Here is a 57,671-nt window from a genome sequence, read left to right on the forward strand (position 1 = left end):
AAGAGGCTCTCCATGTGGTCGTCGGTGATCATCTGCCCCAGGTCGATCGACACGAACTGCGCGACGACGCGGTAGAGGAGTCGGGCCTGGTGTAGGCGGGTGACGGTCCGCTCGAACTCGAAGCCGTCCAGTAGTTCCCTGACGTTCCGGGAGTACCCGTCGACATGGGCCAGGAGCAACCGGTCGGCGTTCTCCGGATCGCTGAGCACGCTCTCCATGGAGAACCGGCTGGAGTTGTAGAAGGGCCAACCCGAGGCGGCCGTCAGGCGCTGCTCACGCTCCTGCTCGCCGTCGGTGCGCTCGGCCTCATCGAGCACCGCCTGCCGGCTCGGGGCCAGCAGGCAGTCCAGCCGACGCAGCACCGTGAACGGCAGGATCACCCGCCCGTACTCGGAAGACTTGAAGTCGCCGCGCAGCAGATCGGCCACCGACCAGACGAGCTTGGACAGATGCCCGGTGCCGTCACTCATGCTGTCCTCCGCAGGCCGGTGCCCTCCATGGGATTGATCATCCCATGGCGGTGGCCGGGTCGGCCCACGAACGACGACGCCGAGGACGAGCAGGAGGGCGAACACGCCGACCATCCCGTACTGGACGAAGCTGCCGAGGATCGTGCCGACATCGGGTCCGCCGCTCGCCTCTTCGGCTGCAGCCAGGAGCGCGATCAGGTCAGGGATCTAGGGGAGCTCCTTGCGTGGGTGTGCGCAGGAAGATCCGGCGTGGGTCTGGGCATGCAAAAGGCCCCGGCCTGGGGACCGGGGCTTCGGGGGAGAAGACCAATCCAGATCGGCAGTTTCGGTGCCCAGGAACTGCTCAATCTTCATGCGGAAGGTCTTCTCTGAGGGCACTGCACCATCGAAAAACGTTGAGACCTGGAACGCGGCCAGATCATCAGCATGCTTGACGTCGACCCCAGAGGCTTCAAGCTCATCCCGAGTGGCCAGCTTCAATTAGCACATGGGGCAACGCAGGGCAATGACCGTGAAGTGGGGGGTCTCCTCCGTGCCCTGGTTCACTGAGAGAACGTGGGCTGCGCTCCTACAAGCTGGACACGGCTCGCGGATCGCGATCTCAACGCCGTTCTCCGCGTAGCGCACCCCGAAGCCGCCCAGCTCCAACTGCTCGACTGCAAGACGGTCCTGAAGATGTTCAGGAAGGTCCGAGAACCGATCGTCATACCGGTGTTTCGCCTGCCTGATTCTGACCTGCACGTTCCGATAGATCTCGCCGCGCTTGTTGTCCACGGCCATGCGGGCAGCGGTCGTCCACCGGCCCCAGAAGGCGTCCAGCGGGCCTCCGAGGTCCCCGAGCAGCGTTTCGACGGTCTTGGCGAGGATCGGCAGGAAGTCCTTGGCGTCCTCTTCGCTCCCCGTGTGGGCAACGCCATTCCGCACATCGATCAGCATGTCCAGCTCCTTGTCCAGAGCCAGGACCTCCAGCGTTCGTAGACGAGATATCGCCTCTGACGCCCCAATCGTGCGGACTTTCTTCGCCTTTCGGTGACCGCCCATGTAGAACAGCATGTCCACGCTGGCGTTGCCTCTGATCTCCACGAGGTAGACCGGATTCTTCGAAACCAAGACGGCCTTGGCGAGGCGCTCCACGGCCACACCGGCGTGCAGCGCGAACTCGTTGTACTCCTCGCGCCCGTGGTCCTCCATGGCTCGGTGCGCGGCCTTCTTGGCACCCTCGCAGAAGCTCTCGAACGAGAGCGAATCGTCCATGAAGGGACGGTATCCGCCCCTGTAGTACAGGGCGATGGAATTTAAGAAGACGCGGCCCCGACTCTGGGAGCCGGGGCCTTCGACGTGACGATCAGCCTGTCCTGGTCTTGCCGATCACGAGGCGTGCCTGTTCCTCCGGGGTGAGGGTGGGACCGTGGGATACGGACACCGTGGTGGTCAGTCCGGGGGTGTTGACCTTCCGCAGGGCGGCCATCTCGTCCGGACAGTGCACCTCGAAGTTGCACAGGTAACAGCCGAAACCGTTCGCGGTGAACGTCGTCTCCGTGGTCGTATGGCCAATCGGCTCGAAGGTGAGGAGGCCCTGACCGCCACAGGCCGGGCAGTTGCCGCCCGAGGTCTTCAGGACGAGCAGGTCTCCGTCCCTGACCTCCATCGGCTTGGCGAACCACTCCTCCTTGCGGGGCTGGGGTGTCTTGAGAGCGCCTTCCTTTACCTCCGCCGGGAGACCCACGAACCGGTTCTGGAACGCCTGCCGGGCCTGGACCATCCGGAGCTGAACCTCGCGGAAGACCTGGTCCTCCTGCGCGTTCACAGCGTTCTTGACCGGGTCCGTCCACCGTTCCCAGAACTCGACCAGCGGCTTGCTGAGCTCGTCAAGCAGCGTCTCGATCGTCCGGGCGAGTGGAGTGATCATCCCCTTGGCCAGGGTGCTGTCCGATGCAGCATGGGCTGCGCCGTTGCGTATCTCGATCAGCAAGTCGAGATCGGTATCGGCCTTGAGCACACCGATCTTTCGGAGTCGCCTGATGGCCTCCGTGGCCCCGACAGTGCGGACTTTCTCCTCGTCCAACTGAACATGTCCGCCGAGATGCATGACCATGTCCGTACTGTTATTACGGATCTCCGCGACGTAGACCGGATTCTTCGCGGCGAGGGCCGCCTTGGCGAGCTTCTCGACCGCGACACCGGCGTGTAGCGCGAACTCGTCGCACTCCTGGCGGCCATGGTCGTCCATGGCCTTGTGGGCGGCCTTCTTGGCGCCCTGGTAAAAGCTCTCAGACGAGAGCGAATCGTCCATGTCGGGACGGTAGCGGCACCTGTGCCACACCCGCGACGGGTTACGTGCTGTTTATCTAAGCTGACGGCTGCCCCACCTGAATCGGCAGAGTGGGCGGGCAGGCGATGGCCGCCATTTGGGCTGCTGGCAGCGACTTCAGCGGTGGCCACGTCAGCGTGGCGCCGACAGGCCACAGCGGATGGAACATGGGATGAGGGTCGAAGGGCGCGAGAACCTGATCGTCACTGAGGGACCCGGCCCGGACCAGCTGAATCAACAACCAGCCGATCCTCAGTGTCGAGATATACGTCGGGTTCGCGGTAGGGTCTGGCCCGCTGTACTGAGGGCAAACGAATTCCACCATGGCTGAACCCTCGTCGTTCTCCCAGGGCTCCATGGCACCGATTCTGGTGATCATGAAGCGACTAGGCTCACGATCGTGATAGAAGGCGGCACAGTCCTTCAGCGGCAGCATCTCCAACCTGGGATGCTTGTTCTGGCCTGAGAACATGAACATGGTCTTTAGGGACCAAGAGGCCAGCGCCCTCTGGTCCTCTGGGGTCAGCGTGACCGCTCGTCCGTTGATCAAGTCGGGCAGGAACGGACGCACCTCGTTTTCGAGTCTGTTCATCCATCCGTTGTTGCAGGATGCACAAACGATCTTGACTGTGGCGTCGAGAGCCGAGGCGACGTGTTGGACCCGGGTTGATTCTGTCTCTCTGATGTGGAGGGCCCGAGAGCCGCCGGGCGGCAACGCAGACTTGAGCCACCTGGGGAGTGTGTGCTCCTTCGTCAGCGGAGTGGCGCCACAGAAGACACAGGTACGAGCCATGCCGAGGACCGTACCGCCGCCTGTAGTACAGGGCGATGGATTTTAAAGACCCGGCCCCAGGGCGAACCACACCCAGGAAATCCCCAGGGTCGGGGGTGGGGGACAAACCTCGGGAGAGCTGGCCGGCTCGGTGGGCTCGGGCATGAGCTGGGCGTCTCCGTTGGCGTCACCACTGTCGTCGGTCGTTCCTCGGCAACCGTCGATCAGCCGACCGGACGTCAGCCGTCGTTCTCTCTCAGTGAAGCCGCTCCACCTGTCCAGACCTCATATCTGCAACGTGCTCCGCACCAGACATAAACGCCAGACCTGATGAAGCACTGCTCGCTGAATTCCGCCCGTTCCCTCTCGTCCGCCGCAGCTGGCGCGTTCGGGCGCGGGCGGCCTGTCCCGAAGCGCGAGTAGAAACTGTCTGGCGTGACGCTCGTTTGACGCTCCGAGTTCCCGTACGCGGGACAGCGGGCGGATAGGCTGCCCCTGACCTGGGCTTTTTCGTGACCCGTCCAGGTCGATCCCTTTCCGATGACGTCGCATGTTGAGTGCGTCGCGATTCTGGAGCCTGCTGCAAAGGGGCTCTGACCTTCAGTTTTCCCGGGGTTCTCAGGCATGGCGGGATGCGCTCGACATGTTTCCCACCGGGGGGCGGGTCGAGTTGACGGCTCGACCCTTTAGACGTCTGAGCTGCGAATTCATCAGGAAGACGCTTGCAGCGGCGATGCTCTCAGGAGCTTGTTCGGAGATTCTTGACGCTCGTACGACGCTCGAATCGGGAGTCTCAACCTCACGGACGTCTCCGGCTGGGTGCGCAGGACCACGTCGATGTACCGGTCATTGCCAAGCGCCTGTCGGCCTGGGTCCCCGTTCCCGACGTTCGACGACGTGAGGCCCGGGCGTGCGCCCGGGCCTCACGCATCCTGCTCAGGTCAGGCCGGAACCGGGCAGTAGGCGCAGACCAGGCCCCCTGCAGCGGCAACTCCACGATCTCCGGGTGCCCTGCGACTCGTGCAGCGATTCCCTGGTAGGTACAGGCGAAGCCGCGGGTGTTGGTGAGGTCGCCGACCGAATTGTAGACGAAGTCCTCGGCGATCTCCGCGTCGGCTCGGGGGCGTGCGTCCGGAGTCGTCGGGTCCGAGAGCGACGAGGGGCCTGGTGTCCGAGTAGTCGATCCTGACCACCGGGGCCGCGGCTGGCGTACGTCCGGGTGGTGGAGCCGCGGGGCGTCGTCACCCTGACCGGATTGCTGTCCGCGTCGTACGCGTAGGTCGTCGCCCGGCTTAGGGGGTCGGTGACCGACGTCAGGCGGTGCGCCGCGTCGTAACCGTACGTAGTGCAAGAGCTGTTGGCGTCGGTGCTTGACCAATCACGCTGTGCGCGTCTTCACAAGAACTGCTGCTCCACGAGATGCGTCTTGATCTACGGTTGTGCACCATCCGCGATAAGAACGGGGGAGGGGCCATGGAGCAGGCAAGGACAGCTCTTGCCGAGCGGATAGGCAAGCAGAGGGCGGGGGACGGCGACCCGCGGGCTCTGGTCGGTGAGATGCGCCGTTCCATCATCCTGGTGCCGGTGGTCGGCGGCGGACTGTGGTCGGCGTGGTCAGGTGGAGTGCGCTGGGTCTGCGGGTTCACCGACGAGGCGGCGCTCGCCCGGTTCGCCCTCAGCCACGCTTCCGGTGACCGGCCCATGGAGTACGCGGCGCTGCTGGGTGCCCGGATCGTGGACGAGGTGGTGCCGTCGCTGGACGGGCCCGCCGGGTTGGCCGTCGACATTGCGACCGAGGACGGGTCGATGTTCTTCCCGCCGGCTGCCGGGATCGTGCCGGACGCTGTCGCGTTGGACGTGGGCTCCGAAGGGAGCGGGCGATGAGCGCAGACGGTGGGGACCTCAGCTTCGGCAAGGCGTCCGTCGTTAAGTTCACGCAGGGCTTGGGCTCGACGATCGACCAGCTCGGTGAACTCGGTGGGTCGACCGGTTCGGTGATGGGCAAGGGCTTCTCGGAGCTGTCCATGACCGGGATGGAGGCCGGGCACCACGGCCTGTCCGTCGACTTCGAGGACTTCTGTGAACGCTGGGAGTGGGGTGTGCGAGCCCTGGTGGGCGACGCCAGTGCGATAGCCGACCGACTCGGACTTGCGGCGGGCACCCAGTGGGAGCACGACCAGTACATCGAGGGCACGTTCAAGGTCGGCGTGAACTCGGTGATGGGCGGGAGCCCGCACGCCACCGAGGAGGAGATCACCCAGCAGGGTTGGGGCGACGTGTTCACTCCGGATTACCTGGACCCGGACTGGAGCGCCGATTCGTTCGAGCAGGCCGGTCAGGAGATGGAGCAGACGTGGAAGGACACCGGCCGCACTGTCCTGACCGAGGGCCAGGGCGGCCAGCGGTCCGAGATGCTCAAGGACGAGCTCGGCCTTTCCGACGACCAGTGGAACCGGGCGCTGGACGACGCCTTTGGCCCGTCGCCGGAGGAACGCGCCCTGCGGGCGCAGCAGCAGACTGAGCCCGGGGGGAACTGACTGTGGGTATCGGCGACTTCGTCAGTGACATCACGCCCGACTCGGTCGAGAGCGTCGTCGAGAACGGCGTCGAGTGGGCCGGCAACCGTGTCGAGGACGCGGGGAACTGGACCGCCGACCGGCTGGATGACGCCGGCTGGGAGTCCGGTGCGGACTGGGTCCGCGAGCAGTCCCGCTCCGTCGCCAACCGGATGGGCGCCGAGGTCGACGAGATGGACCTCGGGCAGACCGAGGACAAGACCAAGCTGATCTACGGCAGCGCGGGCAAGCTCGACGCCACCGCCAGAAGACTCCGGTCCTTCCAGACGGCCTTCGATACCACCGGCGACGGCCTCAAGAGCCTCGACTCCTCCCAGCTCAAGGGCGAGGCGGCCGACGCACTGCGCACCGCGGTGAGCACCCAGCCGCCCAAGTGGTACGCCGCCGCCGATGCCAGCGAGAAGGCGGTCGGCGCACTGGAGGCGTTCGCCGACACCGTCACCTGGGCGCAGGGACAGGCGCAGACGGCGATCGATAAGTGGAAGGAGGGTGTCAAGGCGTCCGAGGAAGCCGCCGACGCCCACCGAGCGAAGGTCGACGATTACAACGCGGCCGTCGACCGCTACAACGCCCAGCCCGCCGACAAACGCAAGCCGTCCTCGCTCCCTCCCATGCCCGCGGCTACGTTCGAGGACCCCGGCAGGAAGCTGATGCAGGAGGCGCAGGACATCCTCGCCGAGGCCCGTAAGCAGCGGAACTCGGCGGCGGAGACCGCACGCACGGCGGTCCGCGCCGCCCGCGACATGGCCCCGGAGAAGCCGTCGTACGCCGAGCAGCTGGGCGACGGGCTCCAGGAGTTGCAGATCATGGGCGACCACGTCGGCGGCGGCATCATCAAGGGTACGGCAGGGATCCTCAACTTCATCCGGCAAGTCAATCCCCTTGACCCGTACAACATCACGCACCCGGCCGAGTACGCCACGTCCCTCAACAGCCTGGCCGCGGGGCTGGTGATCGCCGCCAACGACCCCGTCGGGACCGGCAAGCAGATGATCGGCGACTTCATGAAGGACCCGGCCGAGGGCTTCGGCCGGCTGATTCCCGACCTGGCGCTGACTGCCGCCACCGGTGGCGGCGGTGCCGCGGTGAAGGGCGTGCGCGTCATCAAGGACGCCGCCGACGCCGCGAGGCTCCGCAAGCTGGTCGACGACGTCCCTGACGGCACCCACAACACCCCGGACGGCGACCGCAACCCGGGCGGCGACCCGGTGGACCTCGCCACGGGCCGGATGTACCTGCCCCAGACCGACGTCGAACTCCCCGGCATCCTGCCGGTGGTCTTCACCCGCCGCACCGAGTCGGGTTGTGCGGTAGGCCGCTTCCTGGGGCCCGCATGGACGTCCACCGTCGACGAGCGTCTGCAGATCGACGCCATCGGCGTTGTCCACGTCACCGCCGAAGGACTTCTGGTCCCGTACCCGCACCCGGTCCCCGGCGCGCCTACCGCACCGGCGACCGGCCGTGCCCGCACGTCGCTGGCCCGTGATGTCGACGGCGACTACACGGTTACCGCCCCGGACAGCGGCCTGACGTTCCACTTCACCGCGCCGTCCGGCAGCGAACCGGGGGGCGACGGAACCGCCTGGCTGTCAGAAGTGACCGAACGAAACGGCCACACGATCCACATCGAGCGCGCTGAGGACGGTCTGCCGCTGGCCCTGGTTCACTCGGCGGGCCACCAGGTGAAGCTGTCGGCCACCGACGGCCTGGTCACCGCCCTGGCCCTTGCCGGTGCGGACGAAAGCGGCGCCGACCTGCCCTTGATGGCCTACGGCTACCAGGACGGCAATCTCACCGACGTCACCAAGCCGTCCGGCGCCACCACCACCTACGTCTACGACGACCGCCGGCGCGTCATCGCCTGGATCGACTCGAACAACAGCCGCTACGACTACGTCTACGACGACCGCGACCGTGTCGTGGCGGAGGGCGGCGAGGCCGGCCACGTCCAGATCAGCCTGGCCTACACCGACCCGGACCCCGAAACCGGTCACCACGCGACCACACTCACCACCGCCGACGGGCACACGACCCGCCACCTGTTCGGCCCCGGCTGCCGTCTCCTGGCCGTCACCGACCCGCTCGGCCACACCACCCAGTTCACCTACGACCCGCGCGGCAACACACGCACCCGCACCGACCCGCTGGGCCTGACCACCGCCTTCTCGTACGACGAGCACGACCGGCTGATCTCCGCCGTCCGCCCCGACGGAAGCGAACTACGCACCGTGCGCGGTCAATTCGGCCTGCCGACCGAGGTCTACGGTCCGGGTGGCGCCCGCACGGTCCACGCGTTCGACGAACACGGCAACCGCACGGCGGTCACCGACCCGGCCGGCGCCATCACCCGCTACACCTACGACAGCGGCGGGCGGCTCACCTCGGTCACCGACGCCCTCGGCGCCACGACACACGCGGTGTGCAACGCGGCGGGACTGCCCGTAGAGGTGACCGACCCGGCAGGGGCTGTCACCCGCACCCAGCGCGACGCCCTCGGCAGACCGGTCCGCGTCACCGACCCGGCCGGCGCCGTCACCTGCTTCGAGTGGGACGCGGACGGGCAGCTCGCCCGGCGTACCGGGCCCGACGGGGCCACGGAAACGTGGACGTACGACGGCGAGGGCAACCTCCTCACCCGCACCGACGCGTCCGGCGGCGTCTCCCGCTTCGAGTACACCCACTTCGACCTCCCGCTCGCCCGTATCCGCCCCGACGGCGCACGGTTCGAGTTCGAGCACGACGCCGAGCTGCGCCTCACCCGTGTCCACAACGCGCAAGGGCTGACCTGGACCTACGAGTACGACGCGGCCGGAAACGTCCTCTCCGAGACCGACTTCGACGCCCGCACACTCAGCTACGAGGTAGACGCGGCGGGTCGGCTCGCCGTCCGCACCGACGCGCTCGGCGGGACGATCGCGTTCGAGCGTGACCAGCTGGGCCAGGTGATCCGCAAGAGTGTCGACGGCCGCGTGACGACCTACGGCTACGACCGGGCCGGACGACTGCTGGAAGCGGTCGGGCCGGACGGCGAACTGCACTACCAGTACGACCGTCGCGGGCTCACCAAGACGGAACTCGTCGACGGCCGCCCCACCACGTACGCCTACGACCTCCTGGGCCGCCGTACCCGCCGCACCACACCCACCGGTCACGTCAGCACCTACACCTACGGTGCCGACGGAATGCCCCACCGCCTGACCAGCGGCGATCGGCGGATCGACTTCACGCACGACGCGGCCGGCCGGGAACTCGCCCGCGTCTTCAGCGATGCGGTCACCGTGACCTCTGCCTGGGACGCGGCCGGAAGGCTGGCCGAGCAGCAGGTCACCACGTCGGGGCGTACCGTCAACAGCCGCGCCTACTCCTACCGCGCCGACGGTCAGCTGACCTCCGTCGCTGACCGGCTGACGGGCACTCGCACCTTCGACCTTGACGGGGCGGGCCGCGTCACCGCCGTCCACGCCAAAGGCTGGACGGAGCGGTACGCCTACGACGACGCCGGCGACCAGACCTCGGCGTCCTGGCCGTCCGGCCACCCCGGCCATGAAGCCACCGGGCCACGCACCTACACCGGCACCACCGTCACCCGGGCAGGCGATGTCCGCTTCGAGCACGACGCCCTCGGCAGGGTCACCCTGCGCCAGAAGACCCGCCTCTCCCGCAAGCCCGACACCTGGCGCTACACCTGGGACACGGAGAACCGCCTCACCTCCGTGACCACCCCCGACGGGACCCGGTGGAGGTACCGCTACGACCCGCTTGGACGCCGCACCGCGAAGCAGCGAATGGCGGACGACGGCGAGAGCCTGGTCGAGGAAGTCCGGTTCACCTGGGACGGCCTGACCCTGTGCGAACAGACCAGTCACGGACCCGACCAGCTGAACACGGTCGCCCTCACCTGGGACCACCGCGGCCACACCCCCCTGGCCCAGACCGAGCGCCTCCTCACCGCCGACGACCGGCAGAACGAGATCGACCGCCGCTTCTTCGCCATCGCCACCGACCTCATCGGCACTCCCACCGAACTGATCGACCAATCCGGCGACATCGCCTGGCGCTCCCGAGCCACGTTGTGGGGCACCACGGCATGGGCCCGCGACGGCAGCACTTACACCCCTCTTCGCTTCCCGGGCCAGTACTACGACCCTGAGACCGGCCTCCACTACAACTACCTCCGGCACTACGACCCGGAGACCGGCCGCTACACCTCCCCCGACCCCCTCGGCCTCGCTCCCGCCCCGAACCCCGTCAGCTACGTGGACAACCCGAACACCGAGTCGGACCCGCTGGGGCTCATGCCCAAATACCCGAAGGAGGAGAAAGCACAGAGGCGGATCGACAAGATTCTGGACGGGATCGCAGAGAGGGCAGAGAACGGTGAGATCAACAAGCATCCCAAGTACCACGGGGACACCCGACATGCCTTCACCGACGAACGGGTCCTGGACATCCTGAAGAACCCCGATGCTGTGTACCACTCGTCGGGCACGGCAGGTAACTTCATCTTCCGGAAGGACAACGACATCGTCGTGGCCTACGGGCCCGGCTCCAAGCAGGGCCAGGCCATCACGGCGTACGGAGAGTCGGGTATCAAGGGTGACTCCGGCGCGCAGGCGCTCGGTGGCAAACCGACGGATCCCGGTAGGCCGGTTACCCATGAGGACATCGTGGAGGGCAGGATTCCGACCGATGGCGGCTACTTGGCCCCAGCACAGCAAATCAGATGAGGCAGGAATGGCCATGAAGCTGTCGTTTGACGGAGGCTGGTGTGCGACGGTGACGGACGATCCGCTGCATATCACCCCCCGCTTCACGGGCGACTCCCTGGACGTGGCTCAGTACGTGGGCGTGAAGGAGCGTGAGCGGTTTCTCTCGCACACCTTCGGTAGCCAGGACTGGCTGTGGGACGCCCCCGACGTCCTCCGGTTCGATCCGGACAGCCGGGAACTGGCCGGGACCGAATTCCGGATGCCGTACGTGTCCGCGAACGCCGAGACCGTGCCTCACGTTCCCGTCCTGCCCGAGGTTCGTCCGGGCGGGCTCCGTGCGGACGAGGTCCGGGACTTCCGCCACGAGATGTGTACAGTGCTGTGTCGGGCTCCCGGCGATGCCGTGCTGGCCTGCTTTCGTGACCTCGATGTCCTCGATAGACCCCTGGATGCCTGTGTCGGCATCGCACCCGACGTGGCGCTTCTCGTCCAGGACGGTACCGTCGTCGGCTGGAGCATCACCGACCCCGCGCGGTACCTCACCGCCGCGCACACCGCTCCCGACTCGGGCTCGCCTTCCGCGGCCACGCGTCGTCTGCTCACTGAATGCCTGGACCTGGTCACCTCGCCGTTGGTCGACGACGTGGTGGACGGTGAACCTGCCGCGCTGACCCGCCTCCGGGCCGCCGACGAGACCCTCCGAGCCCAGCACGAAGACCGGCACCGGGCTGACGCCTTGCTCGCCTTGATCGCCACTTACGTGGACGATTACGCAACGTGAAGGTGAACCGGTCGACGGTGGATGGTTCGTACGGTGACGAGCGATGAGACTCGTCCTCGACGGCGACTGGAGTGCGACGGTGACGGGCAATCCCCTGTGCATCTGTCCGCGCTTCGACTTCCGGGACCAGTGTGTGCGCGTCGCGGAGTACGCGGACGTGAAGGAATGGCAACAGTCCCTCGGGGACACCTTCGGCAGCCAGGAGTGGCTGTGGGACGACCCCGACGAGCTCCGGTTCGACCCGGACAGCCGGGAACTGGTCGGGGCCGGGTTCCGCCTGCCCCACGAGGCTGCCGACACTGAGGACTGTGCCCGACTTCCTGCCGTACCCGCCGTCCACCCGGGCGGACTTCGCGCCGAAGAGGTCCGGGACTTCCGCTTGGAGGTGACCACCGAGCTCTGCCGTGCCCCAGGGGATGCCGTACTGACCTGTCTGCATGACCTCGATGTCCTGGGCGAGCCGCTGGAGGCACGCGTCGGTATCGCCCCGGACGTGGCACTTCTCGTTCAGGACGGCGCCGTCGTCGGGTGGAGCCTGACCGACCCGGTCCGGTACGTGACCACCGGGTTCGCCGCCCCCGACCCGGCTCCTCCCGCCCCGTCGACCCGGGCCCTGTTCACCGCGTGCATGGACCTCGTCACCACGCCGTGGCTGGACGCGGTGCGGCGCCGTGATCCGGCAGCCCTGTCCGCCTTGCGGGAGCTTGACCGCAGGCTGCGTGACCAGCGTGAGGACCGGGACCGGGCCGACGCGCTCCTCGCTCTGATCGGCGAGCTGGTCGAGGAGTGCGGGAGCCGTTGACGGTCGGCCGCAGGCTTGCGAGGCGTTGTTCGAGCTTGCCGACGCCGTATTGCGTGCGGTTGACCTTGTCCGGTCGCTGGTGGACGAGCACCGCCGTGGACGGGGGCTCCAGGACACGCCGGCCGTGACGCTCATGTGACGCTCCGAGCCCTGAAAGCCCGCCTGTAGAGCCGGCAAAAACCTATCTGACCTGCAGTTTCTCTCGCATCGGCAATCGGTGACGTCTTTCCGATGACGCACCACGTGGAGTGCGTGGCCATCTTGGAGCCCATTGCGAAGGGTGCCTGACCTGCGGATTCGCGGCCCTGTGAGTTCGCTCGACCTGTTTCTCTCCATGGAACGGTTCGGGTGGACGAATCGACCACCCGAAACTGCCTGACCTGCGGTTTCGCTGCGAATACGACCACGTGGACGACGGTTTCAGGACCTTGGTCCAGCATTCCTGACGCTCGAATGACGCTTGCCCCGGAAGATCAGCCTGGTCGTACGGCTCTGGTCGCAGTGGCGAACATCGTGGCCGCACGGGATACCGGATGACACCGGTGATCCGGGTGGCAGCAGCAGGTTTTCCGTTCGAGCTCTCGGCTCGGGCCACCGGATGAGGACAGTCAGTACCTCAAGCCTCGGTAATGGAGTCAGAGCCTCCCGAAGCCCCCGCGCGGCATGAGGGACCTGGCGGCCGGTGGTGCGGAGCTTTCGGACAGCCCGCTCACGCAGCTCGTCGGAGTGCTGCGAGCGCGCCGTCCTGGGATCACCCTGTGCGCTGGGTCAAAGAATCAGACCCGTGGTCTGCGGCAAATGATTGCCGCAGGCCACGGGTCTGTCGCTTCACGACGTTTCGCGAGAGCTGTGTGACCGGTCAGGTCGGAAGAGGTCGAGCTCGGCAGACTCGACTGCACCCAGTAGGCGGCACTCCCTGGTCTCCCCGTCAACGCACACGTAGCCCGTACCGACAGCCATGTCCCGAGGGTCTCCGTCGCGGAGATAGGCAGCTGACTGGCAGTCGAAATAGAAGTTGGTTCCCACCTGAGCGCGTTCTCCTTCGACGAGCGCGAAGGTCATACCCTCGTGGCTGACTTGCTGGTCCAAAAAGTTCTGGGCTAGCACGGTAGCGACTTCGATGTCCAGCATCAGTCTGTCCTCAGAAGAGAGAAGTCTCGCCATGGCGAGAGATCGGCATGTCCCGACTGACCGTCCAGGAACCCGACCTCCCCCTTGACGTTTACCACGTTGAAGACATGCGCGCGTCCTGTGGAGTGCGTGACGCTTTTTGAGCCTCTCGAAAGGCCGCTGACCTGCGGGTTCAGAGGGTGTGCGCGGCGTGTGCCACGCCCGATCCGGGCGACGACACAATGCTGACAGGGCATCTTGACGCTCACCTGACGCTCCGTCTGGTGGGGTGTCAGGTGAAGTGTTGGGCTGTCAGCTGTCAGCTGTCAGGTGTCCAGGGAAACTGTCACAACTGCCGGGTGGGGCGGCTTGGCTCGCCGCCGATGTCGACAACCTGTCAGCGCCGACGGCCACGCGATACAGCGTTCCGGCGTCGTCTTCTCAGAGTCGACCGAGGATGCGCAACGTGCTCACTTCGGAGTTCTGTCTGCCCAGTCTCCACATGCCCTGCACCAGCCCGAACCGATCGCACCACACTCAAGCCTGTGGATCCGCGCTGAACTGAGCCAGAACAAGCAGCGGCCTCCGGGGCCGATCGGCCCCGGAGGCTCTGTTGCCAACGGCCTTGACGCTGGCGGCATACGTCGACCTGCGGCCGGGGATCCGAACCCCGCATTTCGTCCTTACGGAGCCAAAGGGGTATAGGACAAGGCGGTGTCCACGACCTCTTCTGCCGTCAAGCCGTCCGTAAAACCTTCGATGTCGGGATGATAGATGAGATTGAGTACGCGAGGATGAGGAACGCTGGCTTCGAGAAGCTCCACGAGCCTATCGACTTCCTCCTCCGTCCCGTGGTCCGCCATAATTTTGCGAACGAGTTCGACGAGCTGATCGCGGGTAAGGTCAGGCGCGCCCATCACACCTCACTGATGATAGTTGGGGTCCAGTACCTCGGCATGATACCGAGGCGTTACAACCACCAGGTTGTCCAGATCGTAGACGCCGCCGCCATGTTGAATCGGTTTTACGTGGTGGAGGACGTACTTGTTATTCTTTCCCACGGCTTGCTGGTTCGCCACAAATGGCGCCCTGCCGGCAGCCATACGTGTCCTGTTTGATTTGCTGAAGCCTGCTGCCAACCCTGAGTCACTGGAAACAGCTTTCCAGAATGCCTCGCGAAAATCCCCGAATGTTTTGAAGGATTTCCCCTGCAGCTGTCGGCCGATCTGTCCCGGGATTTTCCCGGTACTTCCATGGGCTCCCTTCAGCCAGCTACCAGATATATTGGACAGACGCCCGCCACCTGTTACAGCGCCCGGAGAGTTCCTTAGCTCTGTGGCCGTCCTGGCCCCCGTAATGGCGGGGCGACTACTCAGCCCTTCGGCGCCCAAGGCCGACGTCTCGGGCTCGACCGCTTGTCGCCTCCAGCCGCTGAGGCCGCCGACCCCGACGAGGGCCACTTGCTGGGTGAGTTCGTCGGCGGCTTCGGCGTAGAGGTCGGCGAGTGCGTCGCAGCCTTGCTGGCGGAGCATGTACTCGGCGCGGTAGAGGCGGTAGGCGGGGCGGACGGGGAGGTACTTGTCGAGGAAGGCGCCTGCGCCGCCGTTCTCGCCGGTGAAGGCGTCCTGCGCGTCACCGAGGAACACAAACGGTGATTTGACGACGTCGACGAAGGCGTCACCAAAAATGCCCAGCACGTCGCCGACGCCGTCGACGCTGTCGTTCGGGTCTTCGGGGGTCCGGCCGCTCGGGTCGGTCAGGAGGGTGGGCTGGTTGTCGGCGTAGGCGTACGGGGACACATGGGGGCTGGAGGTGCTGCGGGTTACCGGGTCGGTGCTGGTGAAGCGGCCGGTTGTGGGGTTGTACTGGCGGGCGTGGAGGTCGAGGTTGCCGGTGGTTGTTTCATAGCGGGCGCCGGTGTAGGAGGGAGGGCTCGCGGGGGCGCCTCCGGTGACGGTGCCCAGGACGCGGGTGCCGTAGGGGTCGTAGGCCCAGCGCTGGTGGAGGGTGCCGGTGCTGCTGGTGACGTCGAGCGGGGAGCCCTGGGTGTCGTGGTGGTAGTAGAACACCGCACCCGTGCCGGTTTTGGTGGCGGCGGGCTGACCGAGGGGGTCGTAGCGGTAGGACTGCTTGACGGCCCAGGCGCTGTCGTACTCGGTGGCGAGGATCGGCAGGGGCGCGTTGGGGTCCCACTGGGTGCGACTGGTGACCGCGCCGTCGTTGAGCGTGGCGACCTGGTTGCCGCTGGCGTCGTGGTCGTAGGTGTAGTTGGCGCCTGCGACGGTGGCGGCGGAGATCTGCCCGGCCAGGTCGTAGGTGAAGGTGTTGGCGCCGACCTTGGTCTGGTTGCCTTCCGCGTCGTATGCGTAGGCGGTGGTGGCGGCCCCGGTGGTGGTGGAGGTGAGCTGGTCGGCGTCGTCGTAGGCGTAGCTGGTGGACGTGGTGCCGAGGGTGGAGGTCAGGCGGTTGCCGACCTTGTCGTAGGTGTAGGACGTGGTGCGGGTCGCGGCGCAGCCGGTGATCCAGGGCTGGGGGTAGCAGCCGGAGGTGAGGCGGCCCGCGGTGTCGTAGGTCTGGTCGTAGCCACCGGTGCCGACTCCGGCCCGGGTGACGTCGACGCGGGTGGGCAGGCCGGCCGCCGAGAGGGTCAGTGCGGTCTTGGTGACTGTCGTGCCCGCCTTGGAGGAGGTGACGGCGGTGACGCGGCCCGCCCGGTCGTAGGTGCGCTCCTCGGTCTCCGTGTTGGGCAGCGCCGTCCTGGTGAGGTTGCCTGCCGCGTCGGAGGTGTAGGTGGTGGTGGTGCCGTCGGCCGTCATCGTGGCGGTGCGGCCGTCGTCGTCGTAGGTGTAGCCGATGGTGTTGCCGTCGGAGTACTTACGGGTGAGCATCTGCCCGACGGCGTCGTAGGTGTAGGCGAAGCCGCGGGTCTTGGTGAGGTCGCCGACCGCGTTGTAGACGAAGTCCTCGGAGATCTTCGCGTTGGCGCGGGCGGTCATCTGTCCGGCGTCGTCGTAGCCGAGGGTGACGTCCGGCGTGGCATCCGAGTAGTCGATCTTGGTGACCAGGCCGCGGACGTCGTACGTCCGGGTGGTGGTGCCGCGGGGCGTCGTCACCTTGACCGGATTGCTGTCCGGGTCGTACGCGTACGTGGTCGCCCGGTCCAGGGGGTCGGTGACCGACGTCAGGCGGTGCGCCGCGTCGTAACCGTAGGTGGTGACGTGGTTGTTGGCGTCGGTGCGAACGGTCATGTTGCCGACCGTGTCGTAGCCGTAGGTGGTGGCCGCGCCGCCGGGGGCTGTGACGGTGGTCAGCTGGTCGAGCTTGTTGTAGCTGTAGGTGGTGGCGCGCTGGTCGGCGTCCGTGCTCCGGGTGACTTTTCCGACGGCGTCGTACTCGGTTCTGGTCACGTTGCCGAGTGGGTCGGTGACGGCGGTCGGATTGCCCGACGGGTCGTAGTCGTAGGTGGTGGTGTACTGGGCAGGGGAGGCGCCGGTGACGTTGCCCCGCGGGTCGACGGCCGTGGCCTGGCGGCCGTCGTCGTCGTAGGTCCAGCTCTCCTTGTTGCCCAGGGGCGAGGTGCTGCTGAGCAGGTTCCCGTCGGCGTCGTAGGTGTAGGTGCTGGTCTTGCTCAGCTGGTTGGTGCTGCTGGTCAGCCGATTGTTCTTGTCGTAGACCGAAAGGGTCGTCTTGCCCGCGGCGTCGGTGACCTTGGTGACGTTGTCATTGGCGTCGTACGTGTAGCCGGTGGTGTGTCCGAGCTGGTCGGTGCTCACCAGCGGCCGGTTGATCGCGTCGTAGGTCGTGGTGGTGAACGCGCCGGTGGGACCGGTGACCTTGGTGCTGTTCCCCGCGGCGTCGTAGGCGTAGTCGGTGGTGTGGGCGGCCGGGTCGGCGCCGGCGACGTTGCCGCGCGGGGAGACGCTGGTGAGCAGGCGGCCAACCTTGTCGTAGGTGTAGGTGGTCTTGTTGCCGGCTGCGTCCGTCTCGGAGGCGAGGTGTCCGGCGGCGCTGTAGGTGCGGGTGACGAACTTGCCCGCCGGGTCTGTCGTTCGGGTCAGGTGCCCGGCATCGTCGTAGGCGAATGCCGTGGTGTCGCCCTCGGGGTTCTTCGCGGAGAGGAGCTGCTCCGCGCCGTTGTAGGTGTAGGTCGTGGTGCGGCCGAGCGGGTCGGTGGCCGAGCTGAGCAGTCCTCGCCCGTCGTAGGCGTACGTCGTCGTGTGGGAGGCGGGGTCGGCGCCGGTGGCGTTGCCACGGGGGTCCGTCTTGGTCAGGATCCGCCCGGCCGCGTCGTAGGTGAACGTCGCCTTCTCACCCAGGGGCGTGGTCACCGACGTCCGGTTCCCGGCCGTGTCGTAGCCGTAGGTGGTGACCTTGCCTCGTGGCGTCTTCACGGTCTGGATGGCGCCGAGCGTCGTGTACGTGTAGGCGGTGGTGCCGCCGAGCGGGTCGGTGGTGGTCGTCAGCTGGTTGGACGTGTTGTACGCGTACGTGGTCTTGTTGCCGCGGCCGTCGGTATGGCTGGTGATGTTGCCCGACGTGTCATACGTCCATATCTCCTTGTAGCCGAGCCCCGACGGTGAACTGCGCGTGAGCATCCGGCCGGCACCGTCATACGTCATCGACGTGGTGTTGCCGCGCTGGTCGGTGATGCTCACAGGCCGCAGATTGCGGTCGTAGTCGTAGGTGATGCTCTTGCCGTACGGGTCGATGGTCGACATGAGGACGTTGCCGGAGTACACGTCGGTCCACACGCCGCCGTCGGGCGCCGTGGTGTGCGACTCGCGACGGCCGTCCCAGGTGAAGGTGGTCGTCTTGGTGTTCTGGTCGGTCTGGGAAGTGATCCGGCCCGCGGTGTCGTAGGTGTTGCTGACCTTGCCGCCCGCGGGGTCGGTGTAGGACGACAGCCGCTTGTTCGCGTCATACGTGTAGGAAGAGGTCTTTCCGGCGGGGTCGGTCACCGAGGTCAGCAGACCACCGGTGTAGCCGTAGGACACCGATGTCGTGTCCGGCAGGGCCACCTTGGTCAGCAGCCCGTCGGCGCCGACCGTGAAGGTCGTCGTGCGTCCGGCGGCGTCCTTGACGGAGGCGAGCTTGCCGGACGCGTACGTCAGGTTCAGCCCCTTTCCTGCCTTGTCCACGACGGAAACGAGCTGGCCACCGCTGGTGAAGGTCCGCTTGGTGTGGTCGGGTGTGGTCAGGATGTAGTCACTGGTGCCTTTGACCAGCTTGGCTGCCGACCCGGCCGGGGCTTTGTACGTCCCGTCGCCGTTCTGCGTGAACACGAACGACGCCCCGTCGTCCGCCCGGTAGGTGACCTTTCCCGTCGCGACCGTGAGCTTCGAGTCGAACGGTGTCGCCCAGCCGCGGCCCAGCAGGCCCACTGCGGTCGAGTCGGAACGGTACGTGCGTTCCAGGGCTAGTGACACACCTGGGCCGACCAGGGAGGCGTCGGTGAGCTGCTCGAAGAACATGCCGGTCGCCGTGTTGACCGGGTCCGCACGGTGAGCCTGCGCATAGCAGGTGCAGATGCCCGCCTGGGCTCCGGGAATGTCAGGCGTGTAGAAGGCTTCGACCAGCGGCGAGGTGGTTCCGCCTGGACTCGAAGACCCGTCCGTGCCGGTGAGGAAGATCCAGGCGTAGTACTTCTTACCGTCCTCGAGATGCCCCCCGAGCGTGCTGCCGCTCCACCAGAAGCACTGGTCGGCGGGGTAGGCGTTGCCCGGCCACCATCCGTAGCACCAGGCACCGTTGTCGAGATAGCGGCCCGAAGGGTCACCGGTGGTGCGCTTGATCTCCTGCTGGTGGACGTAGTTCCCCGCCTCGTCGCGGACGTAGAGCCACATCCCGGACACCTGGGATGCCGCCGTGCCCGTCGGCAGCTGCAGTTGCCCGCCGATCGACAGCATCGCCGGGTAGGCGGTGGCGTACGCGCTGACCCAAGACGGATTGCCTGTTGCCTGCGCGCCGAAGGGCGATGCCAACTTGCCCGCGGCCGGGCCTCGGTCGGCTGGTTCGGTGGGACGGGGGTGCGGTGTGCCGGTCGGCTTTTCTGCGCTCGGGTCGATGTAGTTGTGCATGGGCGACAGCTCGCCCCGGTCCCGCTTCACCTGCTGGCGCCTCTCGGCCAGCGTCATGGCCTTGGGCGGCTCCGGGAGGTCCGCAGCGGTTCTCGGCGAGGCCGTCCGTATGGCAGCCGATGGGGGTATGGAGGTCTGTTGGCCTCCGGGGGAGGCCCAGGAGGGGATGACCCCTGCGACGGCCAGGAGAGCCAGAGCCAGAAGTGTTGTGAGGAGTCTTCGCGCTTGTGTGCGCACAGTGCATCACCCGTGAGTAAGTCGTGAACAGAGCCGGGGTGATGCTTGATCCAAAAGTGGATCGAACTAACGCACGGCGGCGGATGGGGCTGGATCCCGATGTGCCGCACCGAACGGCGCCCGGGGTGTCCCTGGTCACGGGGTCAAACAGCCGCCCCTTGATGGGTGATTGGCGTGAACACACCGTTCCGCCCCGGAGGTGGTAGTTGAACACCCGGAGAGCAGCCGGCCAAGCCTGGCTTTCTGTTCGGAGGCCGGCGTGGTTGTGGGGACTGGTGGGGGAGTGAAAGGTGCGCCTCGTTCGCGGACCTCACTTGCTGTCGACGAGCGGGAGTGGAGCTTCTGGTGGCGCTGTGGCTTCGCGGGCCATGATCGGCCGGGTGCTGGAAACTGTCGTTGGTGACGCCCTCGACCGGGCGGTCGGCTCTGCTTCTTGATTTAGTCGCGTCGGACGCACTTTCGAGTAGCGCACCGCAATTTGCAAAGAATGGGATCGGTAGAGAAATGGAACGAGCACCAGCAACGCAGCCTCTGCTGGATAAATATCCAGTGAGGCACCATCAACTCCTTCAGCAAGTAGCCATTCAATGCGTTGCACGAAACGTATTGGTATTCCCGGATCCTGCCATGGATCACCCTTGAGCGTCTGCTCCGCCTCGTCCCGTAGTTTTGCTAACGCCTGGACAATCAGAGCCACTTGGCGCTGGTAGGTGGTCACGTCCCTATCCGCCTGCACGTGCTCCCACACAGTCGACCCAGTGGCGGCCGCTACCCACGCGTCTTCAACCAGTGAGTCGCCCGATGTTTCCGCGACACCCTGCTGTAGATACAGCCGACCAATCGTTCCCGCCTGCACCACCGTCCCGGCCGTAGCCTCGCCGCTGACTGTGTTACGGACCTCACCATGCCGCAAGCCGCACGCCTGTCCCAGAGGAGCGTCGGCAGGGGAACCAACCGGCAACCCCTGCACTCCCGTTGTTGATCCGCCCAGCATGGCATCTGCTCCAGGTGATGACTCGCATCTTCCAAATACTCAGAAGATGCCAGCCATTATGTGACACCACTGAGGTGCAGCGGCGAACAACAGCGCACGACGGCGGACCATTGCAGCAGGTGAGAGGCATGCCAGGTCGGTCAAGCGCTCAGCCGAGTTACTTGTCGGGACGAAGCAATGAGCGTTTTCAGAGCGGCCACCGGTCGGGTGACGGCGGTGAGGCCGCAACGCACGCGGCACCCGTGCCGTTGAGGGAGATGTTCGAAGTCTCAACTCATCAGCGCAGGTGCCTCGTTGGTTGCCTATCCTGCCGCACTCGACTTGCCTCATGCGCTGGTCGAGTGGGTCACGATGCTCATCGTCACCCGCGAGGGTGAACGCCGCTGCAAGCTTCCGCCGCACAAGCGCGCGCTCATCGCTCTGGTGTACCTGCGTAAGCACGACACCCTGGCCCAAGTCGCGGCGGCCTTCGACATATCGGTCGGCACCGCGACACCCTGGCCCAAGTCGCGGCGGCCTTCGACATATCGGTCGGCACCGCCCACGCCTACACCACCGCGGTCATCGACCTCCTGGCCGACCGGTCACCGGGCCTGCTGAAGGTTCTGCGGGAGACCGACCCTGAGTACGTGCTGCTCGACGGGACGCTCGCCGAATGCGACCGGGTGGGCGACGGCCAGGCCGACTACTCGCACAAGCACCGCCGCCACGGCGTGAACGTGCAGGTCGTGACCGACCCAGCCGGCCAAGTCCTGTGGATCTCACCGGCTCTGCCCGGCCGGTGTCACGACCTGACCGCGGCCCGCAACCACCGGATCATCCGGATCTGCGAACGCCAGGGCGTCCCCATCCTGGCCGACCGCGCCTATACCGGCGCCGGGCCCTGGGTCACCACCGGCCGCAGACGCCCACCCGGCGGCCAGCTGACGCCGACAGAACGGACGGTCAACCGGGCACTGGCCACGTCCCGTGCTCCTGTCGAACGCGGTATGGCGCGACTCAAGTCCTGGCGAATCTTCCGTAGATCGCGATGCAGCCCGAACCGCATGGCGTCAATCGGCAAAGCCGTCCTCACCCTGGAGAGGCAATGCTGAAAACGCTCAATGATCACGGTTCATGGGTCGGGGGGATCTCACGGACGAGCAGTGGGCGACGCTGGAGCCGTTGTTGCCGAAGAGGGTGCAGGCAGGGCGGCCGCCTGCCTGGTCCCGGCGGCGACTGATCGACGGCATACGGTTCCGGGTCCGGACCGGTGTTCCGTGGCGGGACGTACCCGTTGGGTATGGGCCGTGGGGCCGGGTCTGCGACTTGTTCCGCCGGTGGCGGCGGGACGGCACAGGAGCAGGGCCGCGCAGGCACTGCTGCGCCGCCCTGCTCCGCTGAGGCGCGGGGCCGGTGCCCCTAGGCCCGGAACTTCCTGACCTCGGTTGCTGCAGGCGTCGTGGTGCTCGGACGCCGCGTACCCTGCACGGCTGTCGTGCGGCTTGGAGGAGCAGACGGTCAGATGCTCGTCCAGGCGTCGACGAAAGCCTGCCGCCCAGCCGGATCGTCCCATCTGAGGTCAGCATGCAGGACGCGCCAGGCGGTGAGCTCAAGATCTCGGAGCCACAATTCTCCGATGACCTGCGTCTTGAGGTCGGGAAGATGGTCGGACTCGACGAGGGCTTGACCGATCACCTCCCCGGCTGCGACGCGCTGGGGCGGGGTCATCTCATCGACAGCCGAGAGGATCTGTCGGGCCAGGGCGGATCCCTCTCCTGCCAGGGAACGCAGCACCAGAGCCTTGATGTTGACGGGTAGCAGGTACGCGGTGCCCGAGGACCTCCACAGGTCCGACCAGAAGCGTTCTCCTGCCTCGGTGGGGGCAGGTAGCGCGGCCAGCAGGCCGAGGAGACGGCCGGTGGCCGCATAGCCGTCGGAGTGGGCAGCCGCGACGACTGCGATGCCGGCGACTCCCTCCACACTGAGGTGGCCGGCTTCGAGATGCGGAGCCAGACCCAACTGGTGTTCCAATTGGTCTGCGAGTGTGCTCGATACATGGGGGCGGACCTCAGGAAGCATCGGCGATCCTTGCGCGTAGGCGAGCGGAGATGCCCGTTCGGGAGCCTTGATCGTTCCCATTACCAGCCGATGTACTCGGGTTTCGGCGGACTCTGTCGGCGGCAGGATCAACAGGAATCGACGCGGCGGCCGATCAGCCCATGTCGGCGGCGTGTGAACAGTTCTGGAGGCCGACCTCCCGGATTGCCGCCCGGGTGAGGTCTCCTCACACGACCGCATGATTACCAGAGTGTGACGCCCCGTAGGGAGGTAAGGAGGGAGGAGCGAGACATGGACGACAGCGGTCTTCAGCCGACCTGCGACAGAGGGGGCCCCGTGTTCGAGGCGCAAGACATCAGGGAATGGCGAGGCCACGACGTGGTTGACCGCGAGCGCCACAAGATCGGCGTCCTGGAGGCGGTCTACGTCGACACGGCCACAGACCAGCCCGCGTTCGCGACGGTTACGGTCGGCCTGCCGACCCGGCACCGGCTGGTGTTCGTCCCCCTGGGCGACGCGACGGTCGGTCCCGGCTATCTGAAGGTCGCCTACGACAAGAAGCAGGTCAAGGAAGCGCCCTCGATCGGCACGGACGGCGAACTGTTCGCGGAGGACGAGAAGACGGTCTTCGCGCACTACGAGCTCGCCTACCGAGCGGGCGCGGGAGGCGAACGCCGCCTCGCCCGTCGCTGAGGCCCCCGACCACGCACCCATGAGGTGACGCCAATGGCTCTCTTCCTCCTGCTGCTCGTTGTGACCGTCGTACTCGGCATCATCGGTGTGGCGAAGGGCCTGTTCTACCTGTTGATCATCGGCCTGGTAGTTCTGGTCGCCGACTTCATCCTCCTCGGCCTGCGCCTGGGCCGCCGCCGCAGGCACCTGCCCCGGTGACGCCGCCGCAGGCACCTGCCCCGGTGACGCGGTCACCCGGGGAAGCCCCCTGCGCCCCGGGAACCGGCCGCAGCGGGGTGTCGGACGTCGTCGAGTCAGCGCCCAGGAGCGGTCCGCCCCGTCCGCGACGGGGCGGAGGCGTCGGCGAGGTCAGCGCCGGTGTCCGCGTAGCGCCGGGAGTGGCCGACGCCGTGCCAGTCCAGGCACATGACGGTCGCGTCGTCCTGCAGGTGACCGCGGTTGGCGTCAACGACCATCGCGATGAGGGTACGGGCGGTCTCACGGGGATGCAGCGCGCGGGTGCGGACGATCAGGTCCGACAGATCGAGGCTGTTGGCGTTGCGCTCGAGCATGCCGTCGGTCAGCATCACCAGCCTGTCACCCGGCCGCAGGTCCAGCGACTGGACCCGGTAGCTGTGAGGGACGTCCAGGCCGAACGGCATATCGATCTGCGGAGTGATCTCCCGTACCACTCCGTCCCGCATCAGCAGCGGCCAGGGGTGCCCGGCGTTGATGAACTCGGTCTTGCCGTCGATCAGGCTGATACGCAGGAGCTGGCCGGTGACGTAGCCCCGTCGACCGTGCTCGCGCATGGCCTCATCGGCCTGACGGGCCTGTTCGGCGAGGTCGGCCCCAGCCCGCCGCGCCCGGCGCAGGGCTCCCACCAGGAGAGTGGCCAGTAGCGCGGCGCCGACGTCGTGGCCCATGGCATCTGTGACGGAGAGCTGGACCGCGTCCCGGTCGATCACGTAATCGAAGGTGTCACCCCCGACGTGGTCGGCCGGCTCGAGGGCCCCGGCCACCGCGAACTGCGCCGCCTCACAAGCCAGCGACGCCGGGAGCAACCGGTGCTGGATCTCCGCGGCCAGACTCAGCGGGATGGTGCGGCGGCCCCACTGGTACACGTCGGTGAAGGACCGGTTCGCGATCACGATGTACGCCAGGGCGTGTGCGGTCTCGCCGATCTCCCGCATCACCTCCGCGTCGGGCGCCGCGAACAGGAACAGTTCCAGGAGCCCGATGGCGTCCCCGCGGTTGGTCACCGGGGCGACGATCCGCACCAGCGAGCCGTCGAACCTCTCCTCCACGCCCGGCTGCTGGGTGCGGATCACGTCGTCGTAGAGGGTGCCGCGCAGCGTGATGCGACGGGCGGGCTCATTGGTCTCGACACTGCCGGCCGCCCCCAGCCGTACGACCGAGCCGCCGGTGAAGTCGGTGATCAGGAATGAGACCGACGCGGCCCCGAGGCGCTCCTTGAGCAGGCGTGCGACCACGTCGAGGGACTCCACGGGCGCCGCGGTCTCCGCCGCCATCAGTGTCTCCGCCAAGGTCAGCGCTCTGCCCAGGCCGCCCCCGTTCTCGGGAGTACGGGAGGGCTGGTCACGGTCCCCGTCAGGCCCGCATACGGTCACGGTGACTCCTCGCTGCTCGCGGCGTTCATGATGGGCGCTGGGCCGATGCCGGGCTTGATGCCGGGCAAAGTCAGAGCCCCTGAACGATATTCCTGTCGGCCGACGGACGAGAAGTGGGGTCCTACGGAGCCGGATCCGCAGAATGCGTATGACCTGAATTTCTCCCGGTTCTCAGTGGGAGGGGCATCTTTTCGATGACCACCTGCGGTTCTCTGTTTCAGGGGCGGTTCTCGTCCCCGTGTGCAGTGGGTCGAGCGGACGGATCGATCCTTGAGGGGTGCCTGACCTGAGACTTCATGGGGGAGGCACTTGCGTCGGCGACGCCCGTAGGGTCTCGTTCGAAGATTTTCGACGCGCTCGGATGACGCTCGCAGCCTTACAATTCCCGGCAAGGCCACCGGTAGCGGTCGGACGAAGGCCGAGGGGATCACCTCGCCACCGCTGAGGCAGCGCACCGGGTCGTCAGGGGTTTCCCATTGGACGCGCGAGGTGGCCTGGGTGCTGTTCCGAGGCGCACTCCGGCGAGTGCCACCTGCCGCTGCGATATCCCTGGTCCTGATTCCCCGCACGGGACCGGCACTGCTCAGGGCCGGTCGTTGCGGTGCCCGCGCCCGCGGCCCGAGCGGTCTTCGTCCGACGTGGGGGAGCCACCGGCCTCGCCGTTCTGCTCGTACTGCGTACGGTCCAAATCCCCGCGCCCGCGGTCGCCGCTGTCCGTCTCCCTGGCCGGGACCGGTCGGCCGCGCGGTGCCTGCTGCTGCCGTGCAAACCGTTGCGGTGTGCCGCCTCCCGGTGCGGTTTGTCGGGCCGAACCGGTGCCGGTGGCGGCGGGCCGCATGTCCTCGGCGCTGTTTCGGCCGGCCGCGTCCGCTGTGTCCCGGTCTCGGGCGGCCATGCCGTACGGACGGTCCGTCGCAGCGCCGTGGCGATCCCGGTCTTCGTCGTGCACCGCGTCCCGCTCCTGCTGTTGTTGCTCGTGGCGCGCCTTCCGCACGGCCCGGCGCTCGCGGCCACCCATGACGACCGACCCGATCAGCATGAGGAGACCGCCGAGCAGGGCGAGTCCCACCCCGCTGCCGAGCCCGTTGCTGTCTCCCGTGACCGTCAGGCCGCCCTCGGCCTGCCCCTGCCGGACCATCCAGAGGATGGCGAACCCGAGGGTGATGATTCCGGCGACGAGGACCAACAGTCGCGATCGAAACACCACCCCGAGGAGTGTGAGGACCGCACCGACGAGGAGGGGCAGGAACATGGACGCGAACAGTCCCGCGCCCGAGTCCGTCACGCCGGCTCCGGTGAACAGTTCCCAGACCCGGAAGTCGTGTCCGAGCCGGCCGTTGTACCAACTGCGGAATGGCGCCAAGAGGGCCGCGGCAGCGCCGACGACTGCCAAGATCATTCCAATGGTGTTGCGGATACCCCGTTCCATGCCGCGACCTCCCGGCAAATCGGATCGGTGCACGCAGGAGACCCACATGCCGTGTCTCTTCCCCTCAGCGACGCTACGCTCGTCCCGTACGCCACGCCACGCGGCGATGCCCGCAGGTCCGTGCAGACCATGGCGGCCTGATCGAACTGCCTACCCGTCGGCATCGGAAGAACTCGCGGTCCGCGTCCCCAGCCCCCAGACGTCCCGCTCCGGCGAGGTCCAGGCGCTCTGTTGACCGTGACGCTCATATGGCGCTCGGGTTCTGGAAGGGAACGCGTCGATGAGACCGAGGCTCGGTCGGCCGTCGTCGCCTCGGGGAAGATCATCGACTTGGCGAGGATCAGCCGCGTCCGTCGGGACGCTCCCGTTGGACGGGCCGATCCCGTCCGCCGCCCCGGGACGACCGGGGGTGAAGTCTGGGTTCCAGGGGTTGCGGGTGATGCCCCACATGCGGGAGTGCGTGTAGGTGCTGAGGGAGAACTCCGGGGTCGCCGTGCGGGCGTGGATGATGCCGCCCGCGCCGAGGACGCGGTCGATCACGGGGGCGTTCTCCGTGGCGATGCGGCCCTTGTGGGCGAGGGAACCTTCGGTCAGGGTGCGGCCCAGGATGGCGTGCTGCTCCTTGGCCGCGACCGGGACGCCGTCCAGCGGACGGGCGGCCAGGCCGTCCTTGCCGAGGTAGCGGGCCTCGGCGTGCCGGGCCTGTTCCAGGGCCTGGTCGAAGAGCCGCTCGGTGAGGCAAGGCGTTGATGCGCGGTTCGACCTTCTCCGCACGCTCGACGACGGCCCGCATGAGTTCGACGGGCGACAGCGCACGGCGGGCGAAGAGCTGGAGGGCATTGGTGGGGCTGAGGCGGACGAGGTCATCGCAGGCGGGGGTGCGGCTGGGCATGGGCGTGGCGTCCTTCCCGTGCGGAGGTGAGGCCGGCCGGTCGGTCGGCTGTCGTCCGGCGGTGGTGTCAGCCTCAGGGACCGGCCCCATCCGGCCTGCGGATTGCATGAATTCGCCAGGACCGGGGGTGGTGTGCCGGAAAGCGCAGCTGCGGGCTCGGGTAGGAGCGACTCGGTCGGGACCTTGAGGGAGGGGGCGGTTCGGACGGGGGTGGTTCAGGCGATCGGGTGCCACGGGTCGACCGGGACGCAGCCGGTGCTGCGGCCGTCGTCACCGAGCAGGCGGCCCATGCGCTTGATCCAGCGCAGGTTCACGGCCCGGTTGCGTACGCGCACGGAGGTGATCCGCGCGGCGGCCTGGACCTCGTAGCGACCGAGGTCGTCCAAGGCATGCAGCCACACCACGCTCAGCAGGTTCGCCTCGGCGGACACCGACGCCGCCATACGAGTGTTCCGCAGACGGCTCAATTCGTCGCCCGCCGCCATGAGCTGGGCGGGCGGCACGGACATCCACAGCGTCGCCGAGCTGCGCCAGCCCGCGTACAGGTGGGCGGCGTCGCAGCGCATTACCGCTCTGCCGCCTTGGAGCAGAGAGTGCAGCGACCGTCGCACCGTTGACTCCGGACGGCCCAGTTCGGTGGCGATCGAGGTGACGGAGCGGCGGCCGTCCTCGGCGAGGACGCGCAGCAGGATGCGGTCCTCGGGCGTGAGCGTGGCCGCGACGGCGGTGTGGGCGGCGCTGTCCTCGGTCTCGGCGAGGTCGCGCCTCTGGTCGCGGGAGAGGGAGTCCATGCGCCACTCGCTGCCGTCCCGGTGCACGTGCTGCACCAGGTGGGTGCGCGTGGCGGTCACCGCCTCGATACGGCCGAGGGACAGTACGTACCCACTCATCAACGACATGGACGCCGTGGCCACCGTCAGGAGTAGGTCGCAGGATCCCGCCACCAGTTCCACGCTCATCGCCTGCGGGTGCCGGGCGAGCTGGTCGGCCAGGGCTTCCCGGGCCTGCGGCACGCACGACACCTCGATCAGGGCGAGGGCGCCGTAGGTGACTTGGGAGGGAGACGCGTAGCAGGTGACCCATGCCTCACCGGAGTCCCGCAGCCGGGACCAGCGGCGGGAGAGCGTTGCCGCGTCCACGCCGAGCGGACGGGCCAGCTGCGCCCAGGGGGCGCGGGGCGCCATCTGCAGGGCGTTGACGAGGGCGAGATCGAGTTCGTCGAGTGTTCCCCGGGACGGGGTGGTGGCGGCCCTGAGGCCGATAGGCCCTGCGGATTCATGCATGCGATCACCTTTCCGATGCGGATTCTTGCAATTGCGGGGTCGGGAGGGAAGTGGCCTGTTCTGTATGCCGCAACAGACCGCAGCACTGCCCGCACTCCCCGGACCTCGGCCTGGTTCAGCCCAGGCCTCATCCAAGTCCCCGTCCCGTGCCAGTCCTTCGCCCCTCCCAGCCCTCGGCCCCTTCTCAGTTCTCAGTCCTGGAGAGTCCTCCATGCCCCGTTCGCGGTTCCTCTCCGGCGCCATCACGGTCGCCGCCACCTCCCTCCTGGCCTCCGCCTGCACCACCGGCCCGACCGGCGGTCCTTCATCGAGCGGCGACAAGGGCCGGGCCACCGTCAAGATCGGATTCACCTCCGACGTCACCTCGTTCGACCCGGCGAGGGGCGCGGGCTCGACGGACTACGCCCTCACGTCGTTGCTGTACCAGCCGCTGATCGGCCTGGACGACGGCGGTACGTTCGTCGCCGGTCTCGCCGACACCTGGACGTCCACGCCGACGAAGACCTCGCTGACTTTGAAGAAGGGCCTGACCTGCTCCGACGGGTCGACGCTCACCGCCTCGCAGGTCGTCGCCTCGCTGAAGCGCTACCGGGCGAACTCGGCCGGTGCCCTGCTCACCTTCGGCGCCGCGAACACGGGGGAGAAGACCACGATCACCGGCGACGACGCGGCCGGCACCGTCACCATCGCCACCACCACCCCGTGGGGCGAGGTCCTCGCCGGCCTGTCCGGCACCGCCGCCGGGATCGTCTGCAAGGCCGGCCTCGACGCGGGCGCCGCCGCGCTCGCCCAGGGCGCCGTCAAGGGCGCGGCCACCGGACCGTACGAAATGGTGACGGCACGGCGTGGCGCCTCGTACGAACTGCGGCTGCGCAAGGGATTCAAGGCGTATCCGCGGTTCGCCTCGATGCCCGCGGGGGACCCGGCCGACCGCCTGCGCGTCCAGATCTCGAAGAACGAGTCGACCCTCGCCAACCAGCTGCAGACCGGCGCCCTCGACCTGGTCCCCCTCACCGGCACGGACGCCACGCGGTTCACGGGCAACGACACGTTCACGGTCAGATCCGCGCCGTTCATCCGCAACTACATCGCCTTCAACCAGCGCCCCGGGCGCCCGGGCGCCGATCCGAAGGTCCGCAAGGCGATCGCGCAGGCGGTCAGCGTCAAGGCGTTCAACAACGTCTTCGGCGGCACCGGACAGCCCCTCACCTCGTACGTGGACGAGAAGGCGGCGTGCGTCTCCACCGACGGCTCCCTGCTGACCAGGACGGACACGGCTGCGGCGAAGCAGGTCCTGAAGGGCGTCGACATCAAGCTGGAGGGGTCCAACGCGGTCGCCGGCGGCGCAGGCAACTCCTATGTCGCCGAGGCCCTGCGCGCCGCCGGCTCCGAGGTGAAGCTCACCAACGCCGACAACGCCACCTGGGCCACCGACGTCACCGCCGACCAGGGCGACTGGGACGCCACAGTCTTCCCGCTGATCAGCGGCACCCTGGCGCGCGGTGGCAGCTACTTCCTGGGCCCCGAACCAGCCAAGGGCGGCCTCAACTACGGCGCGGTGAAGAACGCGGCCTACGCCGAGAACTATGTCGCCGCCACCTCCACCACGGACCGCAACGCCAAGTGCGCCGCCTGGCAGAAGGCCCAGGAGGCGCTGCTCAAGGCCAACGACGTGATCCCGCTGGCCACGGTCGACGTGCACTACGTCGCCCGCAAGGGCGTCTCCTTCGCCATGCCGGGCGGGTCCCTCTCCGTCTCCACGCTCAGGGTCACCGGCTGATGGCGGCGGCATCGGCCGTCGGGACGGCCGCGGGGGCCGGGCGCTCGGCGCGGCTCGGCCCCTGGGGCACCTTCCTCGTCCGGCGTCTCGTCGGGCTCACCGCCGTCGCGGTCACGCTCGTCGCCGGCACGTTCCTGATGGTGCAGCTCATCCCGGGCGACCCGGCGCGCGTGGTCGCCGGCGCCGAAGCGACCCCCGCCGACGTGGAGCTTGCCCGCCGCGACCTCGGCCTGGACCAGCCGCTGCTCGTACGGTTCGGCACGTACGCGAGCGGTCTGCTCCGCGGCGACATGGGCACCTCCTTCCAGACGCAGGAGCCCGTGGCCGAGATCATCGCCGGCCGCCTGCCGTTCACCGCCGAGATCGCGCTCCTCTCCGTCCTCGTGGTGCTGGCGCTCGCCGTGCCGATCGGACTGGCCGCCGCGGCACGTGGCAGCCGCCGCACCGACGCTTCGTTCACCTTCGTCACCGGGACGGTCGGCGCCACACCCGAGTACATCATCGGCACCCTCCTCGTCCTCGGTTTCGCCATCAAGCTGGGCTGGTTCCCGGCTGCGGGCGCCGAGACCCTCGTGTCGATGGTGCTCCCCATCGCCGCCCTGGTGCTGCCGGCCACCTGCGTCATGGCCCGCATCGTGCGCAGCGAGGCCACCCACGTCCTTGCCCAGGACTACATGCGGACCGCGCGGGGCCGCCGCCTGCCGCCCCTGCGCCTGTACGCCCGGCACGCCCTGCCCAACCTGCTGACCGCCACGCTCACCCTCGGCGGGCTGATCCTCGCCGGGCTGCTCGGCGGCACGGTCGTCGTCGAGTCCGTCTTCGCCTGGCCCGGCATCGGGCAACGCGTCGTGGAGGCGCTCCTCGTCCGCGACTACCCCCTCATACAGGGCTGCGTCCTGATCCTGGGGTTGCTCGCCGCCCTGCTCAATCTGCTTGTCGACATCGTCCTCGCGGTGCTCGACCCCCGCACCCTGGCTGGAAGGGGAGTCCGCTGATGCGCCGAATTCGGTGGAACGCGCCCCTGGTCGTGTCCCTCGCCGGCCTCGGGCTGATCGTCGTCCTCGGCGTCGTCGCGCCCCTTCTGCTGGAGGAGGAGGCGACCGCGCTGAGTGGTACCGCCCGCGCGCACGTGAGCGCCGGACACTGGCTCGGCACCGACGTGCTCGGCCGCGACGTACTGGCGCGGACGCTGGTCGCCACCCGGCTCACCCTGGAGATGACCCTCGCCGCGACCGCGATCGCCGCGGTCGCCGGCATCCTGCTCGGCACCGGCGTCTGGGTGTCGGGACGGCGCGTCCGCGAGCTGGGCCTGCGCCTGATCGACGTGATGATCTCCTACCCGGCGCTCATCCTCGCGCTGGTGATCGCCACGGTCCTCGGCACCGGGCCCGTCGCCTCCGTCCTCGCGATCGGCCTGGGCGGCGCCCCCGCCTTCGCCCGCCTCACGGCGAACATGGCTGCCTCCGTGGCGCAGCGCGACTTCGTGACGCAGGCCCGCCTGATGGGCGTACCGCCGTACCGCGTGCTCGTCAGGCACCTCCTGCCGAACATCTCCGGGCCGCTGCTGGTACTGCTGTCGGTGGCCTTCGCGAACGTGCTCGTCGCCCTGTCCGGCCTCTCCTTCCTGGGAGTCGGCGTGCAGGCACCGGACTACGACTGGGGCGCGCTGCTCAACTCCGGCCTGCAGTCCCTCTACACCAACCCCGCCGAGGCGATCGGCCCGGCGGTGGCCATCACCGTCACCGGCGTCCTCGCGGGCTTCGTCGGCGACGGCCTCGCCGCAGCGCTCGATCCCCGCGGTGGGAGGGCGAAGGCCGCAGCGGTACGTCCCACCGCCGTGGCCACACCCTCGCATCGGGCTCCCGCCGACGCCCTGGTGACGGTGGACGGCCTGGCCGTCGTCCTGCCGGACGGCACCCGTCTCGTCGACGACGTCTCCTTCCACGTCATGCCCGGCGAAGTCGTCGGCCTGGTAGGGGAGTCCGGCTCCGGCAAGTCGTTGACGGCCATGAGCGTGGCCCGGCTCCTGCCGGAGGGGCTGTCCGCCCACGCCGCGGAACTTACCCTGGACGACCTCGATATGGCTGACCCCGAAGCCGATCCCAAGCGTCTGGCGACCGAGTTCGGCATCGTCTTCCAGGACCCGTCGTCCTCCTTCAATCCCGCGCTGCGGATGAGCGGTCAGCTCACCGAAACACTCCGCGTGCACCAAGGTGTGCGCGGGGCCGATGCGGACCGGCGGGCGGTCGAGGCGCTGGAGCAGGTACGGATCAAGGAACCCGCCCGGGTCATGAAGCAGTATCCGCACGAGCTGTCCGGCGGCATGCGGCAGCGCGCGATGATCGCCGCCGCGCTGCTGCCCGGACCGCGGCTGATCATCGCCGACGAACCGACCACCGCCCTCGACGTGACCGTCCAGGCCGAAGTCCTCGACGTCCTGAAGGACATCAACCACCGGCGTGGCACGAGCGTGCTCCTGATCTCCCACGACATCGGTGTCGTGGGCACGGTGTGCCACCGGGTCGTGGTGATGTACGCGGGACGTGTCGTTGAGGAACTGTCCGCGGCCGACCTGCGGGCGGGCCGCGCCCGGCACCCGTACACGCGGGCGCTGCTGGCCGCGAGCCCGCGACTGCGGGACACCGGCAGCGGGGAACGCGCACCGCTCGCCACGATCCCGGGCCGCCCGCCGGCTCCCGCCGCCCGGCCGACCGGTTGCGCCTTCGCCGACCGGTGCCCCGTGGTCCTCGACACGGTCTGCGCGACCGAACGACCGCGTCCGACCGACGGCGTGGCCTGCCATGCCGCACTCCAGGAGGTACAGGCCGGATGACCTCATCCCCTCACAAGCTGGCCGTTGAGGCACTGACCGTCGCCTTCGGTCACGGCCGGCGTGCGAGAACGGTGCTGCACGGCGTGTCCACCGGGGTCCGGGTGGGGCAGACCCTGGGCCTGGTCGGCGAGTCCGGCTCCGGAAAGTCGACCATCGCCAAGGCGATCGTCGGCACCCACCCCGCCAGGTCGGGCCGCATCCTCCTCGACGGAGAGGACCTCACCGGCCTCGGGCGCAAGGAACTCGCCGCCGTGCGCCGTCGGGTGCAGCTCGTCTCCCAGGACCCGTACGCTTCGCTCAACCCGCGCATGACGATCGGTGAGGCCATCGCCGAGGCCGTCGACCCCGTGCGGGCGGACGCCAGGAAACACGCGGCGACGGTCGAGCGGTGGCTGGAGACCGTGGCGCTGGACGGCTCCGCGGCCGAAAGGTACCCACACGAGTTCTCCGGCGGGCAACGCCAGCGCATCGCAGTCGCCCGTGCTCTCGCCGTGGAACCCGAAGTGCTGATCGCCGACGAGGTCACCTCGGCGCTGGATGCTTCCGTACAGGCCGAGGTGCTCAACCTCCTCGAGGAACTACGGCGATCCCTGTCCCTGACGATGATCTTCATTTCCCACGACCTGGCCGTCGTCCGCCATGTCAGCGACGAGGTCGCTGTCCTGTGTCAGGGCGAACTGGTGGAGCAGGGCCCGGTGCGGGACGTCTACCACGCCCCACAGCACCCCTATACGCGCCGTCTCCTGGCGAGCGTGCCGACATTCGAAGAGAAGGAGGAAGCGGCATGAGCGAACCGACCGCCGTCGCCCGCCTCACGCAGGAGATCACCGCCGGCTTGAAGCCCGCCGCCCTGGAGGACTTCTACCAGGACCTCCACCGCCACCCGGAGCTCGCCTTCCAGGAGCACCGCACCGCCGCGAAGCTCGCCGCGCGGCTGCGGTCGGCCGGCTACGACGTGACGGAGGGCGTCGGCCGTACCGGGGTGGTCGGTGTTCTCGCCCATGGTGACGGCCCGACCGTGTGGCTGCGCGGAGACATGGACGCACTGCCGGTCCAGGAGGCCACCGGTCTCGAGTACGCCTCCACCCTCGACGGCGTGATGCATGCCTGCGGCCACGATCTGCACGTCACGTGGCTCGCCGGAGCCGCCGACACGCTGGCCGAGGCCCGCGGCACATGGTCGGGCACGCTCGTCGTCGTCGGGCAGCCCGCCGAGGAGTCCGGCGGCGGGGCGGCGGCCATGGTCGCCGACGGGCTGCACACCCGCTTCCCCCGCCCCGACGTGGTGCTCGGCCAGCACGTCGCGCCCGGCCTCGCCGGTTTCTACCCGCACACGCCGGGTCTCACCATGTCGGCCTCCGACGACATCGACGTCGTCGTGCACGGCATCGGCGGTCACGGCTCCCGCCCTGAGTCGACGACCGACCCGGTGGTGACGGCCGCCTACATCGTCACGCGCCTGCAGACCGTGGTCTCCCGCGAGGTCGCGGCGGCACACTCGGTGGTCCTGACGGTGGGACAGTTCCATGCCGGTACGAAGCACAACATCATCCCCGCCGAGGCCCGGCTCTCCCTGAACCTGCGCACCCAGGACACGAGTGTGCGGGACCGCGTCCTCAGAGCCGTCCGCCGCATCGTGGAGGGCGAGTGCCGGACCGCCGGCTGCCCGGCCCCGCCGGAGGTCACGGTCCGGCCCGGCTACCCGAACACCGTCAACGACCCCGTCCTTGACGGCGAGATCGCCGCCGTGCACCGCGAACTGTTCGGACTGCCCACGGTGCTCGACTTCGGCCCCGCGATGGGCAGCGAGGACTTCTCCCTCCTCGCGCCCGAGGGCGTGCCCTACGACTTCTGGTACGTGACATCGACCCCGCCCACGGTGTGGGAGGCGGCCCCCGGAGCGGACCTGGCCGAGAAGATCGGCAACGTACCGGGAAACCACAGCCCCCTGTTCGCCCCCGACCTCTCGGTGCTCCTGCCCGGTGTCCGGACACTGGTGTCGGCGGCGCTGAGCCGACTGGGGTGAGCCACCTGGCCACGGCAGGCCTCCCCTGGTTCCCCGGACGTGCTACCCCGGAGACCAGGCCCGTCGATTGCGGACGAATGCCGGGCGTTACAAGAGGACGTTCTTTCGGGTGACAGTCACTACGTGGCCCGTATAGGGGAGAACAGTTCTGGCCGGAGTTCTCGACAGGCCAGGGTTCAACGGGTTCGAGGCGGAAGCCGACGTGTCCGCCGCTGGGCGGGACAGGCCGAGGGAGGTGCCGTGCTCCTCCTGGTTCCGTTGATGGCGCACAGCGACGGGGCGACCAGTGGTCGGACGATCGAGTATCGCTCGCGCCTCGGCAGCTGTCACTCGTGCCGATCCTGTCGATGACCTCGAGGGTGTCCGGGTTCGGACGCGGGCTCTCGGGCCGACGGTTCCGGTGTGGCGGCGTGCGTCGACCTCGATGATCGCGTACTCGGCGAATCGCCCCCTGCCTGAGGAGCCGGAAGGGGCACCAGTATCTGCCCGGTCGCATCGCCTCCGCGCCCAGCTCCCTTCCTCGTGGCCGTCCCCACCGGACAGAACGGTTACCAAGGTCGGCGCGACCTGCAGCGTCCGGACGCATCGTGAGAACCGTCACCGCGGTGACGGCGGAGATGACGTCGCGCCTCGACCGCACCCAGACGGTGGGGGAAGCCGGGCCCGGCACTGCGTACACGTCCCTGTCGACGGGGTGGGAGACTCACGGGGATCGCTGTCCTGGCCGGCCCCTCGCCGAGGGGCCCGGGGTGGGTGCCGGTGTCGCTTCTTCAGGCTTGAGTCCTGTGGTTCCCGGTGGTGTGTGCGTGTGTCGATTCGCGGGCCCGTGTGGTCGTGCGCTGGTGGGGATGAGTCATGGCAGAAGAGGGATATGTCGGCGGCGGCTTCGGGCCTGGGCTGCGGAGACGGGTGTGACGGCGCTCGGCTTGGCGCGGGCGCTGACCGGCCTGCTGGCAGCAAGTCATTCGGCGCCGTTCGAGCAGTTGCCCCTCCTTCTCGACGATGCCGCGAAGGAGGCCGGTGCGGGCGGGGCGCGGCTGTTCGTGGCGGATCTTCAGGAGGAGGTGCTGCGTGAAGTCACCGGCATCGGTCTGAGTGCCGGGAAGGGCGGCGAGGAGTACGGGATCGAGGGCACGCTGCCCGGTCGCACCTACCAGACGGCTGAGATCACGGCGCCGGCCCGTGGCGGGGCGTGCTGGGTGCCGGTGCGGGACGGTGCTGAACGCCTGGGGGTCCTGCTCGTCGAGCCCGGCGAGGGGGACGGGGGCAGGCCCGATGAGGAGGTCATGCGGGCGCTGGCGTCGATGGCCGGGCTGCTGATGACCTCCAAGCGCGCCAACAGCGACTCCCACGCCCGGCTGACCCGCGTCCGGCCGATGGGGATACCGGCGGAACTGCAGTGGAGCATGATGCCGCCGCGGACGTTCTCCGACCGGCGGGTCACGGTCAGCGCCTTCATGGAACCGGCCTACGAGGTGGCCGGAGACGCCTTCGAGTACGCGGTGGCCGAGGACGTCCTGCACCTGGCGGTCTTCGACGCGATGGGTCACGACACCTCCGCCGGCCTGACCGCGGCCCTGGCGATGGCCACCTGCCGCAGCCGTCGCCGCGTCGGCGCCACCATCCCCGAAGCCAGCGCGGCCATCGAGGACACCCTCGTCGAGCAGTTCGGGCACAGCCGCTACGCCACCGGCATCCTCGCCGACCTCGAGCTGGACACCGGGAAATTCAGTTGGGTCAACCGCGGTCACCTGCTGCCGGTGCTGATCCGCGGCGGCCGATGGGCCAGCATCCTTCACTGCCCGCCGGCCGGGCCGATGGGCAGCGGTTTCAACCTGCCGATCACACAGAGCACCGAGCAGCTGGAGCCCGGGGACCGGCTGCTGCTGTTCACCGACGGCATCACCGAAGCCCGTGACGCCGACGGCCGCGAGTTCGGCGTGGAACGCTTCACCGACTTCATCATCCGCCACCACGCCGACAACCTCCCCCTCGACGAGACCCTGCGCCGCCTCATGCACGCCGTCATGGACTACCACCAGGGGCGGCTGGCGGACGACGCCACCGTCCTGTTCTGTGAATGGCACGGCCCGCGCGCCTCGACAGGGTGAAACAGCGACCGCACCGGGGCCACTGCACTGCCGCGACACGGCGTTGGAAGTCCCCTTCAACCGTGCGCCTGTTCATGCGAGGTGCGCAGTGAACCCATGCCCGGATGCCAGGACGGCCAGGACTTGCGGTTCCGTGGTTCGCCACATCGACCTTCCGGCGCGGACAGGCACCACCTGTCGCGCGCGGGTGAGCGCCTGGGGCCGAGCCCGGAGGAAAGCTGCGGACACGGGTGCGGGCAACGGCCTGCCACTGATTCCCAACCCTTACAACCGCCCGCCAGAAGTTCGGACAGCAGCACCGGTTTCCTGAGTCGTTCCTGCCCGGACGCCGTTTCGGCGTTGATGCGCTGGGCTTCCTCCAGCTGGTCTTCGAGGATGACGATGCGGCAGGCGGCCTCGACGGGGGTGCCCTGGTCGACGAGTTCCCGGGCGCGGGTGGCGGTGTGCGGCTGGTAGCGGGAGTAGCGGCGGTGGCCGCCCGCGGAGCGCAGCGGGATGATGAGGCGGGCTTCGCCGATGGCGCGGAGGAAGCCCTGTGTGTGCGGAACACGTTGGAGGGCCCTGGTGCCAATGGCACCAGGGCCCCGAAGGAACTGCTACACCATCTGCCGGCCTCGGTACTACGCCGACCTTCTGTTTCCGCAGACCCGACCAAGATGCTGTCGTCGGGGGTACGGGGATCGCGGTTGCTTGACCGGAGACCACCTCACTATCGATGTCCTGCGGTACCCGGGCCCAAGACTTCCGCCCGGGCGATCCTGATGGCGCTTGGCTCCTTCGTTCTTCCCTCTGGGGTCAATCACTTATCACTGCTGGTGATGCGCACTGCTCTGTGGCCTGCGACAGCGCCACTCTTCGGCAGCCAGCCCCGTCGCCCGTCCTGCGTCTGCTCTGGCTTGGAACCCCACTGCCGAACCTCCCGGTGCGCGCGCCCGCAGCCGACGCCTTCACCGAGGTGCTGCTCACTTCACTTCACTGCTGGGTACTGCGAACTGCACCTACCAAACTGCGGTACTGCTCCGACGGCCCCTGATCACTGCGGGCCACCCGGTCCGGTCGTCAGTCCGTCGCCGTCCTGCGACAACCCTGGCTTCGGAACTCCACCACCGGACCGTCCTGCGCACTGCAACTGCGGTACTGCTGCCGGCAGTTCTTCCTGCCGGGCCCTGTTGATCTCGACTACGAGAGAAACCATAGCTACGCCACTGAGCAATGTCTACTCCGGTCGATATAGATTTACGCGTGTTCGACGGTGAGGTAATCGTCCTCGAACGGTGGTGGGGGGTGGGGCGAACCGGGTTGACGGGCTGCAGCCGGGGCGCAAGCCCCGGACTCACGGGTCCGGGCATCGACGGTCCAGAGACCAGGGGAACCTGATGGACATGATGAGCGTCAACGCCGCAACCCTCCCCGCCGCGACGTGCCGCGACGTCCGTCGCCGACGCACGCGAGAGCACCCGGAACTTCCTCGACGGGCTCCTACCGGCGATTACAGCCGAGTCCCGCGACACCGTGGTCCTGGTCGTCCCGGAACCCGTTACCGATGTCCTGCGTCACGGTGGCGGAACCTGGGCCCGGGAGCTGACCGCGCATCCGGACAGCATCGAGGTGGCCGTTCACGACTCCAGTCCGCAGGCCCCGCGCACGGGCTGATGCGTTCTCAGTCCGCGAGACGAAGCAGGTCGGGTACGTGCTCGGGCCGTGACCGGTCGTGGTCGGCGCCACCGGTGAGGTTCACCCATCCGGCGTGGTGAAGCCGCCCAGCAGCCGCCGGTCAGGGGAGCGCGCGGTGACAGTACGGCCACCTGTGACGCGAAGAAGGTCCAGTCGCGCACCTCCTGGTCGTGGCCCGTGGCTCCTCCGGCGCGCAACTCGCTGCGGAGCTCGGCGCGGGCGGGCACACGGTCTCGCACGTCTCGGCCGACCTCGGCTCGCTGGCCAGCGTCCGCTCGGCCGCCGGCAGGATCCGCGACCGGCTCGACCGCGGTGACCTGCCGCCGCTGTGCGGCTTCGTGGGCAATGCCGGCATGCAGTACACGAACGCGCTGCCTGGCGCGGATCCCGTGCCGGGGCCGGAAAGGTGAGGTGACCTGGGTGAGGTCTCCCGTTCGGGTCGGGCTGAACGAGCGAGCGGGGCCCGGTGCGTGCGGCTGCGCGGCGGAGGGGAGGGCATGGCGGAGCCACGCCGGCCGTCGACAGCCCACCGGGTACACACCGGGCCCCGGGAGCACGGCGCGACCCGGGCGAGAGGTCCTAGCGGTGGGAGTGGCCGCGCAGGCGGGCGCGCAGGAGGTTGGGGTCGGTGGCCGTGGTGTAGGCGGCGCTGAGGACGTACACCTCCTTGCCGCGTACCGCGACAGAGGTGGGGTTCTGGAGTCCGTCGCCGGCGTCCAGGACGGTGGTGCTGGTGCCGTCGGGCCGGATCCGTACGACCTTGTTGGGGGCGTTGAGGGCGGCCAGGACCTCACCGCCCCGGCCGGTGAAGGCGAAGTCGTCGATACCGGCCAGGCCCGTTGCCTTCACGCGCGGGACTCCCGCCCGGTCTCCGTAGCGGATCGGGATGCGCAGGAGTGTGCCCTTGTCGAGGTTGGTCACCCACAGCGCCCCGTCGTGCACCTTCGCGCCGTTGGCTCCGAGGAAGCCGGTCGGCGCGAGCTCGGGTGCGGTCGACCAGGCGGTGGGCCGGCCCCCGGAGAGCGGCACGGTCCACACGGTGCCGAGCACCGAGTCGGTGATGTAGAGCCGCTTGCTGTGCCGGTCCAGGGCCAGGCCGTTGGGCAGGCCGTTCGCGGGCAGGGCGGCGACGCGCTTCGGGGCGCGCCCGGGGCGCAGCCGCCACAAGCCTGTCAGGTCGGCGGTCCCGGTCGCGTACAGCACATATGTGGTGCCGTCCGGAGCGTGGACGAGGCCGGTGGTCAGGGGGAAACCCAGGACGGGCGTGTCGACTCCGCCGTCAGCGGGCTCGGGCAGGGTCGCCAGGACGTCGAGGGAGCCGCGAGGCGTGATCCGGGCGATCTGACGGCCCTTGGCGAAGGTGACGTCCGCCGCGCCGTCGGGCAGCAGAGCGATGTTCTCCGGCATCTGGCCGGCGGCCAGGTCGAAGTGGGAGGTGATCCGTACGTCGCTCAGGAGCTCCGCGGGCGCCGCGGTGCTGTGGGAGAGCGGCGCGGCATAGGTCTTCGCCGGTGCCGCGTGGGCGGGCAGGGCCGCTGCGGAAGCGGTGGCTGCCATCAGGGCGGCCGCCGCGATGATCTTGCTGCTTCGTCGGCTGATGCGCTGGGACATGGGTTCCTTCACTGTTTTCGGGCAGGTGACAGCCGCGCCGCGGCGGTGCCGGGGTGTTGGTGGTCGAGGGGTTCGGTTCAGACGGTGTCGGTGCTCGCGTCGGCGTCCGCGCGCGGGGAGACCGCTTCCCGTGACGCGGTGCCGTGGGCGAGCAGCTTCAGAGCCGTCTCGGAAGGGGAGCCGGGAGCGGCTGTGGCGACCACCAGGGCCGCACCGCTTCCTTGCGGGCTCTGCAGCGTCTGCTGAGTGACGGTCAGGGTCCCGACCGTGGGGTGGTGCATCTCGTAATCGGCGACATCGCAGGCCCGGACCCGGTGATCCGCCCACATGGTGGCGAACTCCGGGCTGCGCATGACCAGTTCGCCGACAAGCCCTGCCAGCAGAGGGTCCTGCGGGTACCGGCCGACGGTCAGGCGCAGGTTGCCGACCACGGCCTTGGCCTTGGCGGGCCAATCGGTATATAGGTCGCGGGTGTGCGCGTCGAGGAACACCAACTTGGCCATGTTCGGCCGACAGCCCGGTTCGGCGGGGCTGCTCGGGTCGAGATGGCCGGCGAACAGCGCGTGACCCTGCGCGTTCCAGGCCAGAACGTCGCTACGGCTGCCCATGACGATGGCGGGGGTGCCTCCCAGAGCTGCAAGCAACGCGCCGGTAGCCGGAGTGATGTGCTCGGGGCGGGGACGGGGTGCGGCCTTGCCCCGCTTCCCCGCACGGGCGAGTTCGTGCAGATGCGCCCGCTCGGACTCATCCAGGCGCAGGGCGGACGCGATGGCATCGAGTACCTCGCGGGAGGCGTTGCGCGACTGGCCCTGCTCCAGCCGGGCGTAGTACGGCGCGCTGATGCCCGCGAGCATCGCCAGCTCCTCCCTCCGCAGCCCCGGCACCCGGCGCCGCTCGCCGTAGGTCTGCAGCCCGATGTCGTCGGGATGCAGCAGGCTCCGGCGTGCGTGGAGGAAGTCGGCGAGCTGCCCGTGCTTGTTCATGCGAACGAGTATGCGCGGCACCTCTGAGCCGCGCCTCACCCTGCTGGGGTGCGGATCAGCAGGGTCTGGCTGCCCCCACGCACCGTCCCCCAGCATGAGCCCGCGAGACGCTCGTCCGTCGACGGGCCAGGGCGATCGCGGCCCACACCCGGCCCTCCCGGGCCGCCTGACAACTTACGGAGCAGCCATGAGCGTCACCACGTCCGACAGTGTCGTCTCCGGCCCGCGGAATTCGCCGGCCGGTCTCGATCTGGCGCCCTTCGCCTTCGCCAGGCGGTGCTGGGTCCCCTTGCCGCCGGACTCCGTCTACCGCCTGATCAGCGACGTCTCACTGATAGGGACGTGGAGCCCGAGCGCCGGCGCGGTGCACTACGAGCCGGGGGACGGCCCCTGGGTCGGCGCACGGTTCAGTGGCGGCAACCGCCGGGACGGGCGCGAATGGATCACCCGGTCCGAGGTGGTGCGAGCCGATCCGGGTTCCGCGTTCGCCTTCGTCGTCGGCGGAGCCGAGCACGGCATCGTGCGCCGGGACTGGCGCTTCCATGAGCGGGGCACCGGCAGCATCGTCGAGCAGACCTGGCGACTACTGCGTACCGACCCGGTTCTGGGCGACACCATCGAGGAACTCCTCGCCCTGCGGGACCACATGGCAAAGAGCGCGGAGTCCACCCTGGTCGCACTCGCGGAGTGGATCGCGGGCGACGCCACTCGGTAGCAGGGCTGGCTTCTGCCATCCGCACACCCGCCGGCGGCCCCTGGCTCCGGCGGTCGGGGCGGCAGCCGGAGCGTGCGGGGCGTCGTGGTCGAGGCGTGACGACGGGGAAATCGGGGTCGGGGGTGTCGAGCAGGCCGCCGAGGGTCGCGAAGACCTCCGGGTTGCCTTGAACCCGCACGTCGTCCAGGCCGTTGCCCGCCAGGACTGCGAGCAATTGCGGCTTGGTCAGGGTCAAGGTCAGATCGGCGGCCTGGTTCGGCTCGCTCGTCTCCGCGGCGGTACCGGTGCTGCGGTAGGTGAGGGCCCTGTTGATGAGTTGAAGGTGCCAGGTGCGGCTTTCGTCGGTGACGTTCCACGTCATGGTGAGCTTCTCGTCCCACGCGCGCGTGCCGTCGATGCGGATGGCGAGCGAACCCGGCCGGGGCGATCACCGGAACAGGGGTGTGACCGTGCGGCAGAACGCCGCGGGAGCCGCCGAAGTGATCGCCGTGCGAGTGGGTGTAGATCAGCCCGGTGACCGGGCGGTTCCCGCGGTGCTCGCGGTACAGGGCGAGTGCGGCGGCTGCGGTCTCGGAGGAGATCAGCGGGTCGATGACGATGACACGGTGTCGCCCTCGACCAGCGTCATGTTGGTACGCATCCCCGTCCCAGATCACCCGGCCGTCGTACGTACGGATGACCGCGGACAGAGGGCGGCGACGAAGCCTCGGTCGGCGTCCTCGAAGTCGGACCTGTCGGCGTAATCGAGATCACTCATGGACAACGAATAGCCTAATAAAAAACTATATGCACTTGAATGCATCGCGCGCCTCGCGACATCATCCCTGGAGCCCGCGGCACTCTCCGTGCGGGGGCCAAGCTCGCCGCGGCCTTCGGTGTACCGGTCGCAGCGTGGTCCCACTCCTGTCCGGCCAGGGGTGCTGATGCGTTGTTCGAATTGGCCGATGCTGCGTGCGGATGGGCCGGTCCGGCCGCTGATGGAAATGTCCAACTTTTCGGTGGTCAACTAGAGCCGTTAGTACTCCAGCCGTGGATCGTGATCTCGATGGTGGATATGGCCTATCCGCCTACCCGAGTTCACCGAGACGGAGTGCGTCCTCAATCTCGCTGAGCTTCGCGGAGGACAGGACGCCCGCCCGCTCGATCAGGTCGTCCTGGGACACGGTGGTCAGCCACGTGCAGGGGGTGGAGCCCGGGCGCGGGAGCGCGAACCGCAGCACGCCTTCGAAGGGCAGTCCTTCCATGGCACCTACCTGCACTTCGACGCCCAGACCGCTGATGTCGACGCCCGCAGGAGTGACGACCTGCATCGCCCGGATCCTGGCCGCGTCGTCTGCCGCCAGCAGTACGACCAGCCGCCGCTCGTCGAACTCCACCCACCAGACTTCGCCACGTTGCACATGTCCTCCTGACTCAGGACGGCAGGCGGAACTGCGCGACCCTGACGCGTTGTGGAGACGGGTGCGACAACCGTTGGTCATCGTGCGTTGTGTGGACTGACGAAGAGACGGTGGCCGCAGGTCACAGCATAGAACCCACCCGTTGGCGGGACGCGTCCGAGGGGAAACCACTTCGCCACCAAGCCGGAGCTGGTCACTCGTATGGTCGCCCGGTTCCTGGATGCCGGTCACCAGGCCGCCTGGGTTGCCGGCGACGAGGTCTACGGCGGCAACCCGAAGCTGCGGGCCGCATGGGAGGAACGCGGCACCGGCTACGTCCTCGCGGTGGCCTGCTCGCACGAAGTCACCACCGGTGCGAAGAAGTTCCGTACGGACATCTTGGCCAAGAGGTGCCCAAGCGGGCCTGGCAGAAGCTCTCCGCAGGGGCAGGGGCCGGGGGCCAAGGGCCACCGCTTCTACAACTGGGCAGTCATCGACCTCCCCGACCCCCGCCCCGGGAGTCGTCAGCTACTGCTCCGCCGTTACCGCAGTTATGAACGGCTTCGCGTACTGGCGGGACGGACAGTGCGCCGAGCGGTTCGAGCCGGGCGCCCTCAGCACCAGACCGCACCCACCGCGCCCTGGTGGAACGCGGTTCAAGAGCGGCTCGACGCATCGGGCGAGGAATACCCCGGCCTGGCACCGGTACTGGAAGCGACGGCGCATCACATCGGAACCGTACTTGACACGGAAACCCTCGACGGCCCGCTGCTCACCTTTAGGCTCCAGGACAGCGACCGGACCCCTGGCCCCCCCCCGCCCCTACACCCCAGCCTTCAGACGGCTGGCGGGGCGTTCGTGTCCCCGCCCGGCCGGAGCCACCCCGGACACCCGCCATAGGGCAAGCCGTCAGCAACCCCCAGTACCCGGGCTGTCAGAGACGAGGGCTAGGCCGTTTCGTTTGGATCATCTGGCAGACCAGAGAAAGATGCCCGCGACGTGCAGTCCGGCCAGTAAATTGCCGTTGTCTTCTCGTATCGGGTGGCGATTCCGCGCCACTGTTTCAAGCGGTTGATGCAGCGTTCGACGGTGTTGCGCTGCTTGTATGCCTCACGGTCGAAGGCAGGTGGCCTGCCACCTCGGCTGCCCCGCCGCAGGCGGTGGCCGCGTTGATCGGCCGGAACGGGGATAACCGTCCGGATGCCGCGCCGCCGGAGGTGTTCACGGATGGCCCGCGAGGGATACGCCTTCTCGGCCAGGACGGCCTCTGGCCGAGCCCGGGGCCTTCCACGCCCTCGGGGGATACGCCGGCGGGCCATCACGCCGGTGAGGGCGGGCGCGTCACCGGCCTGTCCAGCAGTGAGGTGGAAGGCCGGTGGCCGGCAGCTGCCGTCGGCCACGAGATGGATCTTCGTGGTCAGCCCGCCGCGGGGACCGGCCGATGGGGTGGTCGTCCGGCTCACCGGCCGGAGCCCCTTTTTCGCGGGTTCCAGCCGCAGGCTTGTGGGCTCGCACGATCGTGGAGTCCACCGAGACAACCCACTTCAGTTCCTCGTCGGCGTCCGCCTGCGCCAGAAGCGCAGTGAACACCCGCTCCCAGATGCCATCGGCGGACCACATACGCAGCCGGTTGTAGGGACACCCCGCCAGTTGCCGTACTTCTCCGGCAGCTGCACCCGCTGTGCCCCGGTCCGAAACTTCCAGACGATGGCGTCGATCACCTCTCGGTGGTCCCGCCACCGGCCACCCCGCTTCGGCACCCGGTCCGGAAGCAACGGCTCGATCCGCGCCCACTGAGCAGTTTCCATCCTGAAATCGCACGTCGTGGGCATGGTGTGGGCGGTAGTTGATGGGCTAAGGCAGGGCAGGTCGACGGTGAGATCGTTAGCACGTGATCGTCTGTCACGGGCGAGGTCGGACGTTCTGGGGGAGGTCCCGGCGGCTGGCAGCTTAGGTTCCGCGGCATGACGGATGCGCCGACGTGGACGGTGCAGCAGCGGCTTGAGCTGAAGGAACGTGCCGAGCTGTTGCGAAAGGGGCTGGCCGGTATGGAGGCGCGGCCGACTTGCCTCGGACTACGACAGCGGGGTCGCGCCGCTGCCCGGCAAGGAAGTCGCGCGGCCGTGGTGCGGCGCCGACAAGCGGCATCGCTGCTCCGGCCGGAGGCCCGGCCGAAGCGGCGAGGGACGGCCAGTGCCGTGAGGCGCTGAATCGCGTTGTCAGAGGCGGGCGCAGCCCAGCGTGGAACTGTAGTGCCTCATGCTGTCACGGGTGTCCGGGCCGTAGATGCCGTCCTGGAAGAGCCCGTACTTCCCCTGGAGGGCCTCAACGGCGAGGAACGTCTGCGGGCCGTAGTAACCATCCGGGACGCCAAGGTAGGCGTAGCCCTCGCATTTTGTCAGGCTTCGCTGCAGCGCCTTCACGGCCGGGTTCTCCGTGGTCTGGTTGAGTACCAGCTTGCAGGTCAGGGTCTTGGAGCTGCCATAGGCGGGAACCGTGACGGAGTGACCCGAGGTGATGGAGACAGCCTTGGTGGTGTTGCAGGTCGGGTATACAGCGGCCGCGCTCGCGGAGGGGGAGACGGCGACACCGCAGGCGAGTACGGCTGCCAGGGCGCCCAGGGCAGCAAGGGCGCGAGGCTTGTTGCGGGACGTGCGAAAAGACATCATGCTCCTAATAGGAGGTATCGGGCAGGCATGAGAATCTTGATCAGAAATCATGATGCTTGCTCTCCCTTGACATGTCTATGCCTCGTCCGTGCACGCTGCGCCTGACACCCGCGTACAAGGCGACCAAGGCCGCCGTGCACATGCTCAGATGGGACTCACCGAGATCGTTTCATCCTGATTTCGCAGGTCACGGGGCTGGTGTGGGTCTGCGATGACGCACTCGTGCCGGTCGTGAGCGTGATTGTTGCTGGGGGATCGTCGGTCACCTGTGGACTTCGGTGTTCGCGAGGACGAGGACGGCCCGCAGGAGGGTGGTCGCGTGGCGGGTGCTCATGCGGACCTTGGTGAGGATGCGCCAGGTCTTGAGGTTGGCGAAGCCGTGTTCGACGGCGGCGCGTTCGCGGTTGAGCAGACGGTTCGCTTCCTTTTCCGCAGCGGTGAGCCGGTGGTTCCGGGTGGCTTTGCGGCCGGTGATGATCACCGGGTCGTCGTCGGGCCGGTCGTCCAAGCCGACGAAGCCGAGGTCGGCCTCGCGGAGTGGGCGGTGATCTTGTCGTGGCGGGCGCCTGTGATCTCGCTGGACCGGCCGGGCCGAGGAGATCCAGATCAGGTTGCCCTTGACGTCGGTCAGCGCGAGGAACAGCAGGCCGTGGGCCTGGTGTTTCCCGCTGTAGTCCCTGCGGTTCTCCCTGCCGGTGCGGCGGTGGGTGCGGATCAGGGTGCCGTCCAGGAGGACGGCCGCGCCGCCCCCTTTGGTGATCTTCTTCAGGGCGCGGTCCAGGCGCGGGGCCCGCGCGGCGAGCAACGTGATCACTTCCTGGACCCAGCGGCGGACGGTGGATGCGGAGACCTGGTTGCCGCCGGCCATGTCCGCGAGCCGATGGTCATGGCGGAGGACTGCGAGCACGATGACGGCCTGGGTGCCGGCGGGGGCCTTGCGCCAGCGTGTGCCCAGCCGGTTGCGCTCGCGGCGTATCAGATCACCGACGAGGTCGAGGGTCCGCTTCGACACCGGAAGCCGAACCTGGGGATTCCTCACGCGTCAGTCAACGGCGCACCGGGACCAACGAGCAGACGATCCGGAGGAAGCGACCCTATGCGCAGGCGTTGCCATCGGTCTCGCCGGTAGCTGACCACCAGGACATCACTCGGGCCGCCATCGCTTCCGGCTCTGACAGCAGAGGGGTGAGACCGAAGTGATCCACCAACTCGTGCCGCAGGAACTCACCGATCTCCGCCTGGTCGGCACCACTGCGGAGCCGCTGGAGTAGAGGAACGAGCATGCAGTCGTACTCGTCCCGCACCTCGTCGGCGATGCCGATCGGATCCCACTCGTTGAGCAGATGCCTCAGGCCCTTCTCGGTGACATCAGTTCCAGGTCGCATCGCTCCAGAGTGCCAGCCGGAACCGCCCGCCTCACGCACCCCTACCTTGATCCAAACGAAACCGCCTAGCCTCGGGCTTTCACGAGGTGGGTTGTCCGACGCTTGATCAAATAGGCGGAGAGTGCTCCTGAACTGCAACGATGGGACTTGTCCAGGGTCCAGTCAGCCGCAGGATAGAAGCGCTCTCCAGGTGAGTAGGCGTATCGGGCTGTACCCGCGCGTCCGTGTCAAGGGCAGTGGCAGCGGGACGGTCTTGCAGGCCGGTGCGGTGCTGTTGGTCGAGACGGTCCGCAAGTTGGGTCAGGACACCGCGATATCGACGGCGTTGGCGCCGTGGCGCAAGCCGCGGGCGGTGCATGATCCGGGCAAGATCCTGCGGCAACGCAGGCTCCAACACCGCGAGCGATCACATCGAAACAGCGCGACTCGCACTGGCCCAACTCCCCGAACACCCACGACGGGGCCGTCGGACACTGATCCGCACCGACTCCGCCGGTGGCACCCACGCCTTCCTCAACTGGTCCTCCAAACCGGGCCGGTGGCTGTCGTACTCCGTCGGAATGACCATCACCGAAGCCATCCACCAGGCCGTGCCGAAGATCCCGAAGAAGGCAGACACCGGCCTAGACTCCGATGGCACCGAACGGCCCGGTGGCTTCGAGTACGGCTGTTCTCTGCCGCCGCCCAGCTGGCCACCACCGGCCGCCGCCGCTGGCTCCGCTTCACCGCCCGATGGCCCTGGACAGATGTGATCACCCCGCGCGATCCAACGGCTCGCAGCCCTACAGAACCCCGGCTGACCAGCAACTCCGACCGCCCCGACGAACCGGCGACATCCCGGAACCGTGGAACCCGGCGCCCACCCGACGCGACAGCCGGGCCGCCAACCTGCCCCAGCCCATGAAATTCCGCACCTCACAAGCACAGAGTCCCCGTCAGCGAACCGACGAGGACTCATGAACGATCGGGGCTAACCTCACGTTTCGTGAAGCGGGCTGCCCGGCGGGTGGTCAGGTAAGCGAATGGCGCCTCTGAACAGCGATGACAAGGAGTGTCGAGGTCCCTGCTCCTGCTGCCGTCGGAGGCACTTCCCAGGTGATCCGGTTGATGCTGCAGTGGGGCTTCCGTAGGAGCCGCCAGCATCTGAGGGTGGTCATGGCGCACTCGCCGAGGCTGCGCATCTTGGCGTGATCGCGGTTGCAGCGCCGACGCCATCCGCGCAGCCCCTTGCCCCGGAACGGGACGCGGACACCAGGACCTACCCTGATGCGCCCTGCCCGCCCAGCACTTGATGCCGCCGGCGCAGAGAGCGGCGGGAATGCCGTGGGTCCGTGCCGCGGTCAGATCGTGCACGGCCCCGGGTAGCGCGTCGTCAACTACCGGTCCGGTCGGAATCGACTCGGTGTGTCGAGGCAGCCCGGAGCGACGCCTGCCCCACCGTTCCCGTCCGCGACAACAAGAACCAACCCGCCGACCCGGTCGTGGACATCGGTGTGGACGCCCGGACAGCCTTCGCCAGTCCCCTCCCAGTAGGAGAGGTGCGTCGAACCTGGGTTACGGGGCCTCGAAATTGGTCACGGCTAGTGCCTTGTCCACCCGGGCCGAGGCCAAGTCGTCGTGGCGGATCACGAAACTCGTGGAGTACTCCTCGTAGGCCCGGGCTTCACTGGCGAGCGATATCCATTCGCTCGCCATCCGGTGCTTTTCCTTCTCCAGGCGGGAGGGCCATTTCGCGATCGGAATGGCTGGGATCTCGCCTGCCTTCTCGCGTCCCGCGAGGGTCTGCTCCGCAATGCTGTTGATCACCGCATCATCGACATACCCGCCGATGACAAGGCCGGCGCCTGACGGCCAGAGGTCGTGGGCCAGAGCCCGAAGTTCGTCCAAGTGCGGCAGGTCACGCTCCATATACCGGACCAACTGCTGCTGGAAGGGCGACATGTCCTCCCAATCGAGATCCTCCCAGAACTCGTGCCAGTCCTCGTCCTCGTCGCCCTCCTGGAGCCAGAGGGGCAGTTCGGCCCCGAGCTCGGCGCTGACGTCGAGCTCCTCGCGGACACAATTGGAGCTAGGGGCTTCCGCGACCGCGGTTTCGGTGCCGGCCGGTACATACACGACTCGCGCGTACCTCCCGGAACTGTCCTCATGGTCCATCTCCTGGTTCACGAAGAAGAGCAGCGTCCCGTCCGCCGGCAGGTCGAAGCCGTCGACTCCCGGCAGCGCCCCGCAATCGACCGAAAGGAGCAACGGCAACGGAATGTCCCCGGCGAGCGGCCACTTCATACCCACCGGCAGCCGGGGCGACCCGCCGAACTGCCCGACCGGAGAGCCACCACCCACGGACAACCCGATCGATAAACGAAGGTGCTGGCTGAATCTGCTGATCTCGTCGTCCGGGATGCCCAACCCAAGCGCCGCCCGACGAAACTCTCCCTGATGATCCATGCCCGAGAAGATAACTTCTTCTCAAACCGGTTCTTTCCTTGGGGTGTTGGTGGGTATGGGCTGTGCGTGGTGGAGCGGTCGGTCACCTTGGATCGTCCCAGCGGATCCGCCTCCAGGCAGGGTCGGGCGCCGTTCACCCGTGCCGATCTTCCGCCGGCTCTGCCGAAAGCGTATCGAATCCATCACCGCCCCAATCGTCACCGGGAGTGCGGTCGGAAATGGCTCATTGGGTGGCCCGCCGAGGGTGAGGCGTCCGTTGAACGCCTTCCTCCGGCGACGAGAGAACGTCGTGGCGGCGAGGAGGCCGACATCGACCTCCTCTACTGGTCCGACGCCCCCGTCTACGCCCCCGCCTTGATCCGCGGGCCGGCTTCCCGGCACAGGTGCCACAGGAGGCGATGTCCCTCGATCCGCTCGATGCGCACACCAGGGCAGATCGCCGACGGGACCCGGGCGTCGGCACGGAGACGGACAAAGGGCGTCTGGCCTGCGAGTTCGAGTGCTATGGGGGAAGCGCGCCGTGGGTGTTACGGGCGATGTCGTGCCGCCGGAAGGACGCTCGCGATGCTGGTGACGCGCGCGCGACGCGCCGCGCATCAGTCGCGGCACGCGGGGCCGCTTCGGTACGGTCCGGAGCACCGCGTCGGCCGTCACCGACGCCGTCAACCTCGTCGGCGCGAAGGACCGTCGGGGAAGTCCCGGTCGGTCATGGCCACCTGTCGAGGACCGGGGTCGGCAGAGCCGCCTCGCAGCGGCCGGCCGACCTGCCGTACCTCGGCAGGGCACGGGACCAGGCCGCGCTCGGGGCGCCCTCGCCGGCGAACGCGCGACAGGTGTCGTCCCGGGTCAGATCTGCTTCTCGCCACCGTCGACGTAGAGGTTGGCTCCGAGGAAGAAGCTGCTCTGCTCGGAGGCGAGGAAAGCCACCACGTCGGCGACCTCGTCCGTGCGCCCGATCCGGCCGAGGGGGACTATGTCGGTGAACTGCGACTTGGTGACGGGTGTGTCGGACGTGTCGACCAGGGCGTCGAGTCCAGGAGTGTCGATGGTGCCGGGAGAGATCGCGTTGACCCGGATGTTGCGGTCCTTGAGCTCGTTGGCCCAGGTCCTGGCAAAGGAGCGGACCGCCGCCTTGGAGGCCGCGTAGGTACCGAACGCCGCGACGCCGTCATCGGCGCGCACCGAGGAGTTGAGGATCACCGACGCGCCGTCGTTGAGCAGCGGCAGCGCCTTCTGAACGGTGAACAGCGTCCCCCGGACATTGACGCCGAAGGCCTGGTCGAAGTGCTCCTCGGAGACCTCCTCCAGTGTCGCGAACGACGCGGTGGCCGCGTTCGCGAAGACCACGTCCAGGCCCTGGCCCCGGTCGCGGACGGCGTCGTACAGGCGGTCCAGGTCGGCCAGGTCGGAGATGTCACCCGTCACCGCGGTGGCCGCCGCCGGGCCGATGGTCTCCACGGCTTTGTCCAGTTCGGTCTTGCGCCTGCCCGTGATGAACACGTGTGCACCCTCGGCCGCCAGACGTACGGCGCTGGCCAGACCGATCCCCGTGCTGCCGCCGGTGATGACGGCGGTCTTGCCTTCGAGCTGTCCCATGCCAACAACCTCCAGAAGTTCGGTACCGATCGGTACTGAATAGACGCTAGCACATCTGCACCGACCGGTACGGAAAGAGGTATGGTTATCCCATGGAGATGACGCGAAAAGCGCCGATCGGCCGGCCGAGGGGTTTCGATGCCGATGAGGCCCTTGAGCGCGCCATGCGGGTCTTCTGGGAGCAGGGCTACGAAGGCGCCAGCCTCACCGACCTGACCAGCGCCATGGGAATCACGCGCACCAGCATGTACGCGGCCTTCGGGAACAAGGACGACCTGTTCCGCAAGGCGTTGGAGCGCTACGCCGAAGGGCCCGCGTCCTACGGGGCCCAGGCCGTGCGGGAGGCCACCGCCCGGCAGGTGGCCACCGTGTTCCTGGGCGGCTCCGTCCGGGCCACGACCCACCCCGATTCCCCCGCCGGGTGCCTCGGCGTCCAAGGCTCCCTCGCCGCCGGCGACCCCGGGGGCAATGCCCGCGACGTTCTCGTCGCCTGGCGCAACGAGCACACCGCTCACCTTCGCGACAGGTTCCGGCAAGCCGTCGACGAAGGCGACCTGCCCCCCGGCACCGATCCCGGACTGCTCGCCCGCTACCTCATGACCGTCGCGAACGGCATCGCCGTCCAGGCCGCCAGCGGTGCCACCCGCGACGACCTGCAGCTGGTGGCCGACCTGGCCATGCGGAGCTGGCCGTTCACCTGACGGCCTGGGGAGGGCGGTCCCGTACACGCCGTGCCTGTCGATTCGACGACCGGGTCCGGACCGCCCCCGACCCGCAGGGCCTTGCGCAACCGGTGGATGTACACCGGCACGCCGCGTTCGCGGCCGGCGGCTCCATTTCCCATACACCGTCGAGCAGTTCCCGCTGACTGAAGGGCCGCCCCGCGACCGGCGCCGGGGCCGGCAGGACGGCTTGCCGGCGCAGATGCCCCAGGTTCAGGGGCCGAGCTTCACCAGGATCCGGGCGAGGTGTCCGGCCATGGTGTCCTCCGGTACGGCGAGAGCTGCGGCGATCTCGTGGTGGTGACGGTCGTCGGCATCGCTGCTCCCCGGGTTCCGGACGGGTCGGTCCGGCGGGCGTCGAAAAGGTAGTGGGGCATCTTCGGCGGGGCATCCGGAACGATCCGGAGTGACACGTGCCCGTCGCGGGCCTGCTCGACCGCCTGCCTCCGGGCCGCCGCCCTCCCCCGACAGGCTCGGCCCCGGTCGGCACGGCACCGCCCAGGACGGAATCGCGGAGGCGCTGCGCGAGACGGCGAAGGGCGCGGGAAGCGTGGGCAGTACGGGGCCCTTCAAGAGGCGTTCGCGCGCCAGGGAAGTGATGAACGGCCCGATTTCGTCCGTACACGCGGTGAACTCGACGTCTCCGTCGCGGACTTCGCTGCCCGGAGCCGTGCGGTCCCGAGGGGGACACGCCACCGCCCGCTCGACACCTCACCCTCCGCGGTCGACGGGGACGACGCCCGCGCCCGCCGACTGAAGCGCGCATTCCGCATACGGCAAGAGCCTTGTCAGGCCGACAGCGGCAGCTCTATTGTCGCGGACAGAAAGCGCTTTCCCCGTTCTGCTGCTTCGCTCCGGTGGGTGTGGCCTCCATGGCGTCCACCGTGGCTTCCGCATGGGCCGCTACCGGCTCCGGCGGGTCGTCCGTGTTGGCCGAGGCGTCGTGATCCGGCGGTCCGGCCGACGGGGTGGGAGCGCGACCACGGCCGTCGCGTCCGGAAGCCGCGAAGGTCCGCCGTCCTGGAATGACATGCGCATGCCATCTATCTGTTCTCGTAATTCTCAACTAATAGGGAGAAATGAGCATGAAGAGACCAGTCGCGCTGCGACTCTACGCGGCCCTGGCCACGACGGCCCTGGCGGTCGCGACCGGTGCGGTCGTGTCGATGCCCTCGGCCTCGGCGGCGGTGACCGGTAGCGCCACCGGCTACGCCACCCAGAACGGTGGGACCACCGGCGGTGCGGGCGGGCAGACGGTGCGGGCCACCACGGGGACCGCGATCCACGCGGCCCTGTGCGGCCGGGCCAGCAGCAGCACCCCGATCACCATCGAGGTCGAGGGGACGATCAACCACGGGAACACCACCAAGGTGTCGGGCGCCAGCTGCAACACCGCCGCGGGCGTGATCGAGCTCAAGCAGATCAGCAACGTGACGATCGTCGGTGTCGGCAGCGGAGCCGTGTTCGACCAACTGGGCATCCACATCCGCCAGTCCAGCAACATCATCATCCAGAACGTGACCGTCCGGAACGTCAAGAAGTCCGGCTCGCCCACGTCCAACGGCGGTGACGCGATCGGCATGGAGAGCGACGTCCGCAACGTCTGGGTCGACCACACCACCCTCGAAGCGTCGGGCGGGGAGTCGGAAGGCTTCGACGGCCTCTTCGACATGAAGGACAACACCCAGTACGTGACGCTGTCCTACAGCACCCTGCGCAACTCAGGGCGCGGCGGCCTCGTCGGGTCCAGCGAGACCGAGCTCTCGAACGGCTTCATCACGTACCACCACAACCTGTACGAGAACATCGACTCCCGCGCACCCCTGCTGCGCGGCGGCATCGCGCACATCTACAACAACTACTACGTGAAGCTCAACGAGTCCGGGATCAACTCCCGGGCGGGCGCCCGCGCCAAGGTGGACAACAACTACTTCAAGGACTCCAAGGACGTCCTGGGCACCTTCTACACCGACGCGGCCGGCTACTGGCAGGTCAGCGGCAACACGTTCGACAACGTGACCTGGTCCAGCCGCAGCAGCGAGAACAACCCCGCCGGGCCCAACCCGCAGTCCAACACCACGGTCAACATCCCGTACGCCTTCAGCCTCGACGCCGCCAGTTGTGTGCCGGCCGTCGTCGCCGAGACGGCGGGTGCCAACAAGGGTCTGAAGGTGTCGAACGGCAGCTGCTCGCCGCAGACGCCGACCCCCACGCCCACCACGCCGACCCCGGACCCCACCACGCCCACCCCGGACCCGACCACCCCCACCCCTGACCCGACCCAGCCCGCCGGGACCAACCTCAGCATCGGCGCCGGCGCCGACGGCTCAAGCAAGGCCAGTGGGACGAGCTTCGGCAATGTGCGGGACGGCAACCTGAACACCTACTGGTCCCCGGCCGGTTCGACCGGTTCCGTCTCGGTCAAGTGGTCCTCGGCCACCGCCGTGTCCAGCGTCAACATCCGTGAGGCAGCGGGCTCCGCGGGCAGCATCGGGTCCTGGCGGGTCGTCAACGGCGACACCGGCGCCGTCCTGACCTCCGGCAGCGGTGCGGGCGTCATCGCCGTACCCCGGACCTCGCTGAGCAAGATCACCTTCGAGATCACCGGCTCGACCGGCACCCCGAAGATCGCCGAGTTCGAGACGTACGCCGGCTAGCGGGAGCGGCCCCGGCATCCGTCCGGGACCGGCCACCGTACGAATCACCCGGATCCGGAGCAGGGCGCGCGGCGGCCACGCCGCGACCCGCACCTGCTCCTGATGCCCGGCACGGGGGCCGTCGCACGCGACGGCCCCCGACTCCGACTCCGCACCGCCGACGCCCCGCGCGGAGCGCGTCCCGCCCTACCCGGCCGGGCCCACAGGGCAGGCCCCGCGCGGTCGGCCCCGAAGACGTCGCTTCCCACGGCGTCGAGACGACGCCGAGAGCTTCCGCACAACAGTTCAGACTGAAGCGGCGCACGTGTCCGTGACCGAGTGGCGGAGAGGGCTTCGACCATGACCGATTTCATCCGTACGGGGAGGCTGTTCCGGGTCGTCGGATTCGATCCGTCCCACCGGCAGCTCTACCTGCAGAGCGAGGCGACGTTGATCGACCGAACCACGACGCACATCGAGATCCACATCGGGCACGTGGAGCTGATGCTCCTCCAGCCCTGTTACCGCAACGGGGTCCACATCCGGCGCGCCGCTCCCGGCGAGTTCTCCGTGCTGAAGGAGCGGCACGGGCTGGAGCCGTCCGCCGCCGAGTACACCTGGATGCTGGACCCTGACGGAGACAGCTTCGTCGTCGGGAGCATCCCGGACTGGCGCGAGGCGGAGTACGCGCTGATGACCGACCGGGAGTCGCTGTTCGACGGGTCCAGGCCCTGGCCGCCGGACTTCCCGGTGGAGACGGGCCACGTCGGCTGACCCGTCCTTCCGTACGCACGGACACGACCAGGTGGATCCGGAGCCCCGGACGGGCGCGCGGACACGGCAGCCGTCCGGGACCCACCGTTGATCCGGGTCCGCCCTGAACGGCTCACCGGGCGGACGCGCCAAAGGAAACGACGTCCGAGCAGCCGGCTCTACGCGGGCCCCGGAGCCGTGGACCACGTCTCCGGCCGCCAGATCGCGGAGCGCTGGAGTGACTGCGGGCAGTGCTTGAAGACCTCGTCTATCTCGATCAGGATCGCGAGGTCCGGGCGCCGGCCCCGCACCGCCATCAGACCGAAGAACGGCGCGTCCGTCAGGACGCGTGCCCGGCCGTTGAGCCGGAGGACCTCCTTGCCCCCGGGGACGAGATGGAGGAGGCCGACGTGCGGGTTCTCCAGGATGTTCCGCAGGCTGTCACCCCTGCGGTTCCCCTGGCGCTCGGGCAGGGCGACCGTCGCCCCGTCCACGACATGGACGAATCCGGGGACGTCGCCGCGCGGCGACGCGTCGCAGTTCCCGGCCGAGTCCGAGGTGGACAGGACGCAGAACGGGGATTCGGCCAGCACCGCCAGGTCCTCGGCGTCGAGCCGCTGCCTGACCTTCTCGATCACGATCGGATGCGGAGTGCCGAGCAGTTCACGGAGTTCCGCGCCCGATCCGAGTCCGACGTGACCCTCGCGGCTGAGGGGAGCCGCGGTGAGGACGGGCGAGGGGCCGTGCGACATGCGAACTCCGGGGACGGGGCGCGAAGGGCCCGGTCCGGGGCCGAACGCCCGGATCGGGTCGGACGGGGTCCGGCTTCTGCCCAGGCCCATGGCTGAACATCTGATATCAGGGTCACCTTAATTGAAGCCCCGGCAGCATGATCAGGGGGTTCCGCGAGGGTGACGTACGCGCACCGCCGCCCGGTCCGCGGGCGCCCATGGGGCGGCGCGCACTCCGGCGGCCGCCGGAGGCGGACGGCCCCGATATTCGGCTGCGGCGGTCCGAGGGGCCTCCCATACTGGGCGGGCCCGATCTCCCACGTCCGAAGGAACGCCCCCGCGTGCAGGCTGCCGTCACCGTCACTCCCGCCCAGATCCCCGACCTGCTGCTCGGACTCGCCACCGTGCGGCCCGTGTTCCTCTGGGGTGCGCCCGGCATCGGCAAGTCGTCGCTCGTACGCGGCTTCGCCGAGTCGCTGGGACTGGAGTGCGTCAGTCTCCTCGGTACGCAGCTCGCACCGGAGGACCTCATCGGCGTGCCGCAGATCCGGGACGGGCGTTCCGTGTTCTGCCCGCCCGAGAGCATCGCGCGCGACGAGCCGTACTGCCTCTTCCTCGACGAACTGAACGCCGCGTCCCCCGACGTCCAGAAGGCCTTCTACTCGCTGATCCTGGACCGGCGGATCGGATCGTACGAGCTGCCCGCCGGCTCGATCGTCATCGGGGCCGGCAACCGCGCCACGGACAACGCGCTGGCCAGGCCCATCGCTTCCGCCCTGGTCAACCGGCTCACCCATGTCCATCTGCGGGCCTCGGCCGCGGACTGGCTGGTGTGG

43 protein-coding genes and 7 pseudogenes (2 of these 50 cut by a window edge) are annotated in these 57,671 nt (G+C 68.4%); 24 read left to right on the forward strand and 26 right to left on the reverse strand.

Annotation, left to right across the window (positions count from 1 at the left end):
- Positions 1 to 470: the beginning of an N-6 DNA methylase gene (locus tag ACFWVP_RS18295; protein WP_384497783.1), read on the reverse strand. The gene continues 2,785 nt to the left of window position 1, outside the view; the window shows 470 of its 3,255 coding nt (coding positions 1-470); its start codon is at positions 468 to 470; the stop codon falls past the left edge of the window.
- Positions 471 to 497: 27 nt separating this feature from the next.
- On the opposite strand from ACFWVP_RS18295, the gene ACFWVP_RS18300 reads away from it, so the two are divergent.
- Positions 498 to 842 (forward strand): hypothetical protein, encoded by a 345-nt coding sequence (locus tag ACFWVP_RS18300; RefSeq protein ID WP_384497785.1) that lies wholly within the window; start codon positions 498 to 500, stop codon positions 840 to 842.
- 108 nt (positions 843 to 950) lie between these two features.
- Here the strand turns inward: ACFWVP_RS18300 and ACFWVP_RS18305 are convergent, their stop codons facing one another.
- The 4 genes from ACFWVP_RS18305 to ACFWVP_RS18320 all read right to left on the reverse strand — a co-directional run bounded on the left by ACFWVP_RS18305 (position 951) and on the right by ACFWVP_RS18320 (position 4,870).
- Complete coding sequence (locus ACFWVP_RS18305; protein WP_384497787.1) at positions 951 to 1,724, reverse strand: hypothetical protein; 774 nt, start codon at positions 1,722 to 1,724, stop codon at positions 951 to 953.
- 91 nt (positions 1,725 to 1,815) lie between these two features.
- Positions 1,816 to 2,763, reverse strand: coding sequence for a hypothetical protein (locus tag ACFWVP_RS18310; protein WP_384497789.1), 948 nt, complete (start codon positions 2,761 to 2,763; stop codon positions 1,816 to 1,818).
- Positions 2,764 to 2,818: 55 nt separating this feature from the next.
- Positions 2,819 to 3,373 carry a hypothetical protein gene (locus ACFWVP_RS18315; RefSeq protein WP_384497791.1) on the reverse strand — a complete coding sequence of 185 codons (555 nt, stop codon included), beginning with the start codon at positions 3,371 to 3,373 and terminating at the stop codon, positions 2,819 to 2,821.
- A 1,116-nt stretch (positions 3,374 to 4,489) separates the two neighbouring features.
- Entirely contained in the window at positions 4,490 to 4,870 is a 381-nt protein-coding gene (locus ACFWVP_RS18320; RefSeq protein ID WP_384497888.1) for an RHS repeat domain-containing protein, read from the reverse strand.
- Between the two features lie 156 nt (positions 4,871 to 5,026).
- Between ACFWVP_RS18320 and ACFWVP_RS18325 the strand changes: the two genes are divergently transcribed.
- The 5 genes from ACFWVP_RS18325 to ACFWVP_RS18345 are packed head-to-tail and all read left to right on the forward strand — an operon-like array spanning position 5,027 to position 12,421.
- Positions 5,027 to 5,437, forward strand: a complete 411-nt coding sequence (locus ACFWVP_RS18325; RefSeq protein WP_384497793.1) for a hypothetical protein — start codon at positions 5,027 to 5,029, stop codon at positions 5,435 to 5,437.
- The gene (locus ACFWVP_RS18330) at positions 5,434 to 6,090 is read left to right on the forward strand and encodes a hypothetical protein (RefSeq protein WP_384497795.1); all 657 of its coding nucleotides are present in this window, start codon (positions 5,434 to 5,436) and stop codon (positions 6,088 to 6,090) included. The genes ACFWVP_RS18325 and ACFWVP_RS18330 overlap by 4 nt, the downstream gene beginning before the upstream one ends.
- Before the next feature lie 2 nt (positions 6,091 to 6,092).
- Positions 6,093 to 10,856, forward strand: a complete 4,764-nt coding sequence (locus ACFWVP_RS18335; protein ID WP_384497797.1) for a putative T7SS-secreted protein — start codon at positions 6,093 to 6,095, stop codon at positions 10,854 to 10,856.
- Between the two features lie 13 nt (positions 10,857 to 10,869).
- Entirely contained in the window at positions 10,870 to 11,619 is a 750-nt protein-coding gene (locus ACFWVP_RS18340; protein ID WP_384497799.1) for a hypothetical protein, read from the forward strand.
- Positions 11,620 to 11,662: 43 nt separating this feature from the next.
- Entirely contained in the window at positions 11,663 to 12,421 is a 759-nt protein-coding gene (locus tag ACFWVP_RS18345; protein WP_384497801.1) for a hypothetical protein, read from the forward strand.
- 1,793 nt (positions 12,422 to 14,214) lie between these two features.
- Here ACFWVP_RS18345 and ACFWVP_RS18350 read toward each other — a convergent pair.
- The 3 genes from ACFWVP_RS18350 to ACFWVP_RS18360 all read right to left on the reverse strand — a co-directional run bounded on the left by ACFWVP_RS18350 (position 14,215) and on the right by ACFWVP_RS18360 (position 20,563).
- Positions 14,215 to 14,448, reverse strand: a complete 234-nt coding sequence (locus ACFWVP_RS18350; protein ID WP_384497803.1) for a bacteriocin immunity protein — start codon at positions 14,446 to 14,448, stop codon at positions 14,215 to 14,217.
- A 6-nt stretch (positions 14,449 to 14,454) separates the two neighbouring features.
- Entirely contained in the window at positions 14,455 to 19,665 is a 5,211-nt protein-coding gene (locus ACFWVP_RS18355; RefSeq protein ID WP_384497805.1) for a DUF6531 domain-containing protein, read from the reverse strand.
- 490 nt (positions 19,666 to 20,155) lie between these two features.
- Positions 20,156 to 20,563 carry a hypothetical protein gene (locus tag ACFWVP_RS18360; protein ID WP_384497807.1) on the reverse strand — a complete coding sequence of 136 codons (408 nt, stop codon included), beginning with the start codon at positions 20,561 to 20,563 and terminating at the stop codon, positions 20,156 to 20,158.
- 570 nt (positions 20,564 to 21,133) lie between these two features.
- Between ACFWVP_RS18360 and ACFWVP_RS18365 the strand changes: the two are divergent.
- A pseudogene (locus tag ACFWVP_RS18365) lies at positions 21,134 to 21,933 on the forward strand (transposase family protein).
- 22 nt (positions 21,934 to 21,955) lie between these two features.
- Entirely contained in the window at positions 21,956 to 22,222 is a 267-nt protein-coding gene (locus tag ACFWVP_RS18370) for a transposase (RefSeq protein ID WP_384497809.1), read from the forward strand.
- 117 nt (positions 22,223 to 22,339) lie between these two features.
- Here ACFWVP_RS18370 and ACFWVP_RS18375 read toward each other — a convergent pair whose 3' ends face one another.
- Positions 22,340 to 22,960, reverse strand: a complete 621-nt coding sequence (locus ACFWVP_RS18375) for a hypothetical protein (protein ID WP_384497811.1) — start codon at positions 22,958 to 22,960, stop codon at positions 22,340 to 22,342.
- A 255-nt stretch (positions 22,961 to 23,215) separates the two neighbouring features.
- Between ACFWVP_RS18375 and ACFWVP_RS18380 the strand changes: the two genes are divergently transcribed.
- On the forward strand, positions 23,216 to 23,572 hold the full coding sequence (locus ACFWVP_RS18380; RefSeq protein WP_384497813.1) for a PRC-barrel domain-containing protein: 357 nt from the start codon (positions 23,216 to 23,218) through the stop codon (positions 23,570 to 23,572).
- A gap of 33 nt (positions 23,573 to 23,605) precedes the next feature.
- The gene (locus ACFWVP_RS18385; RefSeq protein WP_384497815.1) at positions 23,606 to 23,770 is read left to right on the forward strand and encodes a hypothetical protein; all 165 of its coding nucleotides are present in this window, start codon (positions 23,606 to 23,608) and stop codon (positions 23,768 to 23,770) included.
- 95 nt (positions 23,771 to 23,865) lie between these two features.
- On the opposite strand, the gene ACFWVP_RS18390 is transcribed toward ACFWVP_RS18385, so the two are convergent.
- The 4 genes from ACFWVP_RS18390 to ACFWVP_RS18405 form a co-directional block, all read right to left on the reverse strand.
- On the reverse strand, positions 23,866 to 25,104 hold the full coding sequence (locus ACFWVP_RS18390; protein WP_384497890.1) for a PP2C family protein-serine/threonine phosphatase: 1,239 nt from the start codon (positions 25,102 to 25,104) through the stop codon (positions 23,866 to 23,868).
- Positions 25,105 to 25,765: 661 nt separating this feature from the next.
- Positions 25,766 to 26,581 carry a hypothetical protein gene (locus ACFWVP_RS18395; RefSeq protein ID WP_384497817.1) on the reverse strand — a complete coding sequence of 272 codons (816 nt, stop codon included), beginning with the start codon at positions 26,579 to 26,581 and terminating at the stop codon, positions 25,766 to 25,768.
- Positions 26,582 to 26,761: 180 nt separating this feature from the next.
- Complete coding sequence (locus ACFWVP_RS18400; RefSeq protein WP_384497819.1) at positions 26,762 to 27,385, reverse strand: amidase family protein; 624 nt, start codon at positions 27,383 to 27,385, stop codon at positions 26,762 to 26,764.
- Positions 27,386 to 27,718: 333 nt separating this feature from the next.
- Complete coding sequence (locus tag ACFWVP_RS18405) at positions 27,719 to 28,786, reverse strand: Lrp/AsnC family transcriptional regulator (RefSeq protein WP_384497821.1); 1,068 nt, start codon at positions 28,784 to 28,786, stop codon at positions 27,719 to 27,721.
- Between the two features lie 211 nt (positions 28,787 to 28,997).
- Here ACFWVP_RS18405 and ACFWVP_RS18410 point away from each other — a divergent pair, with 211 nt between their 5' ends.
- The 6 genes from ACFWVP_RS18410 to ACFWVP_RS18435 all read left to right on the forward strand — a co-directional run bounded on the left by ACFWVP_RS18410 (position 28,998) and on the right by ACFWVP_RS18435 (position 37,536).
- Positions 28,998 to 30,566, forward strand: coding sequence for an ABC transporter substrate-binding protein (locus ACFWVP_RS18410; RefSeq protein WP_384497823.1), 1,569 nt, complete (start codon positions 28,998 to 29,000; stop codon positions 30,564 to 30,566).
- Entirely contained in the window at positions 30,566 to 31,561 is a 996-nt protein-coding gene (locus ACFWVP_RS18415; RefSeq protein ID WP_384497825.1) for an ABC transporter permease, read from the forward strand. The genes ACFWVP_RS18410 and ACFWVP_RS18415 overlap by 1 nt, the downstream gene beginning before the upstream one ends.
- Positions 31,561 to 33,399, forward strand: coding sequence for a dipeptide/oligopeptide/nickel ABC transporter permease/ATP-binding protein (locus tag ACFWVP_RS18420; protein WP_384497827.1), 1,839 nt, complete (start codon positions 31,561 to 31,563; stop codon positions 33,397 to 33,399). The genes ACFWVP_RS18415 and ACFWVP_RS18420 overlap by 1 nt, the downstream gene beginning before the upstream one ends.
- Positions 33,396 to 34,187, forward strand: a complete 792-nt coding sequence (locus ACFWVP_RS18425) for an ABC transporter ATP-binding protein (RefSeq protein ID WP_384497829.1) — start codon at positions 33,396 to 33,398, stop codon at positions 34,185 to 34,187. The genes ACFWVP_RS18420 and ACFWVP_RS18425 overlap by 4 nt, the downstream gene beginning before the upstream one ends.
- A complete protein-coding gene (locus tag ACFWVP_RS18430; protein WP_384497830.1) occupies positions 34,184 to 35,425 on the forward strand; it encodes an amidohydrolase in 1,242 nt (413 codons plus the stop codon). The genes ACFWVP_RS18425 and ACFWVP_RS18430 overlap by 4 nt, the downstream gene beginning before the upstream one ends.
- 911 nt (positions 35,426 to 36,336) lie before the next feature.
- On the forward strand, positions 36,337 to 37,536 hold the full coding sequence (locus tag ACFWVP_RS18435; protein WP_384497832.1) for a PP2C family protein-serine/threonine phosphatase: 1,200 nt from the start codon (positions 36,337 to 36,339) through the stop codon (positions 37,534 to 37,536).
- A gap of 332 nt (positions 37,537 to 37,868) precedes the next feature.
- Here ACFWVP_RS18435 and ACFWVP_RS18440 read toward each other — a convergent pair.
- A pseudogene (locus ACFWVP_RS18440) lies at positions 37,869 to 38,108 on the reverse strand (MerR family transcriptional regulator); the annotation flags it as partial.
- 1,272 nt (positions 38,109 to 39,380) lie between these two features.
- Here ACFWVP_RS18440 and ACFWVP_RS18445 point away from each other — a divergent pair.
- Positions 39,381 to 39,620, forward strand: a complete 240-nt coding sequence (locus ACFWVP_RS18445; RefSeq protein ID WP_384497833.1) for a hypothetical protein — start codon at positions 39,381 to 39,383, stop codon at positions 39,618 to 39,620.
- A gap of 169 nt (positions 39,621 to 39,789) precedes the next feature.
- Here ACFWVP_RS18445 and ACFWVP_RS18450 read toward each other — a convergent pair whose 3' ends face one another.
- Complete coding sequence (locus ACFWVP_RS18450; protein WP_384497835.1) at positions 39,790 to 40,821, reverse strand: hypothetical protein; 1,032 nt, start codon at positions 40,819 to 40,821, stop codon at positions 39,790 to 39,792.
- A 77-nt stretch (positions 40,822 to 40,898) separates the two neighbouring features.
- Complete coding sequence (locus ACFWVP_RS18455) at positions 40,899 to 41,804, reverse strand: helix-turn-helix domain-containing protein (protein WP_384497837.1); 906 nt, start codon at positions 41,802 to 41,804, stop codon at positions 40,899 to 40,901.
- Positions 41,805 to 41,991: 187 nt separating this feature from the next.
- Here ACFWVP_RS18455 and ACFWVP_RS18460 point away from each other — a divergent pair, with 187 nt between their 5' ends.
- Complete coding sequence (locus tag ACFWVP_RS18460; RefSeq protein ID WP_384497839.1) at positions 41,992 to 42,519, forward strand: SRPBCC family protein; 528 nt, start codon at positions 41,992 to 41,994, stop codon at positions 42,517 to 42,519.
- 151 nt (positions 42,520 to 42,670) lie between these two features.
- On the opposite strand, the pseudogene ACFWVP_RS18465 reads toward ACFWVP_RS18460, so the two are convergent.
- The 3 genes and pseudogenes from ACFWVP_RS18465 to ACFWVP_RS18475 all read right to left on the reverse strand — a co-directional run.
- Positions 42,671 to 42,880, reverse strand: a pseudogene (locus ACFWVP_RS18465) (alkyl sulfatase C-terminal domain-containing protein); the annotation flags it as partial.
- Between the two features lie 79 nt (positions 42,881 to 42,959).
- Positions 42,960 to 43,175, reverse strand: a pseudogene (locus ACFWVP_RS18470) (MBL fold metallo-hydrolase); the annotation flags it as partial.
- Positions 43,176 to 43,586: 411 nt separating this feature from the next.
- On the reverse strand, positions 43,587 to 43,919 hold the full coding sequence (locus ACFWVP_RS18475) for a type II toxin-antitoxin system PemK/MazF family toxin (RefSeq protein WP_384497840.1): 333 nt from the start codon (positions 43,917 to 43,919) through the stop codon (positions 43,587 to 43,589).
- A 171-nt stretch (positions 43,920 to 44,090) separates the two neighbouring features.
- On the opposite strand from ACFWVP_RS18475, the pseudogene ACFWVP_RS18480 reads away from it, so the two are divergent.
- Positions 44,091 to 44,450: pseudogene (locus ACFWVP_RS18480) on the forward strand (IS701 family transposase); the annotation flags it as partial.
- 414 nt (positions 44,451 to 44,864) lie between these two features.
- Here the strand turns inward: ACFWVP_RS18480 and ACFWVP_RS18485 are convergent.
- The 4 genes and pseudogenes from ACFWVP_RS18485 to ACFWVP_RS18500 all read right to left on the reverse strand — a co-directional run bounded on the left by ACFWVP_RS18485 (position 44,865) and on the right by ACFWVP_RS18500 (position 47,952).
- Positions 44,865 to 45,706, reverse strand: a pseudogene (locus ACFWVP_RS18485) (IS5 family transposase).
- Between the two features lie 411 nt (positions 45,707 to 46,117).
- The gene (locus tag ACFWVP_RS18490) at positions 46,118 to 46,567 is read right to left on the reverse strand and encodes a peptidoglycan-binding protein (RefSeq protein WP_384497841.1); all 450 of its coding nucleotides are present in this window, start codon (positions 46,565 to 46,567) and stop codon (positions 46,118 to 46,120) included.
- Positions 46,568 to 46,829: 262 nt separating this feature from the next.
- Positions 46,830 to 47,579, reverse strand: a complete 750-nt coding sequence (locus tag ACFWVP_RS18495; protein ID WP_384497843.1) for a transposase family protein — start codon at positions 47,577 to 47,579, stop codon at positions 46,830 to 46,832.
- Between the two features lie 82 nt (positions 47,580 to 47,661).
- On the reverse strand, positions 47,662 to 47,952 hold the full coding sequence (locus ACFWVP_RS18500; RefSeq protein ID WP_384497845.1) for a hypothetical protein: 291 nt from the start codon (positions 47,950 to 47,952) through the stop codon (positions 47,662 to 47,664).
- Positions 47,953 to 48,142: 190 nt separating this feature from the next.
- On the opposite strand from ACFWVP_RS18500, the pseudogene ACFWVP_RS18505 reads away from it, so the two are divergent.
- A pseudogene (locus tag ACFWVP_RS18505) lies at positions 48,143 to 48,611 on the forward strand (hypothetical protein); the annotation flags it as partial.
- An 895-nt stretch (positions 48,612 to 49,506) separates the two neighbouring features.
- Here ACFWVP_RS18505 and ACFWVP_RS18510 read toward each other — a convergent pair.
- A complete protein-coding gene (locus tag ACFWVP_RS18510) occupies positions 49,507 to 50,397 on the reverse strand; it encodes a DUF1963 domain-containing protein (protein WP_384497847.1) in 891 nt (296 codons plus the stop codon).
- 846 nt (positions 50,398 to 51,243) lie between these two features.
- The gene (locus ACFWVP_RS18515) at positions 51,244 to 51,993 is read right to left on the reverse strand and encodes an SDR family NAD(P)-dependent oxidoreductase (RefSeq protein ID WP_384497848.1); all 750 of its coding nucleotides are present in this window, start codon (positions 51,991 to 51,993) and stop codon (positions 51,244 to 51,246) included.
- Positions 51,994 to 52,085: 92 nt separating this feature from the next.
- Here ACFWVP_RS18515 and ACFWVP_RS18520 point away from each other — a divergent pair, with 92 nt between their 5' ends.
- From ACFWVP_RS18520 to ACFWVP_RS18530, 3 genes are all read left to right on the forward strand, one after another.
- On the forward strand, positions 52,086 to 52,694 hold the full coding sequence (locus ACFWVP_RS18520; RefSeq protein ID WP_384497849.1) for a TetR/AcrR family transcriptional regulator: 609 nt from the start codon (positions 52,086 to 52,088) through the stop codon (positions 52,692 to 52,694).
- Between the two features lie 1,106 nt (positions 52,695 to 53,800).
- Complete coding sequence (locus ACFWVP_RS18525) at positions 53,801 to 55,372, forward strand: polysaccharide lyase family 1 protein (protein ID WP_384497851.1); 1,572 nt, start codon at positions 53,801 to 53,803, stop codon at positions 55,370 to 55,372.
- 339 nt (positions 55,373 to 55,711) lie between these two features.
- Positions 55,712 to 56,125 carry a hypothetical protein gene (locus tag ACFWVP_RS18530; protein ID WP_384497853.1) on the forward strand — a complete coding sequence of 138 codons (414 nt, stop codon included), beginning with the start codon at positions 55,712 to 55,714 and terminating at the stop codon, positions 56,123 to 56,125.
- Positions 56,126 to 56,283: 158 nt separating this feature from the next.
- Here ACFWVP_RS18530 and ACFWVP_RS18535 read toward each other — a convergent pair whose 3' ends face one another.
- A complete protein-coding gene (locus ACFWVP_RS18535; RefSeq protein ID WP_384497854.1) occupies positions 56,284 to 56,856 on the reverse strand; it encodes an MSMEG_1061 family FMN-dependent PPOX-type flavoprotein in 573 nt (190 codons plus the stop codon).
- A 320-nt stretch (positions 56,857 to 57,176) separates the two neighbouring features.
- Between ACFWVP_RS18535 and ACFWVP_RS18540 the strand changes: the two genes are divergently transcribed.
- Positions 57,177 to 57,671 carry the 5' end (the start) of an ATP-binding protein gene (locus ACFWVP_RS18540; protein WP_384497856.1) on the forward strand. Its footprint extends 567 nt past the window's final position, so the window shows 495 of its 1,062 coding nt (coding positions 1-495); it begins with the start codon at positions 57,177 to 57,179; its stop codon lies off the right edge, out of view.

The sequence above is a fragment of the Streptomyces sp. NPDC058637 genome, from assembly GCF_042717325.1.
Taxonomy (GTDB): domain Bacteria; phylum Actinomycetota; class Actinomycetes; order Streptomycetales; family Streptomycetaceae; genus Streptomyces.

Coding starts and splice junctions, on each gene's coding strand:
- ACFWVP_RS18310 (WP_384497789.1), bottom strand. CDS start 2,763: ATGGACGATTCGCTCTCGTCTGAGAGCTTTTACCAGGGCGCCAAGAAG.
- ACFWVP_RS18510 (WP_384497847.1), bottom strand. CDS start 50,397: ATGGATCATCAGGGAGAGTTTCGTCGGGCGGCGCTTGGGTTGGGCATC.
- ACFWVP_RS18460 (WP_384497839.1), top strand. CDS start 41,992: ATGAGCGTCACCACGTCCGACAGTGTCGTCTCCGGCCCGCGGAATTCG.
- ACFWVP_RS18350 (WP_384497803.1), bottom strand. CDS start 14,448: ATGGGCGCGCCTGACCTTACCCGCGATCAGCTCGTCGAACTCGTTCGC.
- ACFWVP_RS18325 (WP_384497793.1), top strand. CDS start 5,027: ATGGAGCAGGCAAGGACAGCTCTTGCCGAGCGGATAGGCAAGCAGAGG.
- ACFWVP_RS18305 (WP_384497787.1), bottom strand. CDS start 1,724: ATGGACGATTCGCTCTCGTTCGAGAGCTTCTGCGAGGGTGCCAAGAAG.
- ACFWVP_RS18355 (WP_384497805.1), bottom strand. CDS start 19,665: ATGACGCTGGCCGAGAGGCGCCAGCAGGTGAAGCGGGACCGGGGCGAG.
- ACFWVP_RS18490 (WP_384497841.1), bottom strand. CDS start 46,567: ATGATGTCTTTTCGCACGTCCCGCAACAAGCCTCGCGCCCTTGCTGCC.
- ACFWVP_RS18300 (WP_384497785.1), top strand. CDS start 498: ATGGGATTGATCATCCCATGGCGGTGGCCGGGTCGGCCCACGAACGAC.
- ACFWVP_RS18520 (WP_384497849.1), top strand. CDS start 52,086: ATGGAGATGACGCGAAAAGCGCCGATCGGCCGGCCGAGGGGTTTCGAT.
- ACFWVP_RS18410 (WP_384497823.1), top strand. CDS start 28,998: ATGCCCCGTTCGCGGTTCCTCTCCGGCGCCATCACGGTCGCCGCCACC.
- ACFWVP_RS18345 (WP_384497801.1), top strand. CDS start 11,663: ATGAGACTCGTCCTCGACGGCGACTGGAGTGCGACGGTGACGGGCAAT.
- ACFWVP_RS18405 (WP_384497821.1), bottom strand. CDS start 28,786: ATGCATGAATCCGCAGGGCCTATCGGCCTCAGGGCCGCCACCACCCCG.
- ACFWVP_RS18415 (WP_384497825.1), top strand. CDS start 30,566: ATGGCGGCGGCATCGGCCGTCGGGACGGCCGCGGGGGCCGGGCGCTCG.
- ACFWVP_RS18315 (WP_384497791.1), bottom strand. CDS start 3,373: ATGAACAGACTCGAAAACGAGGTGCGTCCGTTCCTGCCCGACTTGATC.
- ACFWVP_RS18375 (WP_384497811.1), bottom strand. CDS start 22,960: ATGGGAACGATCAAGGCTCCCGAACGGGCATCTCCGCTCGCCTACGCG.
- ACFWVP_RS18330 (WP_384497795.1), top strand. CDS start 5,434: ATGAGCGCAGACGGTGGGGACCTCAGCTTCGGCAAGGCGTCCGTCGTT.
- ACFWVP_RS18420 (WP_384497827.1), top strand. CDS start 31,561: ATGCGCCGAATTCGGTGGAACGCGCCCCTGGTCGTGTCCCTCGCCGGC.
- ACFWVP_RS18385 (WP_384497815.1), top strand. CDS start 23,606: ATGGCTCTCTTCCTCCTGCTGCTCGTTGTGACCGTCGTACTCGGCATC.
- ACFWVP_RS18515 (WP_384497848.1), bottom strand. CDS start 51,993: ATGGGACAGCTCGAAGGCAAGACCGCCGTCATCACCGGCGGCAGCACG.
- ACFWVP_RS18525 (WP_384497851.1), top strand. CDS start 53,801: ATGAAGAGACCAGTCGCGCTGCGACTCTACGCGGCCCTGGCCACGACG.
- ACFWVP_RS18535 (WP_384497854.1), bottom strand. CDS start 56,856: ATGTCGCACGGCCCCTCGCCCGTCCTCACCGCGGCTCCCCTCAGCCGC.
- ACFWVP_RS18455 (WP_384497837.1), bottom strand. CDS start 41,804: ATGAACAAGCACGGGCAGCTCGCCGACTTCCTCCACGCACGCCGGAGC.
- ACFWVP_RS18530 (WP_384497853.1), top strand. CDS start 55,712: ATGACCGATTTCATCCGTACGGGGAGGCTGTTCCGGGTCGTCGGATTC.
- ACFWVP_RS18450 (WP_384497835.1), bottom strand. CDS start 40,821: ATGTCCCAGCGCATCAGCCGACGAAGCAGCAAGATCATCGCGGCGGCC.
- ACFWVP_RS18425 (WP_384497829.1), top strand. CDS start 33,396: ATGACCTCATCCCCTCACAAGCTGGCCGTTGAGGCACTGACCGTCGCC.
- ACFWVP_RS18395 (WP_384497817.1), bottom strand. CDS start 26,581: ATGATCTTGGCAGTCGTCGGCGCTGCCGCGGCCCTCTTGGCGCCATTC.
- ACFWVP_RS18500 (WP_384497845.1), bottom strand. CDS start 47,952: ATGCGACCTGGAACTGATGTCACCGAGAAGGGCCTGAGGCATCTGCTC.
- ACFWVP_RS18430 (WP_384497830.1), top strand. CDS start 34,184: ATGAGCGAACCGACCGCCGTCGCCCGCCTCACGCAGGAGATCACCGCC.
- ACFWVP_RS18370 (WP_384497809.1), top strand. CDS start 21,956: ATGGGTCGGGGGGATCTCACGGACGAGCAGTGGGCGACGCTGGAGCCG.
- ACFWVP_RS18340 (WP_384497799.1), top strand. CDS start 10,870: ATGAAGCTGTCGTTTGACGGAGGCTGGTGTGCGACGGTGACGGACGAT.